The sequence below is a fragment of the Psychrobium sp. 1_MG-2023 genome (genome assembly GCF_030689115.1).
Taxonomy (GTDB): Bacteria; Pseudomonadota; Gammaproteobacteria; order Enterobacterales; family Psychrobiaceae; genus Psychrobium.
This window is the reverse complement of sequence record NZ_JAUYVJ010000027.1, coordinates 1-57,571: the sequence shown is the minus strand read 5'-3', so window position 1 is coordinate 57,571 and position 57,571 is coordinate 1. Positions and strand designations below refer to the sequence as shown.

The following is a 57,571-nucleotide window of genomic DNA, read 5'->3' as shown; positions in this document are numbered from 1 at the left end:
TTATTCAGGACCTCTTGAAATCCTTTGCTGCTGGGATGAGTCATAAGCGTAATAAGATTCCGGTTAACACACTGCCGGAACAACGGAAGAACCATAGACTTTGGCTGAAACATTACCAGAAACACAGTGAGTTCGTCGTCCTGAAAGTCTTTTATTCAGGACCTCTTGAAATCCTTTGCTGCTGGGATGAGTCATAAGCGTAATAAGATTCCGGTTAACACACTGCCGCAACGACGATACTTTTGTCATTCGGGCATGCTCTTAGCCGGAATCTCGATTTTTATCACTATCAGAATAAGACCGAAATCCAGAACAAAACACCTTTAAGAGGACGTTTATTTTGTTGGTTGACCGACTCTTTTTACGATATCAATAATTTCTTGTGGTTTGGCAACAATGGCTAATGGTTGCTGCTTACTCAACTTCTCATGAGTGTGGGCACCATAACTAACGGCGATACTGTCAACACCGGCATTGTTGGCCATACCAATATCTAAAATAGAATCACCAATCATTAAGATATGTTGCTTTTCGATATTGTGGCGCGCTGCTAAGCGATTGATCATGTCAGGATCAGGTTTGGACTTAGCTTCATCGGCGGTCATTGAATCGCAAAAATAGTGACTCAAACCACTCTCTTCTAACAACCTATCTAACCCAGCACGAGTTTTTCCCGTTGCGACAGCAAGTTGAATGTTTTGCTGCTGAAAATATTGCAGGACTTGCTCAATACCATCAAAAATCGGTGTTGCCGTATCGTCATACTCTTCATATTCGTCACGATAGTAACCTTGTAGTAGATTAATTTGATGTTCAGTGATTTTCGGAAACAAAACTTCAAGCGCTGGTGCTAAGCTAAGACCAATAACATCTCGTACTTGATCTGCCGTTGGTTCAGTTAGCTGTGCACGTTTGGCAACCGTTTTTACACTGGAGACAATACGGTCAATGGAGTCCATCACCGTACCATCCCAATCAAATAGCACTAATTGGTAACTCATGTTTTCCTTAATGCAGCAACAGTTGCTTTAAGGGAATCATCCATTGGCGCTTCAAAGAACATTGTAGTTTCTTCGTTCGGATGGAAGAAGCGTAAACTAGCCGAATGAAGGAACAAGCGATTTAAGCCAGATTTTTTCATTTCACTATCAAATTGACGATCACCATATTTGTCATCGCCAGCGATTGGGTGGCCAGTGTGTAGGGTATGAACACGAATTTGGTGCGTACGGCCGGTAACAGGGCTCGCCTGTACTAGGGTACAATTTTCAAAGCGTTGAACAATCTTAAATTTAGTGTAGCTTTCTTTACCTTCTGGATTCACACGGACAATACGTTCTCCCGATTGTAGTGTGTTCTTAAGTAATGGTGCGTTTACAGCTTTATCTGCTTTATCCCATTGCCCTAGCACAAGTGCCAGATAATTTTTCTCAACCGTTTTTTCACGGAGTTGTTCGTGTAGTGCACGCAATGTACTACGACGCTTAGCGACTAAGATACAACCAGAGGTATCTCTATCTAAACGATGTACCAACTCTAGAAATTTGGCATCGGGACGTAATGCTCTTAACCCTTCAATTAAACCAAATTTTAAGCCGCTGCCACCATGGACCGCGATGCCAGATGGTTTATTAATGACCATTAAATATTTATCTTCGAAGATAATATGCTTCTCTAATGAAGCAATTTTTTCGAGTTTAGCGTTTGGCAATGCTTTTTCTTCTGACACATGAATCGGAGGAATACGCACAATGTCGCCATCAGCCAAACGATATACGGGCTTAATACGTTTTTTATTTACCCGAACTTCACCCTTACGTAAAATTCGATACACTCTACTCTTAGGAACACCTTTTAAAAAAGTTACTAAGAAATTATCTATGCGCTGCCCGGCATGATTGTCATCAATAGTGACAAACTGCACTTTTGGCGCGTCTTGTTTTTGAATATCTGTCATAGCGGCTATTGTAACCGAATAATCACTTCACCGTCATGGTCTATCTCGCAAAGGCTCCATTTTTTTAATTGTTTCAATTTTTAGTATTATTTGTTTGATTTGTTAGTAAAGAATTGTGGCAGTTCAATTCGTTTAGTGGGATAATCAGGCCTTCTTTCTGGTTATGTTTCGTAATGAAAGTTTATTAATTAACTAATTTTATGCAATTATGTAGCAAAAGTTACGTAATATCATTAAGTTAAAAACACGGTTTGCACAAATAACCGTGCGAATAATAGCTAAAATTAGTCCCAGCAAAGAAACAAAAAATATTTAAAAATTTTTACGAACCCACTAAATTTCGATTTACACGTTCGTTACATTAAAAAACCGTTGTAAAAATGACCAGTTAATATGGGTTTTACCGGAATAAAAACAGGCAAATCGTCGGGATGACGACACTGCGCTGAGCAAAAGATTTTAGAGTTATTGATTATAAAGCACACCGACAATATCGGTGTTGAAAACGTTAAATAGAACGTCAGTGTTCTCATGCACAAAAAGAGACACTTTAAAAAACATTTAGCTCATCCAGAACATCAATTCTGGCTTTTGAAGATAGATTACTTGTGAAAAATAGATGACCATTAGACACGATGGCACACAAGGTAATTTGTTAGCTAAAGAGTAACTCGCAACACAATGCATAAATAATTTGTATTTGAACCAATGTACACAGACAGAGTAAGTTTTAAGCCTCCTTTAATTAGCGTGTTCACTAAAAAACGCTAAACTGTTGAGCTAGCTTTAGTTTTGAACTGCTGCACACGAGTAAAATTTTATTATTTTTCATCGATTAAGTTAGGTAAAACCTAACAATGTTTTGCACTAGCCTCCCTGTCGAGAGACTGTATGAAAGGCTACCGGAATCAATAGAATACTGCTCATTTGGCAACCATTTATGGAAGAGTTTCCAACATGAGAAGAATGTTAATTAACGCAACTCAATCTGAAGAGTTGCGGGTCGCCCTTGTGGATGGCCAAACCTTGTATGATCTGGACATTGAAAGTCCTGGTCATGAACAAACTAAAGCCAATATCTACAAAGGTACTATCACCCGCGTTGAACCTAGCCTTGAAGCCGCATTTGTTGACTACGGTGTAGAGCGTCACGGTTTCTTACCGCTAAAAGAAATTGCTCGCGAATATTTCCCTGACGGTTATTCATTCAAAGGTCGCCCTAACATCAAAGATGTGATTAAGGAAGGCCAAGAAGTTATCGTTCAAATCGACAAAGAAGAGCGCGGTAACAAAGGGGCTGCACTGACTACCTTTATCAGTCTAGCCGGTGGTTACTTAGTCCTAATGCCAAATAACCCTCGTGCAGGTGGTATTTCTCGTCGTATAGAAGGTGAAGAGCGCACTCAACTAAAAGCCGCACTTTCATCGTTGACGATGCCAAAAGGTATGGGCGTTATCGTTCGTACAGCTGGTGTCGGCAAAGCCTCTGAAGAACTACAATACGATTTAGATATCCTTGAAAATCACTGGCGTGCTATTAAAGAAGCAGCTAGTTCGCGCCCTGCTCCGTTTCTAATCCACCAAGAAAGTAACGTGATTGTTCGTGCAATGCGCGATTACTTACGCCGCGATATTGGTGAGATTTTAATTGACCACCCTCGTGTATTTGAAAGTGCACGTGAGCACATCAGTGTGGTTCGCCCTGATTACTTAAACCGTGTTAAACAATACACTGGTGAAGTACCACTGTTTACTCACTATCAAATTGAAACGCAAATTGAATCAGCGTTCCAACGTGAGGTTCGCCTTCCTTCTGGTGGTTCGATTGTTATTGACCCAACTGAAGCATTAACCTCAATCGACATTAACTCTGCCCGCGCAACTAAAGGCGGTGATATTGAAGAAACAGCGTTTAATACCAACTTAGAAGCCTCTGTTGAAATTGCACGCCAATTACGTTTGCGTGACCTTGGTGGCTTAGTGGTTATCGATTACATCGATATGTCATCGGTTAAACACCAACGTGAAGTAGAAAACAAATTACGTGATGCGCTCAAAGTTGATCGTGCTAAGATCCAAGTTGGTCGTATTTCTCGCTTTGGCTTAATGGAAATGTCGCGTCAGCGTATTCGTCCAAGTTTAGGTGAATCAAGCACTCACATTTGTCCACGTTGTGTCGGTCAAGGTACTATTCGTGGTACTGAGTCATTAGCATTATCAATTCTTCGTTTAATGGAAGAAGAAGCGATCAAAGATTCAACGGCACAAATCGAAGCACAAGTACCTGTGAACGTTGCTGCCTACTTATTAAATGAGAAGCGCAAAGCAATTCGTGTCATTGAAACACGCCATGATGTACATGTAATTATCGTTCCTAACGTCAACCTAGAAACACCACATTATGAAGTTATCCGTCATCGTAACGATGATAAAGTCAGCGCAAGTAGCTACGAGTTAGTGAAAGAAACTGATGCAGATAACGAATACGAGTCGCGCTTATTAAAATCTGAAATTAGTAAGAATGAGCCTGTTCTAAAAGGTATTTCTGCACCTGCAACGCCACCACCTGTGACACCAGTTGAAGCACCGCAAGCCGCGCCAGTTCAAACGGCTCCAGCGACGCCACAAGCACAAGCAGTTCAACCGTCACTGTTTGCTAAAATTGCAGGCTTCATTAAAGGCTTATTCGTTCAAGAGCCTCAAGAAGAAGAAAAGAAACAGGAAGAGCCAGAAAAGCCAAAGAACAAGTACAATAACAACCGCAACCGTAACCGCAATCGCAATCGTAATCGCAATCGTCAGGGAAACCGTCGCCCTAACGACAATAAAGGTGAAAACGAGCGCGAAAGTGCCGATCTTCGTGATAATAAAGAAGAGAGTAAAGAGCGTAGCGAGAATCGTCGTAAGCCGAGAAAACCACGCAATCCTAAACCGTCACAGGCAAAGCATGACAATGCTAATTCGCAAGAAGAGCAAGTAGCACAACGCCGTCAACGTCGTAATATGCGTAAGAAAGTGCGTTCTGGCGCTGAAGACAAGACTGTTGAAACAGAGCAGCCTGCAGTGCCTGTTAAAGCAAGCGTTCAAAATGACGCCGTGAACACAGATGTAACAACAGCAGAGAAAGTTGCTTCTGAAAACGCAGGTAACAATACTGAGCATGCCAACGAGAAGGAAGATGGTCAAAATAACCGTCGTCGTAATCGTCGCTCTCCGCGTCATTTGCGCTCTTCAGGTCAGCGTCGTAATCGCCAAGATCGTAATAACAACGATGAAGCGGTTGAAGCGCGTTACCCAATTAAAACAACTGACGAGTTAGCTGCTGAGGTTGCTCAAGAGCAACAACAAGCCGCACAACAAGTTGACGTTGAACAAGCACCAGTGACTGAAACTCAAGTTGAAGCAACATCTGTTGTAGAAACGACTGTTGAAGCGACACCTGTTGTAGAAACAACTGTTGAAGCGACACCTGTTGAAGCGACTATCGAACCTGTCGCAGAACAATCAGTTGAAGCAGTGGAAGCGGCCCCAGTTAAAGTTGCTGAAGAAGCACCAGCTCCATCGATTGAAACGCCTAACGAGGCAGTTGAAGAAGTAGTTGCCGTTGAAGCTCCTGCGCCAGTTGTTGAAGCTCCAGTGATTGAAGCAGCGCCAGTAGTCACTGAACCAACAGTTGCAGCTGATCCAGTAGTTGAAGCACCAGTAGTTGAAGCACCAGTGGTTGAAGCGCCAATCGTCGAAGAAGCTGTTACTGCACCAGTTGTTGAAAATACTGCTGAAGCATCGGAAAAAGCAGCAACTCAACAAACAACAGCAACAGTGACGACAGTTAAGGGGCACGCTAGCGCACCAGTCACTACGCCAAAAGCTGCTCCAGCTGTTCATAGTGGTGTTGCAGTGCAACCAATGCCTGCGGAGCAACGTATACCGTTCCACCGCAGTAATAAGGCAACCAGCACACAGCAAGCAACAAGCAGAGCGTCAAGTGGTCCTATGCTAGCGAAATAACGCTAGCAGTAAGCGACTAACAATCGTTTAGGCAATATGTTTGGATAATAAAAAGCAGTGAGAAATCACTGCTTTTTTTGTTTATGTAGAAAAGTATAAATAGTGAAAATGTATGAGTTAACCCTACAGCATCACTCATGCACGCTTTAACCAGAATCTCGCTGTTAAGAATGAAACTAAGATCCTAAATTTAACACTTTCAGAATGGTATATGTACCCGCCCCCGATACTGTCGTTCCGGCGTGCTTTTAGCCGGAATCTCGCTTGTTCTTTAATTCCAACTGTAAGTGCTCAATTAAGCCATCACAGCCCTGCTCTATTAGCGCTAACACCAAGTCAAAACCTTTGCTGCCACCGTAATAAGGATCGGGTACTTCCGTTGTCACAGCATCGTCACAAGCACTCCTAAAGTTAAGAAGTAGTTGTATTTTATACTGCAGCTCTTTGGGGCAACGCGATAAAAGTTCACGCTCGTTATCTTCATCCATCGCTAAAATAAAATCGAAATCATGAAAGTCTTGATCGACTACCGGGCGAGACCGCATCCCTTTAAAACTGTACCCTTTAGCTTCTGCAACCATCATCGACCGCGGATCAGGCTTTTTTCCTTGATGAAAGGCTATTGTCCCCGCAGAATCAACAGTCACTGCTACCTCCTGTTGATCCAACTTTTTTTTCAAAACAGCTTCTGCGGTTGGCGAGCGACAGATGTTACCCATGCATACCATTAACACTGAAAAATCGTTCTTTTTTTGTTTTAAACCAAACACTTTATTAATCCCTGTATATTTTATAGGCCAAACAACGTCTCTAAGCATCAATTACTCAGTTTGTTTTGGGATAATTCTTGAGCCAATAGTATTGATAAAGCTTTCGCTTCTGTCCAGCCTTTAATAAACGAGGAACGATAACTATCTACAGATACTATCGGGAAAAAATACCATGCAGTTAAAACCTGTAAGGGACAAGACTAACTATTTAGCGAAATTCCTATCATGAAAAGGTGGTGAATTTAGTGAAACTCAATTAGTAGTTAGAACACAAGCTTTATGCCAACCCCAGCTAACTCAATGAAAAACAAAATTTTTAGCTTTACTTAAAGGGAATCTATTCCCCTTGCTATCTACTCGCCACAAGTTTTCATTCTCAATGAGTAATGCTTCATTAATCCCTCTGCCATGAGGCACATCGACTCTAATCACTTTTCGATCAAAATCATGACCAACATGTTCTGTCAAGGTGTGACCAATTACAATTCGAGAGGCATTGAAGGTCAATAAGACCCGCTCGACATGTTCTATCTGAGCTTTTTCGCCTTGGCCACGATGTGTCATATCCTTGGCTAAGTTACGATAAAATAAGAGGCCTTCATGACCATTTAAAAAACCACTTTCTGCAAAACCTTTAGCTAGGTCGCGCAATACGAAGCGCTCTTCTACTTCGGCATCAATGCGCCCAAGTGTCGGTTGCTGCTCAAGGACGTAAGGAGAAACCCCACCGTGCACATATAACGTGTCGCCTAGCTTTATCATCGCTGGTTTGCTCTGTAACCACTGAGCAAGCTCCGAGGATTCAGACCAGAGCGCTTTGGGCGATAACCCTATAGCTCTTGAGCTACCATAATACTTTCTAGCGATGGACTTAATCCCACCATGTAACAAATAGCGCTCGTGATTTCCCAGTACATAGTGAACTTGGCCTCCAGCTAACTGAGCTTGTGCCTCAAGCTTATAAATAAGCCATAACAAGGGGACAACATTAATTCCTCGGTCAACCATGTCGCCTATCAGTACTAAGTGACCAGAACCATAACGCCAATCGAGAGCGTCATTGATTACACCATTTGCGTGTAACAATCCTGTCATGGCGTCAAAATTTCCTTCGAGATCAGACATGGCTAACACCTTACTTGGCTTGTCATAACTTAATGATGATCGCGGGTAACTGCTTCTTAGTTCAACTTCAAATGTTGTTGCTGCGTCGTTTTCAACAGTCACATCAACCTTATCAGCAACAGCTATCTTTGTTGCTGTCGTGTCACCATCACCATCGCCTGTCACATACCAAGCAAACCGTTTATCGCCTTGGTTAAATACATAAGGACCGTCATGCACTAATGGCACATTCTGATACTCGACAAATAACCACTCATGCGTTTGGGGTGAGTATCCGATATATTTACCGTCGTACACCCTGATGCCAAGACCACTGTATCGGCTAAATAAACTAACACTAATAATAAGCAGTAACAGGAGACTAAAAAAGGAAAGCAAAGCTTTTTTCAAGTGTAAACGTCCTTGTGTTCAGTGAGCACCGCTCATTTATAAACCTTGTGAACAAGTATGAGAATGAACGACTATCGGCTTCGTAGAAAGCATATTTGTTAACACAACCTCATAAACTACCGTGGCATAAAAATAAACTCAGCTGGCTCGAGGTACCATTCACCATTATATTATCTATTCCACCTCATCAAATAGTGAACCACAGTGTGTAAACACCATGAGCTTTAAAACTATTTCTTACCAATGACTTCCTGACGCTCTTGCTCATATTCTTTAAACGATTGACGTTCTTGGGTGAGGCATTGCTTGTGTTGCTCGGCAGTTTGAGCCTCTTGAATACACTTACTTTTTTGGTAATTTTGGCCCGACTCGTACAGACTCTGATTAGTGCATCCAGATAAAAGAATTGCAGTAAATAACAGATAGAAAGGTTTATTCATTTTTACACCTGTGAGGTAATTTAACGTTCAAGTAATATGATTAGTAAGCATAAATAAGGTTCAACTGAAATTGTAATAGTTCATATTTAATCTGACAATTTTAAATATGAGTTTAAACTTAACCGCACAATAATCACGCTTATTAAAGCACTTGGGGGCACAAAGTACCTTTAATCTTGTACATCAAATAGGGATTACCGCTAGTCGGTAAAGGCCACTATCATTATCTCTATTGAAGACTCTATAAAAGAGCCATAGGGCTCAATCACTGAAAGTAATGACATGACCCGGCATTTATTTTAAGTTAACTCAGTTCAACACAGCTCTCTCAGGGTTTTCACCTGTTTAAATTCAGTTTCTATTTCTATTGACAAGCGGTTAAACCACACGGCGTCTAGCCCTGCCTTTAATGCTGGTAAGACATCGTTGTCAACACTATCACCCACCATTGTAACCTGTTTAGCCTTAACACCTAAAAGGTTGATGATTGATGGGTAAAAATGAGCGTCTGCTTTACCGCAGCCTAAGTTGGCTTTGCAAAAATATCCCGAGATATACTGTGCAAGGCCAACACGTATAAAAGCTTTCTCAATATCAACTGCCGCTGAGTTGTCGGCATTGGTGGCGATATAGATTGAATAAAATTGAGATAGCAATGCCAAAACGTCAGATGCTCCATCCACAGCATTAACCGTTTGCCAATCACACATTTTGCCATGAGAACCTGGGTGATCAACCATTAAGGTATCTCCCCAATCAAATAGGTAGACTTTTTTCACGTATTGACTCCCTGGTTGAAAAGCGTTGTTAAAGCACTTTCCCTGCTAACTGTAAGGTAAGCTCTGTTGCTGAAACTTCTTTACACCCCATCGTATTTTGTCCGCACCATAGCGGAGTAAAATCAGTTCGCCCCTGTTGTTCAGCACGCTGGCGTAATTGCCCCATTTCAATAGAGGCATAAGGAAATGCAGGAGCATCGGCGCTAAGATAACCTAACTCTTGCATGCTGCGATTAACGATACCACGGGCAGGTTTACCGGAAAAAATATTAGTCAGTGCGGTATGCTGTGATTGTTCACTGGTTATTGCGGCTCGATGCAATTGGGATGTTGTTGCTTCGGAGCATAATAAATAAGCAGTTCCAACTTGTGCGGCACATGCACCCAACTGCAATGCGACTTCTACCCCCAGCCGATCAGCGATGCCACCGGCAGCAATGACTGGAATAGTGACTTGGTCAATAATCTGTGGCACCAGGGCTATCGTTCCCAATTGAGTTGTTAGATCATTGGATAAAAACATGCCTCGGTGCCCACCAGCTTCTAACCCTTGAGCAATAATGGCATCGGCACCATTAGCTTCTAGCCACAGAGCTTCTTTGACTGTTGTGGCTGTAGATATAACCTTACAGCCCCACCCTTTGATTCGTTGCAATAACGATCGCTCAGGAAGCCCAAAGTGAAAACTAATAACCTCTGGACTGAATGGTTCAATGGCATCAGCAATTTGGTGACTAAAAGGAACACGACTTGCTCCCTGTGGTGATGACTCAATCTCAACGCCAAGTTCTGTAAAATAATGCTCGAGTGTGCTCCGCCACTTGATCTGTCTCGCTTCATTGTATTGGGGCATCTGATGACAGAAAAAATTTAAGTTGCAAGGAGCGGTCGTTGCCTGCTTGATCAATGTCATTTCACGAACAATTTTATCAATCGTCAACATACCACACGGCAACGAGCCTAAACCACCAGCCTTACTTACCGCTATCGCTAACGCGCTATCTTGTACGCCAGCCATTGGAGATTGAATAATTGGTAGTTCAATGCCTAGTAATCTTTGTAAATTATTATTCTTCATATTATCCCCTAGTCACGCATTATGGTCGTTGATTCAAACATTTAATTATTATTCATTGTTGGTTCATGTTTTTCCCGCCTAAAAATTGTGATCTTGGCGTATAGTTAATCCAATCTGTCTGCTTAATGATTTTATTGTTTACATCAAATTTTTGAATGATTATAAATAGCCACGGCCCCATCGTTTGACCATTAAACTCGAATGCATTAAATACCCCCTCTGTCACTACCGTGTCTTTATCGACGATATGCTGAGTCACAGTTAACACCCTATTACCGTCAATTAACTTGAACTGGCCCTGATCCCACGCGAAGAAGTCACTTATTTGTTTTTGACCTTCTAAGTGATTACCATAAATAATGTCAAAGAGTTGTGCGTCTTCGGCATAAAAAGACATTAACCGTTTTAGGTCGGTACGCGTAGCATAGACAGAAAAATACTCTTCACTAACAGCTTTTAACACTTCTTTTTTGTGAGGTATAACAGCACAGCTGGATAAGAAGAAAAAAGCGGTAATAATAACTAACATTAGTTTTTTCAAAATAAGAACCTGTTATCAACTCGGTGCATTAGAATATAAGCTAGGCAAGCCTTAAAGAATATAGGACTTGCCAAACTAAATTAGTATTATTGTTAAGGTAAGTGCTGCTTAATAAACAGATCAATAGCTTTAAGGGCTTTTTCTCTATTTTTGCTATTACTTAAATAATGATTACCCTTTTCTAAAGTGATAAAAGAAACCTCTTTGTCTGTATCTTCCATTTCCTCATGCATGTCTTTTGATTGGCTCATTGGAACCACTAAGTCATGTTCACCATGAATCAGTAAAACAGGCGCCTTAATGTCTTTGACAAAATTGATTGGTGATATCGTTTCCAAATGATCAGACTCCACACTTCCGTTTAGAAGTAATTTTTGCCAATAGGATACGACCCAATGATCTGAACCGTGCTGATGTTTTTCTGTACGGAGCATCTGTTTCACATCACTCACGCCATTAATTGAAACAGCGCACTGGTATAAATTGGGGGTAAATACGGCTCCAGCCAGTGCCGCATAACCACCATAACTGGCTCCTACAATACAAACTCGATTTGCATCTATTTTACCCTCTTTAATCAATGCACCAACTGCGTCAGTTAAATCATCTTGCATCTTTAACCCCCACTCGCCATGACCTTGGCTTAAGTGTTCAGCGCCAAAGCCTTTAGAGCCTCTAAATTGAGGTTGAATCACTAAGTAACCTTGTGAAGCAAAATATTGGGTCAACCAATCAAACCTTATTTTATCGTATGATTCAGGGCCGCCATGGGGAAGCATGATTGCAGGTAAATTCTTTGGTTCAAGGTGCTTAGGTAGTGTCAATAACGTCGGAATAGTTAACCCGTCACGAGCTTTAAATGAGTAAACCTCAATAGGATTAATGTGCTGCGCCTTTACATCCGGTCGTCCATGCGTCAATAAGTCTAATGAGCCATCTTTATATCGAATGTAATCCCCTGCACTACTGTCTCCTTCGATGTGAAAAATAATTGTAGACCAATCAGGTGTATAGTCTGTAATAGTGATCGCTAGTTCAGGTAACACTTTTGCTACCCCTTTAAGGCGAGCGTTTAGTTTTGTCTCAAAGAACTCATATGATGGCTTAAACCCTGAATAACGTACGCCATAAACGACTCGGTTAATATCAGTTAAGACAACTTCAACATCATGGTTTTTTTTGCTGAAGATGGCATCACTCACCCTGCCATCTTCTAACGAAATAGTATGGTAAGCCCAACGACCCAAGGTGCTATTATGTCGCTGCATGACTAGGCTTTTACCGTCTGGCGTAACACCAACAAAACCAACAGAGCGTATATCAGTCTCTTCTCGATAAATAACTTTCCACTCTCCCTGCTGCCATGACTCTAAGATGTGAACATTACGTCGGTTATAAAAGCGTTCTCGCGCTAGGACCAGTCCGCTTCCATCAATAAAAAAGTCTATCGTATCTGAAGTCCCTTTCTTATGGACCCTTGGTTTACGCGTTTTATCAAGATTGACTTTTAATAGACTATAGGCATGCTTCGTATGCCACGCTGGCATATATGCATGTTTTCTATCTTCTGATAACCCTACAACATTCCCTAAATTGCTCTGCCCGCGATAAATACCTTTACCTGCGATTAACAACTGGCTAATTGTTTTTTCTTTGATGTTATATGAAAAAGCCGCACTAATATCATGTCTTCCTCTAAAGCCGAAGATCCTGCTATTTACTGATGCGACCAACACAATACGGTTTTCATCAATGAAGTAAGCGGTATCAGGGTTTACCGACGTTAGGCCTGTACCACCAACCACCTCACCACTATTTAGGTCCATGACAACTAGATAATCATCATCGCCTTCTTTATGGCGATACGCCATACGGTTTCCAGAAGGGGATATTGTTAATAAACTCTTTGCGGGTAATTTTGCATATACAGAATAAGGTAAAGTAGCCTGTGGTGGCTGACTCGGTTGCTTTGGTGATGTGTACGCCTGAACAGAATAGGCCGATGTAATAACCAACCAAAATAATAAGAAATATTTCATGTCATATCTTCCTTAATAGTATGAATCCATTAGGCAGAATAATAACAAGCTACATTTTAAATGTCATAGGCTTAATCATGCATTTAAGGCGTTAATTAATGAAAGGAATAGCCATGAGACCCAGCCATTGCTCCCGCAATCGCTATCAAGCTTAAACTCAGCAGCACTTGATGCATGCGATGTAACCACATAAACGCATGTTCACTATCCTTTTCAGCCTGTTGATGAAACCAGCGATGTAAAAATAATGGTTCAAAAACAAACAGTACTAAAGAAAATATAAGCCAAATGAACGTCATTAGGTGCATCCACCAAAATTCGAACGAAGAATAGCGCGACCATGCATTAAGAAATTCAATCATATAAACGCCAGATAGCATGGTGATCACGGTCAGCCATTTTGCTTGTTTCGCAAAACGCCCTTCCAGTTGTTCAAATAGTGCAAGGCGTTGGGAGGGAGCGGTCATTGCTCTTAATGAAGGAATCAAGACCAAAGTGACTAAGCCGACACCGCCAATCCATAATACAACAGCGACAATATGTAATACTCTAGCGAGCACGAAGAGGTCAAAACTGTCCATAGCGAACCTTAATGTAATTAATTACGCTACTTATTATCAGTTATTTTATTTTAATTCTTTTGTTTTAAAACAAAAAAGGCTGCAAAAGCAGCCTTTTAAATCTAACTAAAACTACAAATTATAGTTTGTCAGCGTTTTCTGAAAGGTAAGAAGCAACGCCTGCTGGAGAAGCGTCCATACCTTTGTCACCTTGGTTCCAACCAGCTGGACATACTTCGCCAACTTCTTGGTGGAATTGTAGTGCATCTACCATACGTAGCATTTCGTCAACGTTACGGCCTAATGGTAGGTCGTTAACTACTTGATGACGTACGTTACCTTCTTCATCAATTAAGAATGAACCACGGAATGCAACGCCAGCTTCTGGATGCTCAACGTCGTATGCTTGACAGATAGTGTGCTTAACGTCAGCAACTAGAGTGTAACGAACTGGGCCGATACCACCTTCGTTAACTGGCGTGTTACGCCATGCGTTGTGTGAGAATTGAGAGTCGATAGAAACACCGATTACTTCAACGCCACGCTTTTGGAACTCTTCAAAACGATGGTCGAAAGCTAATAGCTCAGATGGACATACGAAAGTGAAGTCTAGTGGGTAGAAGAAAACAACAGCTTTTTTGCCTTTGATTGCTTCGCTAAGAGTGAAAGCATCAACGATTTCACCGTTACCAAGTACTGCTGCTGCTGTGAAGTCCGGTGCAGGACGACCTACTAATACGCTCATATTAATCTCCGTTTGTATTTCGCTCAAAAGTTGAGCATTTATTAAATTTATTGTTCAGTTGAATATTTTTCAGCGGTTTCTTTCAATAACGGCTGTAATTCACCTTGTTGGAACATTTCAAGGATAATGTCACAACCACCGACTAACTCGCCATCAACCCATAATTGTGGGAAAGTTGGCCAGTTAGCATACTTTGGCAGTTCTGAACGGATATCTGGATTTTGTAGAATATCTACATACGCAAATTTCTCACCACAGCTCATGATCGCTTGAGATGCTTGTGCTGAAAAGCCACAGTTAGGTAGCTTTGGTGAACCCTTCATATACAAGATAATTGGGTTTTCTGAGATTTGCTCTTTAATTTTATCGATAGTTTCCATTTGAGTTCCTTTGATAACACCTTAAGGTTAGCGATAAAGATATTTATCTTATGCTTATTGTACCTTGTCGTGTATCGACACTAAACCCTATTATTACTGCGGGTTTAAGCATATTAAATTAGTTGGCAAAGATTACATTCATTTTTGACCCAAATCAATTTCTTGATGTATTATAATGCCGAATAATAATTAATGTGAGCCAAAAATAGGCAATTTTATCTAGGAGATAAACCATGGCGTTCGAACTTCCAGCGTTACCATATGCAATTGATGCATTAGCACCACACATTTCACAAGAAACTTTAGAGTTTCACCACGGTAAACACCATGCAACTTACGTTGCTAAACTTAACGGTTTAATCGAAGGTACTGACCTTGAGAGCAAATCACTAGAAGAAATCGTTAAGACTTCTGAAGGTGGCGTTTTCAACAATGCAGCACAAATCTGGAACCACACATTTTACTGGAACAGCCTAAGCCCTAATGGCGGCGGCGAGCCAACAGGCGCTCTAAGTGATGCAATCAATGCTACTTTCGGTTCTTTCGAAGAGTTCGTTGCAGCGTTTAATGACAAAGCAGTTAACAACTTTGGCTCAAGCTGGACTTGGTTAGTAAAAAATGCTGACGGTAGCCTAGCAATCGTTAATACGAGCAATGCTGCAACACCGTTAACAGACGAAGGTGTTACACCGCTAATGACTGTTGACCTATGGGAACATGCTTACTACATTGATTACCGCAATGTACGCCCTAACTACCTAAACGGTTTTTGGGCATTAGTTAACTGGGAATTTGCTGCTGCAAACTTCGCTGGCTAAGCTAAACCTAATTAACTAACACCTTTTTTATAACAAAAAAGAATTAGTTAGCACCTTGACAAAGAGTCCTTAATGGACTCTTTTTTATTGTCAATTTTTTGACCGTTTCATCCCCTCCCTTTTTTACAAAAAATAAATGAAATTAATCCCCTACTGTACTTGTCTATATATGATGTAAGCAAAATTTAATTTATGAAAGTTACTGGCTTTCATTTAGTTATGAGTCTAAGTTTAATTTAAAGATAGGAAACAAATTAGTGGCTTAGTATTTAGGTCGTTTAATAAGCCATCGCAAACTCAAGGGGAATGCCATGTCTATATTTAATCACTACCAAGACAGATACGAAACAACAAAAGAAGAAGAGTACACCTTACAAGAGTTCTTAAGTCTCTGTAAAAAAGATAGCAGCTGTTATGCAACCGCAGCAGAACGTTTATTGCTTGCGATTGGTGAACCAGAAGTTGTTGATACTGCTACAGACCCACGCTTAAGCCGTATTTTCTCTAACCGTGTGGTCAATCGTTACCCGGCCTTTGAAGATTTTTATGGTATGGAAGATGCCATTGACCAAATCGTCTCTTACCTTAAACACTCAGCGCAGGGTTTAGAAGAAAAGAAACAAGTCATTTACTTACTAGGTCCTGTTGGGGGCGGTAAATCATCTCTGGCTGAAAAGCTTAAAAGTTTAATGCAAAAAACCCCTATCTATCGGCTTAAAGGTTCGCCAGTTAATGACCATCCGTTATCATTATTTGACGAAAATGAAGATGGAGAGATTTTGGCCAACGAGTACAATATACCTAAACGTTACCTAGGTACAATTATGTCACCGTGGGCGGTTAAACGTTTGCATGAATTTGGTGGTGATATCACCAAATTTAAAGTAGTGAAAACATATCCATCCATTCTAGACCAAATTGCAGTTTCAAAAACGGAGCCCGGTGATGAGAATAACCAAGATATCTCAGCGCTTGTCGGTAAGGTCGATATTAGAAAGCTTGAGCATTACGCGCAAGACGATCCAGATGCTTACGCCTATTCCGGTGCACTTTGTCGGGCTAACCAAGGGTTAATGGAATTTGTTGAAATGTTTAAAGCGCCGATTAAAGTATTGCACCCTCTCTTAACGGCCACGCAAGAAGGTAACTATAACGGTACAGAGGGCATATCAGCTATTCCGTTTAACGGTATCATCTTAGCTCACTCCAATGAATCTGAGTGGCAAACCTTTAAGTCGAACAAAAATAATGAAGCTTTCTTAGATCGCGTGTATATCGTGCAGGTGCCATATTGCTTACGCGTGACTGAAGAAATGAAGATTTATGATAAATTACTTCAACACTCTGAACTTGTCGACGCCCAATGTGCACCTGACACGTTAAAAATCTTGGCACAGTTTAGTATTTTATCTCGCTTAACCGCCCCTGAGAATTCAAACATTAACTCGAAAATGCGGGTCTATGACGGTGAAACACTCAAAGATACCGATCCAAGTGCTAAGTCTTTACAAGAGTACCGCGACGCGGCTGGGGTCACTGAAGGCATGAGTGGTCTATCAACCCGCTTTGCATTTAAAATTCTATCTCGGGTGTTTAACTTCGATCAAAACGAGATAGCAGCAAACCCGGTTCATCTATTCTATGTGTTAGAGCAACAAATTGAACGGGAACAATTTAGCGATGAAGTCAGTGAGAAATACCTTGAGCATTTAAAAGGCTACCTAATCCCGCAATACATCGAGTTTATCGGTAAAGAAATACAAACAGCCTATTTAGAGTCTTATTCTGAGTATGGTCAAAATATCTTTGATCGCTATGTTACTTATGCCGATTTTTGGATACAAGATCAAGAGTACCGCGACCCAGAAACCGGGCAACTCTTTGATCGCAGTGCTCTTAATGAAGAACTAGAGAAAATTGAAAAACCAGCTGGGATCAGTAATCCAAAAGATTTCAGAAACGAGATTGTTAACTTTGTCTTACGCGCTAAAGCTAATAACTCAGGCAATAATCCAGCGTGGACGAGCTATGAAAAACTACGCACAGTCATTGAGAAGAAAATGTTCTCTAATACTGAGGATTTATTACCTGTTATCTCATTCAATAATAAAACGTCAGCCGATGACCAGAAAAAACATGCTGACTTCGTACAACGTATGACCGAAAAAGGCTATACACAGAAACAAGTACGATTATTAACTGAATGGTATTTACGTGTTCGTAAGGCATCTTAAGAGTAAGGAGGCGGTATGGCACATTTTATCGACCGAAGACTCAACGGTAAGAATAAAAGCTCCGTTAATCGACAACGATTTATCCGCCGACATCAACAGCAGATAAAAAAGTCGGTTGCTGACGCAATTACCAACCGCAGTGTCACCGATACTGAGACTGGTGAAAATATTACTATTCCAACTAAAGACCTGAGTGAACCGTTTTTTCACCAAGGTCAAGGCGGCGTCAAAGAACGAGTACATCCGGGTAACGATCAGTTTCAAACCGGTGATCACATCGAGCGTCCTCAAGGTGGCGGTGGTGCAGGCAGTGGCTCAGGTGAGGCTAGTGATAGCGGAGAGGGAAAAGACGAGTTTCAATTCCAGATCTCCCGTGATGAATATTTGGATCTGCTATTTGAAGATTTGGCGCTGCCAAACCTTGAAAAAAAGCAAGTGTCGGATATTTTAGAACACAAAGTCGTACGTGCTGGCTTTTCCAATGTCGGGTTGCCTAATAACATTAATATAGTGCGCTCGTTAAGGAAGTCTCAAGCGCGCCGTATAGCACTTTCGGCCGGAAAGCGCCGCGAGTTACGTGTTCTAGAGGAACGTTTAGCGCAAATTGAAGCATTATCTAGCGAAAATTCGCCTGAGAAGCAGCAGCTCTGTCGTGATATTGAAACACTCAGAAAAAAAATTGAAGCCGTTCCTTTTATTGATGATTTCGATTTACAATTTAATAACTACACAAAACAGCCCTGCCCTTCTTCAAAGGCCGTGATGTTTTGTTTAATGGACGTCTCTGGTTCGATGGACCAAGCGACCAAGGATATCGCAAAGCGGTTCTATATTTTATTGTATTTGTTTTTATCAAGAACTTATAAAACTATTGATGTCGTTTATATTAGGCACCACACTCAGGCAAAAGAAGTCGATGAGCAAGAGTTTTTTTATTCGCAAGAAACAGGCGGTACTATTGTGTCTAGTGCGTTGAAATTAATGCATGAGATACAACAAGAGCGTTACCCAACAAGTCAGTGGAATGTTTACGCTGCACAAGCGTCTGACGGCGATAACTGGGCTGATGACACCCCTCTTTGCCACAAGCTATTACAACGGGACATATTACCTAATTCACGTTACTACAGTTATATTGAAATAACCAATAGAGCTCATCAATCACTTTGGGATGCGTATCAACGATTGGCTGGCGATAACCCGCACTTTGCTATTAAGCATATCAGCCAAATTGGAGATATTTACCCAGTATTTAGAGAGCTATTTCAAAAAACAGTTTCATAAGGACAATGGTATGGATATAACAAAGTCACTCGATGACAGTTCCGATTGGACCTTCGAAAAACTAGAAGACTACCATCAAGCGATAAAAAAAGTAGCAGAGCATTATCGTCTTGATACTTATCCAAATCAGATTGAGATCATCACCTCTGAGCAAATGATGGATGCTTATTCAAGCGTTGGCATGCCTATTGGCTATAATCATTGGAGTTACGGTAAAAAGTTTATTCAAACACAACAAAGTTATCATCGCGGTCAAATGGGACTTGCCTACGAAATTGTGATTAATTCTAATCCATGTATTGCTTATTTAATGGAAGAGAACACTATGACGATGCAAGCATTGGTCATTGCCCATGCATGTTATGGTCATAACTCATTTTTTAAAAATAATTATTTATTCACTACATGGACCGACGCAGACTCAATTATTGACTATTTAGTGTTTGCCAAGAAATTCATTATGGATTGTGAAGAAAAATATGGTATTGAAGAGGTCGAAAACCTCTTAGACTCATGCCATGCGTTAATGAACCTTGGGGTTGACCGCTACAAGCGTCCGAGCAAAATCTCAATGCATGAAGAGTTACAACGTCAACGAGACCGCGAAGAATACCTGCAATCGCAAGTTAATGACTTATGGCGCACCGTACCAACAGCTGAGAGCGACAAAGAAAAAGAGAAGAAACATTTCCCTAGCGAGCCTCAAGAAAACATTCTCTATTTTTTTGAAAAGAATGCACCACTCTTAGTTCCTTGGCAGCGCGAAGTAATAAGAATTGTAAGGAAGATTTCACAATACTTCTATCCGCAAAAACAAACCCAAGTCATGAATGAAGGCTGGGCTACTTTTTGGCACTACACGATTTTAAATACGCTCTATGATAACAAAGTGGTTAGTGATAAATTTATTCTAGAGTTTTTGCATCATCATACCAATGTAGTTTACCAACCGCCCTACAATAGCCCTTATTATTCTGGGATAAACCCTTATGCTTTAGGTTTTGCGATGTTCCAAGATATTCGTCGCATTTGTGAAGAGCCAACGGAAGAAGATAAGCACTGGTTTCCTGAAATAGCTGGGAGTGATTGGCTAGAGACTTTACATTTTGCTTGTAAGAACTTTAAAGATGAAAGCTTTATCAGCCAATATCTATCACCCCACTTAATGCGTGAAATGAAATTATTTAGTGTAGTGGATGATTCAAGTCATAACTATATTGAAGTTGATGCCATACATAATGAAATCGGTTATCAACGGATCAGAGAAAATTTAGCCAAGCAGTATAACCTAAGTAATCTGGAGCCTAATATTCAAGTTTATGATGTGCAAGTCGATGGTGATCGCTCGATGACACTCCGCTATTATCCTCATCAAGATATACCGTTAGGCGAATCAACAAAAGAAATGCTCAAGCATTTACACCGCTTGTGGGGCTTTGAGGTTAAGTTAGAACAATGTGATAAAGATGGGAAAATTGAGCCACTAGCCCATTGCCCTGAAACAGCAGCAATCGACTAGTTGCACCAAGGTGTATTAACGAATTGGATCAACGATATCTGTTGGTAGTCGCTCTCGCAGCGATTGCCACAGTTTGCCCGTCTTTAAGCCATAACGACGCATAGATAAAATGACCTGATCATATTCGCCTTGCTCTGCTAAGCTGATTAGTTCTTCGTAGTGGCTATCCGCTATTCTGCGTGCTTCTGGTAGTTCAAAATATAGCTTACCTACGCGACTATATAGATCTTTAAAGCCATTTAAGATTAATACGTAAATTGGGTTACCAGATGCGAACGCTAACTCATGGTGTAATTGGTAATCAAAGTTTGAGTAACCTTCACTTGAATCTTCAATATCTTTATATTGTTTTATGATCTCAACACTTTTCTCGGGTGCATTCTTCAAAGCAGCACGGATGTAGATAACTGAAACGTTAGTTCGCGCTGATAAAAGCTGATCAACAAGTTCAGGGATGCCACGTTGATCTAAACGAGCCATTGTCACTAATACATTAAGGCCCGCTGTTTCCCAGTAGTTATTTACTTTGGTCGGTTTACCATGTTGTATTTGTAACCACCCGTCACGTGATAGTCGTTGTAATACTTCACGTAAAGTTGTACGAGTTACACCAATCAATTCAGACAGTTCACGCTCAGCTGGTAGAAAAGAACCAGGAGGGAAACGGCCAGTCCAAATAGAATCAACTAAATACTCTTCAGCAAACCCAGCTGGACTCTGTGCCTTATAAATCATTTTTCACTCAAGTTAAATCAATAAAATCTCACAGAATAATACCAGAGCTAGCCGAAATTGATACTGATTTATTAAAGCAGGTATTAATTGTGCGCGTTTAAACCTATAGGTTGAGATTGTCTCATTAAATTGCATGATTTTTCATGATACCCCTTGCAAAATTTATAAATAAGAGTATTAATTGCGCCCGAAAATTCTTTTACGTAATAAATAATTACCTCACTTTTATAAAAGTAGTATTTTGTCTGTTATTAAAGCGCCTTTTTATTCTTTTAAAGCGTCAATCTAAGACTATTTACTTACTTTTTTTCAAGTAATTTATTATAGAATTCTCCCCGAAATTTTTAACTAACTCAACAGGTCGCCCAAAGCGAGGAACTAATGTCAGTAATGCCTCTCAGTAAAGCATTTATGTTGAACTTTTTAGGAAACTCTCCTAAATGGTACAAAACTGCTATCATCACCTTTTTAATTATTAACCCAATCGTATTTTTTGCAATCAGCCCATTTGTTGCCGGCTGGTTATTAGTTGCAGAGTTTATATTTACTCTTGCGATGGCATTAAAATGTTACCCTCTACAGCCTGGTGGCTTGTTAGCTATTCAAGCTATCGCCATAGGCATGACAACACCGGGCATGGTGCTTCATGAAATGGAAGCCAACATGGAGGTTATTCTATTATTAATCTTCATGGTTGCTGGTATCTATTTCATGAAGGAATTATTACTTTATGTATTTACGAAGCTAATAACTAAACTCCGCTCAAAAGTTGTTCTCTCTGTTGCTTTTTGTGCTGCAGGGGCAATCCTGTCAGCCTTCTTAGATGCATTAACCGTTATTGCGGTAATTATTAGTGTAGTGATTGGCTTTTACAGTGTTTATCATAAAGTATCGTCAGGGAAAGGTTATCATCACGATCATGACCATACCCATGATAGAGACTTCCACGAACAACATCGCCAAGATTTACAACAATTCCGTGGTTTTTTACGTAACTTATTAATGCATGCAGGTGTTGGTACAGCACTCGGTGGTGTAATGACTAAAGTGGGTGAACCGCAAAACTTAATTATTGCAGAAAAAGCCAACTGGGAATTTATTGAATTTGCCATTCGTATGTCACCGGTGACTATTCCTGTATTTTTCTGTGGTCTTGCAACCTGTATGCTGGTTGAGAAGATGGGTTGGTTTAGCTACGGTGTTCAACTACCAAAGAATGTATACAACGTACTTGCTGATTACGCCAAAGACCAAGATCAAAACCGTACGCAAAGAGAAACGGCAAAACTTATCATTCAAGGGATTATTGCCCTTTGGTTAGTCATTGGTTTAGCCTTCCACTTTGCTGCCGTAGGTTTAATCGGTTTATCTGTCATCGTTTTAGCTACTGCCTTTAATGGCGTTACCGAAGAGCACGCGCTTGGTAAAGCGTTTGAAGAGGCACTCCCCTTCACCGCATTACTCGGTGTATTCTTTGCTGTCGTGGCTGTAATCATCGATCAAGGGTTATTTACACCGGTGATTAATTGGGTATTGACCTACGAAGGGACAACTCAAATGGTGATGTTCTATATGGCAAACGGCCTCTTATCAATGGTTAGTGATAACGTATTTGTTGGTACTGTATACATTGAACAGATCTCTACAGCGCTTAAAAATGGACAAATTACCCGCGATCAATTCGATATGTTAGCCGTAGCTATCAACACAGGTACAAATTTACCAAGTGTTGCTACGCCTAATGGTCAAGCTGCCTTCTTATTCTTATTAACCTCTGCATTAGCACCGTTAATTCGCTTAAGTTACGGTCGTATGGTATTTATGGCTTTACCATACACTATCGTGTTATCAATCGTTGGTTTCTTAATGATTCAATCTGGTTTCTTAGATGACATGACAGCATATTACTATGATGCGGGTTTAATCCATCATCACAGTGCCAGTGAGGTGTCTGATAGTTCTTCTGGCGGCCATTAATTTGTGACCCCTAATAAAATCTAATAAAAAAGCGCCTATAAGGCGCTTTTTTTATGGCAGGTGTGGTAATCTTTATGTTGAAAAAAGTACACAAATTTACTATTTAACAGCCAAATTAATCAATTCCATATTTTAAGAACCCTATGCTCAATTATCTCAACAACATGACCACCCAACGTTTACCTTGGTTAGTCCTAGCCGCCATTGCAATTGTATTTGAAGTTATCGCTCTTTACTTTCAGTATGGTATGGGCTTGGGCCCCTGTGTGATGTGTATTTACCAACGTACTGCTATTTTAGGTATCGCGATTGCGGGCTTAATTGGTTCCATTGCACCACAATATTTCATCATTCGTTTAGCTGGATTTAGCATCTGGGGGTATAGCACAATCAAAGGGTTGCTAATCGCCCTTGAACATGTCGATATTCAAATTAACCCATCACCGTTCTTCAGTTGTGCATTTAGGCCCGACTTTCCAAGCTGGCTACCCTTAGATGAAATGCTGCCTTTTTTCTTCAGAGTTGACGGTGATTGTGCCGCCATTACATGGCAATGGTTAGGCTGGTCAATGTCTCAGTGGATGGTAGTGATATTCAGTGGCTTTACAATTGCACTAACCGTTGTGGTCTTAAACCGCTTGCGACCAAGCAATCAGTTTTTAATTTAAACATGATGACGACCTAAGCCAAACGCCCTTTTGGCTTAGGATATATACAAGCTACTTTAAGGCTCAAACTGCAGCGGCCAGTAAACAACATGATCTTCTAAATCTCCAGCTTGCTTTTCATCAATCACTTTACCTCTAACAGATTGCCCTAAGCGATGCATTTCTTTCGCTGAACCCACAATCAGAGGGTGCCAGCTAGGTAGTTCTTTACCCTCGTCTAACAAACGATAAGCGCAACTTGCTGGCAACCAACCAAAGCTATCGCGATTAGCTAAAGTTACTTTAAAACAATCAGGAACTAACTTAAAACGGTTAGCATAGTTCTTACATTGACCTGACTTTGTGTTGAGTTGACTACAAGCAACGTTGGTAAAAAACAGCTCGTCTGTTTCATCGTCGATGACTTTATTGAGGCAACATTTGCCACAGCCATCGCATAACCGCTCCCATTCTAGTTCGGTCATCTGTTCTAATGTTTTATGTTGCCAATAATTCTGCTGCGCCATGTCACCACCACTCTACGTTCTTTGGGGTAGCTTATAACAGAATTTTAAAAGGAGTACTAATTTATCACTCAAATTTGCTTATTTGATATCCATAAATTTGATTCGATCTGAAAGTAAGGCAACCGCAAGTGCCTTACGTTCAGACCCTCCCCAAGCAGTGAGGTAATCAAAATTTTGATAAGTTAAATATAAGCGTCCCTTTTCACCATCAAGGGAACGTAAACGGGCTTTAAGTGATACTTGTGGTAACTTGCGACCGTCATATCGAATTACACCAAGTTCATCCCATTGCTCTAACGTTCGATACTGATTACTAGCTAAAATCGAACGATTCGCCTGTTTAGCCAAGCGAACTTGTCTACCCCAAGTATATTGCTTATCCCACCCTTCCAAGGAAAGGTAATTGGCCGTTGACGCTAAACTGTCAGCTAAAGAGCCCCAAACATTTACAACACCATCATCAAAGTCAGTATACCCTTTTAAATACTGAGTTGGAGATAAGTTCAACAGGCCGACCCTACCTTGTTTGGTTGTTTGCAATTGTTGGTGGCTAAGTTCATTGGTAGCTAACAGTTTAATGACACTCGCAACATTTTCAATATTGCTCGGGGATTGTTCCTGATAAGCGAGTGAGGTGACAACGGACATCGCGTTATAAAGATTAAATTGCTGTGAAAAGTTGGTTTCGATTCCCCACAGAGCAATGAGGAACCTTGGTTGAACGCCAAAACGTTGTTCTATATTAGCTAACAATTCGCGATGTTGTGTAAATAGTTGACGTGCCCGAGCAACGATATCTTGAGTAACCAGAGTTGGTAGGTACTCTTCCAGTGATACAGGTTGGCTCTTTTCATGCGAAGCCATTGTCGTACTGCGAAATAACTTTGCCTGTTGGAAGGCCAACTTGACCTGTGAAGGAGCAATCGATTGCTTTAACAAATCACTTTCAAGATCAGTTAAAAATGCTTTATAAGAAAGCGGACTTTGACCTTGAGCAGCTAAGGTACTAGAAAAAATCAGTGTAGATAAAACAACGCTTTTGAGCATATTATCCCTCTAAAACAAACATGTTTTATTTTTGATTCTGTTTAAATTCCTTCAATAAGTCAACTTCTGGTGGTGGCAATTGCAGGTAAAAACCTTGTTCTCTTATTTTTGCCATCACTTTCGCTTTATCTGCAATGGCTAAATCACGCTTTTGTAAAGGGACTAACATCACGAATTTTGGCCGACCAAACGTTTGTAATAATTGTTTAGGCACGGGAGAAAAATCATCTCTTTTCTCAATATAGAGATAGGTATCTGCTTTTTTCGAACTTTTATAAATTGCGACTATCATTGTTTAGTAAAAACCTGTGTGAACGACTTGCTAACTGGTATCCGAGAATATAACATGAGCAACACTAAAACATAATGAATAATAGTGTTTGTTCGATATTTTTTCAGGACTACTCATCAATGCCCAATACAAGTGCTCAACTCAAAGGAAGCTTATTTCCTTTGTCTGTTCTCCAACTTGAAGATAATGACTTAGGTAAGTTAGAACTCCAATTGGATAACAAGCTCAAACAAGCACCTTCTTTTTTCTTTCGCGCCCCTGTTGTTATTAATATTGAGAAACTCACTGACGATGAAATTGATTTTAGAAAGCTCAAACACTCTATAGAGAGCAAAGATTTTATTTGTGTTGGTGTTTGTAATGGCACGACGGTTCAAAAACAGCAAGCTCGCCTTGCCGGTCTTGCGACATTACAGCAACCTAAACACAACGAACCCGTTAAGGTGTTACCTAAAGCAGCAGCGCGAGAGTTAGAAAAAGTAGCCATAGAAAAGCCGGTTATTGAAGAAGCACCAAAACAAGCCACAAAAATTGTTCGCCAAAATATTCGTTCGGGACAGCAAGTTTATGCACAAGGTGGTGATTTAGTCATCATTGGTTCAGTAGGCAACGGCGCTGAAGTCATTGCTGATGGCAGTATTCATATTTATGGAAAACTTCGCGGCCGGGCGATTGCTGGCGCTAAAGGTGATCAGCAAAGCGCCATATTCTGTCAATCTATCGAAGCCGAGCTCGTTTCCATTGCTGGGACCTATTGGCTAAGTGAAGCAATTCAAGAGAATCATTGGCAACAATCTGGCTTAATCAAATTAGAAAAGGAGCAACTCGTTGTCGAGTCGCTTCCTGGTTTAAATAATTAAAGGAATGAGAACTATGTCTCAAGTAATCGTTGTTACATCGGGAAAAGGCGGTGTAGGAAAAACAACTTCTAGTGCAGCAATAGGCACAGGACTGGCCTTAAAAGGCCATAAAACGGTTATCATTGATTTTGATATCGGCCTACGAAACTTAGACTTAATCATGGGTTGTGAACGTCGTGTTGTTTATGATTTTGTTAACCTGATCAATGGTGAATCGAATTTAAATCAAACTCTAATTAAAGATAAGCGTGTTAAAGACCTCTATATCCTACCAGCTTCACAGACTAGAGATAAAGATGCCCTTACAAAAGAAGGGGTGGGTAAAGTCATTGACGAACTTAAAGAGCAATTTGACTTCATCATTTGTGATTCACCCGCAGGTATTGAAGCAGGTGCAATGATGGCACTCTATTATGCTGACCAAGCTATTGTTACGACCAACCCTGAAGTATCATCAGTTCGTGACTCAGACCGTATTCTAGGTATCTTACAAAGCAAGTCTAAACGTGCAGAGCAAGGTTTAGAGCCAATCAAAGAACACTTGCTAGTAACCCGCTATAACCCTTCTCGTGTTGACGAAGGTGAAATGTTAAGTGTTGATGATATCGTAGACATCTTAGCGATTAAATTGTTGGGTGTGATTCCTGAGTCTCAAGCCGTGTTAAAAGCTTCAAACTCTGGTGAGCCTGTTGTGCTTGATAGCGATAGCGATGCGGGTCAAGCTTACGACGACGCAATCGAACGTTTACTTGGAAAAGAAGTTGATCTTCGCTTCTTAACTCAAGAGAAAAAAGGTTTACTTAAGCGTATTTTCGGAGGTTAATAATGGCACTACTAGATTATTTTCGTAGCAATAAAAAACCTACGGCTTCTTTAGCGAAAGAACGGTTAAAAATCATTGTTGCTCATGAACGTCAAAACCGTGAAGGGCCTGATTATTTACCGCAACTTAAACAAGACATCTTAGATGTTATTGCGAAGTATGTAAAAGTTGGCGATGAAAAAGTCAGTGTCGAGTTTGACCAAAATGATGAACTCGCAGTGCTAGAACTCAACGTGACGTTGCCAGATGTAGAGCGTAAGTAACGTAGTTTATAGCGTAGTCAAAAAGGACTAAACGCCCTTTTATGACTACGCTTTAACAACCGCCTCAAGAACTACTGCTTAATAAGCGGTAAAACCTTTTCAGCTAAAAGTTGCTTACGCCAACCTGTTAATAATACAGGTGCTGGTAATTGTTTTTCTTGAAATTCAGGCTTCCAATAATAGCTCAATACTTCATGGATCAATTTCTTAGAAGCAATAATCTCTTTCGGAATCCCCGATTTTTCAGCGGTTTGCTCTACTAACCCTTTAATCGCTTTAAAGGTTTTTTTATACGCTGGATAGTCAATCAAACGTGTTAATGGTGTTGGTAAAACATCCAATTCAAGCGCAGCAACGACAATACTCACGATTTTTTTACCATGGCGCTTAACAACCATTGGATGAATATTGTCAATCGCCCGTAAACCATTACCGCTCTTTGGGCACGCTTTTGCTATCGCAAATAGCTCATTATCTTTAAGAATAAAACCCTGAGCCAGATTACGCTTGATAGCTTCCATTTGTCGCCATTGCGCTAGCTCTTTTAATACAGCTAACTGCTGTGGGTTTAACTGCCAAGCATTGCTAATATCAAAATACTTTTCATCTGCTGGCTTCTCATTCGTTTTTTCAGCCAGGCGACGACATTCTTCAAGGCAAAGCGATAATTTATCTTGCTCTTCAAGTGCTGATACTAATGGTTTATACACTTGATATAAATAAGCAACGTCATTCGCAGCATATTTCAGCTGTGACTCAGATAAGGGACGTGCTAACCAATTCGTGCGAGACTCACCCTTATCGAGTTCAATATTACAAAATTCGTTGATTAACTTCGCATACCCCAGACTGACGCCATAACCAGCCAATGCTGCAGCAACTTGAGTATCAAATAAAGGCGTTAGTGTGACACTGGCATTATGTCTAAACACTTCAAAATCTTCACTGCCTGCGTGAATAACCTTGGTTAAACTAGGTAATGTTAATAAGTGCCAAAACGAGGATAAATCATCAATAGCAACAGGGTCTATCAATGCCAGCGTTTCTCCATCATAGGCTTGAATCAAGCCAAGTGCAGCATGATAAGTTCGCTCACGAACAAATTCTGTATCAATTGCTAAAAACTCTGCTCGCGCATATTGTTGACAGAGGTCGGCTAACGCCTGTTCAGTTTCTATATATAAATAATCTATCACTCTGATTCCTTTATTTATGGCATAAAAAAGCTAGCCACATTGGGCTAGCTATTTTATAGGAACGGTATTAGGAATACCAACTGCAAAAACGGTGATTAACCTTCTTGACCGAGTGCTTCTTCTCTTAGTGTACGGCGCAAAATCTTGCCAACGTTAGTTTTTGGTAGTTCATCACGAAATTCAATCAGTTTTGGCACTTTGTAAGCCGTCAGTTCATTACGACAATGCGAGATTAAATCTTGTTCACTCAATCCTTGATCTTTTTTAACCACGTAAATTTTAACGACTTCACCTGACACTTCATGTGGAATACCAATGGCCGCTACTTCAAGCACCCCAGAGTGCATCGCACAAATATCTTCAATTTCATTTGGAAAAACATTAAAGCCAGAAACAATAATCATGTCTTTTTGACGATCAACAATTCGACAAAACCCCTGCTCATCTATGGTTGCAATGTCACCTGTTCCAAACCAATCACCGTCCATCACTTTAGCGGTTTCTTCAGGTTTATTATAATAACCGAGCATCACTTGAGGCCCACGAACTTGCAGCTCTCCGGGTTCATTAAAACCAACCTCTTGACCTTTATCATCAATAATACGTACATCTGTTGACGAACAAGGTAGGCCGATAGAACCGGTAAAACCTGTTGAATTATGAGGTGTCACTGTGACTAGAGGCGCACACTCAGTTAACCCATAACCCTCGAGTAAAAATGTACCTGTGACTTGTTGCCATTCATCAGCAACGGCACGCTGTACAGCCATACCGCCGCCTAATGTCAGCTTAAGGCTAGAAAAGTCTAATTGCTTAAACTGTTCATTATTAAGTAGCGCATTAAATAGCGTATTGACACCTGTTAACGCGGTGAACTTATATTGTGATAGCTCCTTGACAAAGCCAGGAATATCACGCGGGTTGGTTATTAATAAGTTTTGTGCGCCAAACTTCATAAACAACAGGCAATTGGCCGTTAATGCAAAAATATGGTAAAGCGGTAATGCGGTGACCACAATCTCTTGGCCTGCATTCAATTTCATTCCAAAAGCCGCAGAAGCTTGCTCTAAATTTGCGACCATATTGCGGTGTGAAAGCATTGCCCCTTTTGATAAGCCCGTCGTACCGCCGGTATATTGTAGGTACGCCAAATCATCACCAGTCACCGTTGGTTTTATGTATTGACTGTAACTCCCTTTAACCAATGCTTTTCGCATCGATATAGCCCCAGGGAGATCAAACTTTGGTACCATTTTTTTAACGTATTTCACCACAAAATTGACTAACGTTCGTTTAACAGGGTTAAACTGGTCGCCAAGGTTGGTTAAAATGACGTGCTTTATAGGAGTCTCTTCGACCACTTTTTCCAGTGTATCGGCAAAGTTTGAAATCACTACAATAGCTTTAGCGCCAGAGTCATTCAGCTGATGCTTTAATTCACGAGGGGTATAAAGAGGGTTTACATTAACCACAATTAAGCCAGCTCTGAGTGCACCAAACATAGCAATGGGGTACTGCAATACATTAGGCATCATAATCGCGATGCGATCACCTTTAACCAGCTTCAATTCGTTTTGTAAATAAGCAGCAAAGTGACGGCTTTGTTCTTCAAGCTTACGGTATGTAATCACATGCCCCATATTCGCGAACGCAGGCGCATCGGCGAACTTACTAACACTTTCTTCGAACACATCAACTAGTGATCCATAATGGTTAGGATCGATGGTTTCTACAACATCTTCTGGATAGCTTTTAAGCCAAACTTTTTCCACAATAATTTCCTCGTTTGTCTAGTTAGCATTGTTATTAATTTTTAGGTGCGCTAACTCAGCGTATTTAAACGTATGTTTAATAATCCCACAACTTATCTCAAAATAACAGTACTATTTAGAGCTTTTACCCTAAAAGTATTTACTTCATTAAATGTTGCTCAATATATTGCCAAACACACTGCGGACTTTCCATATGTACATGATGGCCACCAGCAACACTTTTAATTGATAACTTTTCGACCATCAATTGACGTTGCTTTATCCCTGTACGCAAATGAATATAGCCTTGTTCAGCTAAAATAAGTAACGTATCACTTGATATACTATTTAGTACATCATGGGCTTGAGACTCGGTCATTCGCCAAGGAGATAAGTTTCTTAAGCGTCGATCACCACGCCACGTTACCCCACCCTCGACAGGCGTTATCGAGCGTTCAACTAAGAGTTTTGCCTGTTCAAGACCAAAATCACTCACAGCAAGCCTGGCAGCAACCGCACTCTCTGTTGAGTCGTGAACTGGTTTGCGCTTAGTTTGGGCCTTATGTTGACTAAGTATAGACTTACGTAAGATCGATGTCGTTTGATTTTCGTTTGCCGTTAATGGACCTAACGCCTCTATCAGAACTAATTTGTCTAATTTCTCAGGGAAAGCGCTGGCAAAAAGGGAGGCTACGATCGCCCCTAAAGAATGACCGATAATATGAAGGCTTTGCCAGTTTTGTTGTGCTATTAGCACATACAAGTCATTCACATAATCCGTTAAATGATAACTTGCTCCGCTAGGCCGATGCATGGAGTACCCATGACCAGGCCAATCAATAGCTACAACATGGTAATCTTTAATAAAAGGAAGTAATGGTATAAAGCTCGCTGCATTATCCAGCCAGCCATGCAGCAACAGAAGCGTTGGTTTGCTTTCGTCACCTTGACTTATCCCTGATAAGGTTATGTGAGGTAAGGTAAATGATACTTCTCTCATTCGAGCATCCATGTTATTTTCGATTAAACTCGAGGCTTGCTAATTTAAACAAAATAAAGCAACCCCAACCACACCAAGCAAACACCCAAACTATTTCGGGAAGACCAGTGACACGAGCCAAAATAGCACCGTCCCCCACTTGATGACCGTCAATTAAATGTAACGGGTTAGTTATCGCATTCATCAAAACTACAATACCAATAAATTGAATTAACCATGTTAATACACGCGATTGTCGCTTGATCAACAAACAACCGAGCAGCGATAGCATCATTGTTAAAATAAAGAGAGTAGTTAAATCAGATAGCCAAAACACAATAGTGACCATCAGGATCAGGGCGACAAAGGAAATAATAAATTTGGCTAAATTTGGTTTTGGACCAACCAAGTAAAGTAAACCGCCAAAGAGCGGTGTGCCAGCGTAGCCTGCTACTGCAATAAGCCAACTACTGCCACCACGAGAAACCAAGTGACCAGCACCGTTGAGGCTCAAAGAGAACTCAATAATTTGTCCACCTGTAAGTAATGTCATGATGCCATGGGATAACTCATGGAAGGTAGTAGATAAATAAAGCAGAGGAATATTAATGAACGGTAAATAAGTGAGAAAAAATGCGGCACAACAATATAAAATGAGACGTGCTAATGATGTCATTGGTGGCCTATGCAAATATATCAATGCCCACTAAACGCTGAATTTCCTCACGTCTAGGCGCATTAGCAACTGCTTGATAGCTAGAAATAGCCAGCCTATTTTCAACTTGCGGTTGGTCATAGATCGTTTGACTTTCTTGGTGCGCAGCAGCGACAGACTCATATTGCGCTTGAGTTAGCGAGCGAGCCTGTTCTTGTTGTTGCTGGTCTTCATCGCCAACCTGTAGCACTCTCGCTTGGCCATTTTCCGCAGCGGCTTCTACGCCATCAACAACAAGGTTTTGTTTTATACTATTAGGAGCAGCAGCATTCGCTGCGAGATTTTCACTCGCAGTGGGTGTTGTTTGATAATTTTGAAACTGATTTCGAATCTGCATATTAAACAAATACTAGCATAAAAAAAACACGATTGACTAGTAAACCTTGCTCGTTGTTATTCTCTACCAGGTAATTTTTTCCAAGTAACAGTATCTCGCAAATATACAGGTGCAGCTTCTTCAACATCAACAGCTTGGTGACTTTTCCAAGCCTGCTTGGCCAATGGAGCCATCGCCTCAGCATTCGGGTATAACACCGACTCTAACACCGTTATTTTAGCCATTTTAACGAGTTCAGGGTATGCTTGCCAAGCTGTCCCAACGGCAACAAACGAATGCTCAGGGTATGTCAGTTGGGTCAGTACCTCTGGGTTTAGCACTTGTTCCTCACCGACTAATGTCGCCAGACCATTCTCATTACGATAAATGCCCCAGTAAACTTCACCCATCCTAGCATCAATACCAGCCATGACATATTCAGCTTGGTGCTTATCAATAGCTTCCTGTGCCATGGTGGCTAATGTTGATAATGCGATGACTGGCTTTTCAGCACCTAACGCTAAGCCCTGCATAATTCCAGTGCCAATGCGCACGCCAGTAAAGCTTCCTGGTCCTCGTCCCCAAGCAATGGCATCCAGATCGTTAACTTTTAACTGTGCCTGTTTTAGCAAAGTGTCAACCATAGGTAACACCATTTTTGTATGGCTGCGGGGCGTCACATCAAATGACGAAATAACATTATCGTTATGCAGCAACGCAACAGAACATGCTTCCGTCGAAGTATCGATAATTAAGATTTTTTCTGACATAGTTTTTTCTGACATAGAATTCACTTTAAAAGTACCTAATCAAAGTTAGGCAGATATATTTTCTAAATAATTTATAACTTGTTTTATATCACGAGTACGCTTCATATCTGGCAAGCTTTGTAAAAAGACTCGCCCATAAGGCCGTGAAATAATACGTGTATCACACAATACAAGGACACCACGATCTTGCTGATCACGGATCAAACGACCGGCTCCTTGCTTTAAGGCAATCACAGCCTGAGGAATTTGAACCGCGTCAAAGCCTTCAATACCTTGCTTTCGTTTGTCGTCAAGGCGAGCCTTAAGTAATGGGTCATCGGGAGAAGCAAAAGGTAATTTATCGATGATAACACAACGTAATGCATCACCTCTAATATCGACGCCTTCCCAAAATGATGCAGTTGCCAGTAGTACAGCATGGCCATCATTAGCAAACTGCTTAAGCAAGTTTTGTTTGCTATCACTGCCTTGCACAAGTAATTGCTGACTTAATTGTGTGCTGAGCATTGCTTGAAGGCGATTTAAGGTTGAGAAACTCGTTACTAGAATTAGAACGCCGCCATTACTGGCTTGAGTCAACACACTAATAGTCTGTGCAAGTGCATCAATGTATTGTGGATTCGCGGGCTCAGGGAGGTAGCGCGGCACGCAAAACATTGATTGTTGTTGGTAATCAAACGGACTTGCTAGCGACAGTGTTTTAACATCAGTTAAACCAAGCTGCTGATTAAAATGTTCGAAACTATCATCTACTTTCAAGGTTGCAGAAGTAAATAACCATGCCGTTTTCAAATCTTTCATGTGCTCAGTAAATTTATCTGCGATGGATAATGGACTGATATTAAGTTGTAGATGTAATCGATTGGCTTCAAACCAAAAACTAAAACCTAATTTGTCTGATTGTTTGAATAAATCAAAACGCGTCTTAAGTTCTAATAAGCGCTCAAAGCAATTGTCTAATGTATCACTACGTCCAAGTGATATTTTTATCACTTGATATAGAAAATCGAGGTTTACCGATAATTGTTCAAAAGCATTATGAATATCTTGCCGTTTTAACGCTTCATGCCAATTACCCCGTTCTCCTTGGTGGGAGAAACATAATCTAAGCTGATCACTACACCGTTCAACGATTTGCGCAGCTTTTAGTAATTGTTTAGTATCTTTGAGCTCACTGTAATATACATACGCTACGTCACTTGCGAGCTCTTTTAGCGTTCTGGTTGATAATGATTGACCAAAATAGCCACAAGCGATATCAGGAATTTGATGGGCTTCATCGAAGATCACCAATTCACTTTCAGGGATCAACTCCCCAAAACCAGTATCTTTCAATGCCATATCCGCAAAAAACAAATGATGATTTACAACAATTAAATCGGCTTCCATGGCTTTTCGCCGGGCTCGTAACAAATAGCAGTCATCATAGTATTTACACTTACGGCCGCTACAGTTATCCGCTGTAGAAGTAACCAATGGAAAAGCAAACGATGATTCGTTTACGCCGGGCACCTCCCCTAGATCGCCGCTCACAGTATGGGCAGACCATCGTTTTATTTGGCCTAGATCATGTGCTAACTGCTCGTTTCCTGACGCTCCTTCAGCCTGTTGTTTCTTGAGACGCTCGATACACAAGTAGTTACTGCGGCCCTTTAATAGTGCTGTTTTTAACGGCTTGTTTAAAGCCTCGCGAACAACAGGTAAGTCTTTATAATATAACTGTTCTTGTAGTGCCTTGGTACCGGTACTAACAATTGTTTTCGCCCCAGATAATATTGCACTAATCAAATAAGCAAAGGTTTTACCGGTACCAGTTTGAGCTTCAACCACTAATTTTTCTTGATTGGGAACGACTTCACCAATAGCCAATGCCATCGTCGTTTGCACTTGACGTTCTTGATACCCATCAATGGCTTTAGCTAATGCACCATCACTAGAAAACGCGTTAGCGATTTGTCCTTGAACTGATTTCATTAGCCTCGTTACTCAATAAGCAGAAAGATAAATATGACATAAAAAAGCCACTTCAACACGAAGTGGCTTTTTATCTAGCTATAAAACGTTATGCGCCTTGTTTGGCCCAAGTATCACGTAAACCAACCGTTCGGTTAAAAACTAAATGCTCAGGGCTAGAATCTTGGTTATCCGCGCAAAAGTAGCCTTCACGTTCAAATTGATATGCTAGTTCCGCTGGAGCAGAAACTAGCGAAGGTTCAGCAATCGCATTTTTACGTATAATTAATGACTCAGGATTAATAACTTCAGCAAAATCTTCGGCGGCTGCAGGGTTTGCTTCAGTAAATAAGCGATCGTAAATTCGCACTTCGGCATTAACACCTTCACTTGCACTAACCCAATGAATCACACCTTTGACAGAGCGGCCATCGCTTGGCTTCTTACCTAATGTTTCTGGATCATAAGTGCCATAAACCGTAGTTACATCACCATTGTCATCTTTATCACAACGTAGTGCTTTAACTACATAACCGTTACGTAAACGAACTTCTTTATCAAGCACGAGGCGTTTATATTTCTTGTTTGCTTCTTCTCTAAAATCAGCACGATCAATATACACTTCACGGGAGAACGGGATAGTACGAGTCCCCATTGATTCATCTTTCGGATGATTAGAAGCAGTAAGTTGTTCAACTTGATCTTCAGGGTAGTTCTCAATAACTAATTTAATCGGGTCAAGCACAACCATAGCGCGAGGTGCTTTTGAGTCTAAGTCTTCACGAAGGCAACTTTCTAGTGCACTCATCTCGATTACATTCTCTTGCTTAGTAACACCAATGCGTTTACAAAACTCAACGATTGATTGCGGGGTATAACCACGACGGCGCATACCAGCAATAGTCGGCATGCGAGGGTCGTTCCAACCATCAACTAGATTGTTTTCAACTAAAGACGCTAACTTACGCTTGGACATCACCGTATATTCAAGGTTTAATCGAGAGAACTCGATTTGCTGTGGATGTGTCTCAATAGAAATATTATCGATGACCCAGTCATATAACGGGCGATGATCTTCAAACTCTAATGTACATAGCGAGTGAGTAATGCCTTCAATCGCATCCGAAATACAATGCGTAAAGTCATACATTGGGTAAATACACCACTTATCGCCTGTTTGGTGGTGCTCAACAAAACGAATACGATATAAGATGGGATCTCGCATCTTGATATTTGGCGAAGCCATATCAATTTTTGCACGTAGACTATATTGGCCTTCAGCGAACTCGCCATTACGCATACGCTCAAATAAATCAAGATTTTCTTCAATACTACGATCGCGCGATGGACTTGGCTTACCTGGCTGTTTTAATGTGCCACGATACTCACGCATTTGTTCTGCATCTAATTCACAAACAAATGCTTTGCCATTATTAATTAGCTCTATTGCATATTGGTAAAGTTGCTCAAAATAGTTTGAGCTATACCGAATATCACCCGCCCATTCAAAACCTAACCACTTAACATCTTCTTTAATTGAATTAACGAAGTCGATATCTTCCTTTTCAGGATTCGTATCATCAAAGCGTAAGTTCGTTTGGCCTTTATAATCTTGACCGATACCAAAGTTTAGACAAATCGACTTGGCATGACCAATATGTAAGTAGCCATTAGGCTCAGGTGGGAAACGAGTAACGATATTTGTGTGTTTTCCACTCGCCAAATCGGCATCAATAATATTACGAATAAAGTTAGTCACACGGACAGCATCTTGGCTCATTCGATCCTCAAAAATAACAACAAAAATAAAATTAGGCTTATGATCGCTTATTTACAACAGATTCTCAACTGTTGAGTGTTCCTAGCCTTCAATAATACCAATTCCGTTAATTAAGTAACCAGTTTTATCACGTGATTAGCGGGTTAACACACAGGTTCTACGTTTCACCAGCATCGCTAATACAAAGTCCGTAAACTTAGTGAACAATATTGTAACGGGGATAAACGAATTAATGCAGAGGTTCTACGTTCCAAATTGAACCCATATACCGAATACATCTCGGTAAGGTATTTGTTAGCGTATATAGTTATTTTACATAGATAATAAATCGCGGAGCTATCATTCATTTACACCATCAAATACACCATCAAAGGTGTTCAGGTTATTAATGAACTTGGTAAAGTACTAGCAAAAAGAGCGAAAGGTTAAACAAAAAAAGCCCATCACGAGGATGGGCTTTTTGAATGAAACTTAATCTTTAATATAAGATTAGTTAAATTTAACTGTTACAGTAACTTTACGAGCTTTAGCACCTGTAGGCGCTTCATTTGCGTATTTCTCACCGCTTGCTGTAACTACAACTTTATCAGCATCAACTGACCAGTTTTGCTTGATGTAAGCAGCTACTTTCTTAGCGCGCTTTTCAGAAAGCATTTGGTTGTAAGCAGCATTACCAGTGCTAGAAGCGAAACCAGAAACGTTTACAGTATCAACACGGTCGTTAACAAGCTGAGATTTAGCATTGTTTAACACTGTTAATGTTTCATTGTTTAATGAGCTGCTGTTGTTACCGAAGTAAACTGTTACAGCCATTGGCTTAAGCGGAGCAACTGGAGCAGGCTTAACAACTGGTGCTGGCTCAGGTTGCTTTTCAACAACTGGCTTAACAACTGGTGCTGGCGCTGGCGCTGGCTTAGCTTTCTGAGTCATTACTTCACCGAATGTGTAACGAACACCAGCAGAAATAACGTCAACTTCACGATCGAACTGGAAACGGTCCCAATCAACTAGAGCGTCTAAGTTAGATGTAATAGCGTAAGAAGCACCAACACCAAACGTTAAACCACTGTTAGAACCATCTGAAGTACCATGGCCCGCATCTGTACGGTTAGAACGAGCAGAAAGATGAGCTAGACCGCCACGAACGTGCGCGCTGATTTCTTCTGTTAGTGGGTGGCTATACATAGCTGTTAGGCCAGTCGCTGTACCTGATAGCGCTTTGATACCAGCGATAGCATCGTGGTCACCATGAGAATCTAATTCAATAACACCCAAGTCTGTGATGTTTAATGCAACAGATAAGTTTTGGTCAAACTTGTAACCGCCACCAATATTCCAAGAACGGCGCTTGTCAGAAAGAATGCGCATGCTTTGTAAATCACCAACATCAGCAACTTCATTCACTAAGCTCGCAGAAGATTCATGGCCGGTTGCTTGACCAATATTACCTTGCACAAACCAACCTTGCTCGACATCTTTAGCAGCTGCAGTGCCAACCATAACGCCAAATGCAACAGGAGCTATTAAAAATTTTGTAAGTGTCGTTTTCTTCATTGCTTTTCCCTTGTAAAAATAACTCTTAAATTCAAATTAATAAGGCGATACCTCTCTAAAATATCACCTTATAAAATACATTCATTTCATATCGCTATTAGACCAATAACGCTATGAATTTAACCTTAACGAATATCAGATTGTAGCTGAATTCATTTTAACACCAAATCATTCACTTATACATAAAAAAAAACGTAAAAATAAGTGCGTTGGATTAATCCAGTACTTAACTTACCCTTTTTACCTATAAAGTGACACAGTGTCAAACAATAGAAAGTAGGATATGGTTATATAGAAAAGTAATTCTCATGGATAATTGAAGGATATTCGATGGACAATCTCATAAGTCAGCTATATATTTTGATTATTCCTCTCACCCAGTTCAGTAGCTGGTTATTTATTTTATTGTTGTTTAGTGCTTATTTGGTCATTACTAAACGGTCATACGCCCAATTCATGATTAAACTCACCTTCATTGTTCTATTAGCCATTGCCATACTACCAATTGACTATTGGTTACTTGCTCCTCTTGAGCAACGTATCAAGGCAACCAACCAATTTAAAACAATTGACTCAATTATTGTTCTTGGTGGTGGTCAATCTGTGCCAATCTCTATACAGTCTTATAGTGGTTATGGCGACCACAGTGGTCGAATCATAGCCGCTATCGACCTTGCAAATAAATATAACTTGCCTATCTTGTTTATCGGAGGAACAAAAAACCAAGAAAAAGAAAAAGTTGCTGAGTCTTTAGTGTTGTCTGCGCTAAAGAACAACCTTATCAAGCCTTCCCTGTTTATTAATAACCATTCAAAAAATACGTTTGATAATGCGATCATCAGTAAGCAATTAACCGATAATTATTTCTTCAAACATAGTTTATTAATAACTTCTGCAGCTCACATGCCTAGAGCTTATGCCACTTTTAAAAAGGCAGAGGTCTCTATCTCTACTTTTCCTGTTAATTATTTTGCACCAACTAAGGCAAAATGGTTTAACTTTTTCGATATGGTTGGCACATTACGACGTATTGATTACGCAATACACGAATGGATCGGGTTAGCTTATTATTACTGGTTAGATAGAACAGATACTTTATTCCCAAAGCCTCTATAAATTAACCAAAGTGTACTACCACTATCATTAAGCTCATGTTATAACAGTGAGTCATTTAGATGGATTTAACCATCATAACTTTGTTCACACTCTATCAATAGGAACCTCTAATGTTTGAAGTGGTAAAAACAGCCCCTGCTGATCCCATTCTCGGCCTGACCGAAGCATTCAAAAATGATCCACGCCCACATAAAATCAACCTAGGTGTTGGGATTTACAAAACAGACCAAGGCGATACCCCCGTTCTTGAGTGTGTAAAAAAAGCAGAAGCCCTATTATTAAGTAATGAAACAACCAAATCTTACCTAAGTATTGAAGGCAATGCAGCATACGCTAAGTGTGTTCAGTCATTACTCTTTGGCGCGGACAGTGACATCGTAACGTCACAACGTGCAGCAACAGCACAGGCCCCTGGCGGTACTGGTTCACTGCGTATTGCTGCTGACTTTATGGTAAGTCAGTTAGGGATCAAACGTATTTGGGTAAGTAACCCAACATGGGCTAACCATGGCAACATTTTTAAAGCCGCTGGTCTTGAGATTGTTGAATACACTTACTACAACCCTGAAACTAAATCATTAGACTTTTCAGGCATGTTAGAATCTCTAAAACAAGCCGCAGCAGGCGACGCTGTTTTATTCCACGGTTGTTGTCATAACCCTACAGGTATCGATCCCACAGCCGAACAGTGGCAGCAAATTGCTCAACTAGCAAATGAGAAAAAGCTATTAGGTCTGTTTGATTTCGCTTACCAAGGTTTTGGTGTGGGTATAGAAGAAGACGCACTAGGTTTACGTTTGTTTGCACAAACAAATACTGAATTTTTAGTTGCGAACTCGTTCTCTAAAAACTTTGGCTTATACAATGAGCGCGTTGGCGCAGTGACCTTAGTCGCTTCATCAAATAACGTTGCAACCAGTGCTTTTAGTCAGATAAAAGGTATTATCCGCTCAAACTACTCCAATCCTCCGTCTCACGGCGCAGCAGTTGTCGCGACTATTTTAAATGATCACGCATTAACAGAGCTATGGCACGAAGAAGTTGCGCAGATGCGCCAACGCATACATCAAATGCGTGAGTTATTTGTAACACGTTTAAAAGATCTTAATGTGGAGGGTGACTTTTCGTTCATCACTTCTCAGTGTGGTATGTTCTCTTTCTCAGGCTTAACTAAAGCACAAGTAGAAGAATTACGTGCAGAGCATGCGGTATATATCGTTGGTTCTGGTCGTATTAGCGTTGCTGGTATGACAACAAATAATATGGATGCATTATGTGAAGGTATTAAACAAGTCCTTCAAAAATAATCTCTAGCATTAAGCCCAGAGTATTGTTCTAGTCTAACTAACGATACTCTGGGCTTTTTTGTGAAGCTCATATTGACTTAAATGAATCAAATCACTTCGTCAATTCAAGCCTGATCAGCTGCTGCCGACTGGTAACCAATTCAACTAGATTGTTAAACCTCGGCGATTTAGCCAAACTAGCAAGATTCGGGTTATCTTGTAATCTCCACACTTGATACTGAGGGTTAGGCAACCAGCCCCGGGCAACGAGATCCGCTAATGTCGATAGCGCCAAGTCCTTTTTTCCTTGCAATGCGTAAGCTTCAGCTAAAGTAAACTGCAACATCATAGTGTCTGAATGCTCTAACCGCTCAATAAATGCTGCTAATAACTTACTAGCTTTAATCTTCTGATTGACTTGTTGTAAGGCATTAATATAGGTCGTGATAAAAAATACTCGATCATCATTTAACTGTGCTTTGGGAGTGAATTCACTAAACTCAGCATCTTTTTCTATTTCTAAAAGTGCCTGTTTTGGTTCCGCATTTAGCAGATATAGTGCAGCTTTTTTCCAGTAATAAATATTACTAATACCAGCCTTAAGCTCTAGCGCCTCGGCCAGCCTAGCTAAATTTTCACGATTAGATAAATTCATAAACGATGACTCTTGCACTAACTGACTCAGCATCAACCGTAAATCAGGTGAGGGTTCCTTGGTCCATTCCTTTAATAGACTAAACGTAAACTGATTAAATAACACAAGATCTCTCGGTTGTGTCAGTGTTAGTCCACCCTGCTCAATATGCTGATGTGCTCGAATTAAGTAGCCTAGATTAACTAAATCATTTGCTAAGTCATAATGGTAATTTTTCTGATTTGGTAAACGTTGCAATAAATGCTCTGTCATCAAAAAACTTTGAGTAAATTGATGTTGCTCTCGATATATTTTAGCTAAAGGGATGAGGATCTCAGGCTCATTAGCATTTTTTTCTAGCGCTAACAGCCACTTATCAATAGAGGGAGACTCACGATTAATGTGTGAACTGACTCTTGCCGCAATTTGATAGCCTAAACTATGTTGTGGGAATTGCTTAATCGTCTGTTTTGCTAAATTGTTTAACTGACTAATCAACGCAACTTCCTGTTTAGTTTGCCTATTCACGGATATCAGATCTGATTGTAAACGCTGTGCATGTTGTTCAATGGAAATTAAACAGCGATAGTTAAGCGGGTTTTTATCATCTAACTCAGCGAAGTCTTGCCTTTGGCAACTTTCTTTACTCAACTCAAATGATGACGCCCCTAAGACCATTTTAGTCAACTGCCCATTAAAGGATGAGTCATCGATAACTTGATGTGGTAAACCAGGAACAGTTAGCTGCAGTGCCTTTAGGGGCTGGTTAATCGTCTCAATTGGATACCAGGATAATGTTAACAACCTAGCTTGTTCTGGCAATGGTTCAATATCACTAACCAATAAAGGAAAACTGTCTTGATTATCAGTAATAATCACTTTTGTTGCTGGGAGGTGTTTTACTTTTTGCTCTAACCACCAGCGCAGGCGCTCCTCTAGATCATGCTCTTCTTGCTCGATGTCCTTTTCATCCATGTGTCGAGATTGATGGTATAAATACACCGTATCATATTCTAAATTCGGATCGATACTTTCTTGCGGAGCAGTGTTAAAAAGCCAAATAATAAAGCCTAAAATAATGAAGACACAGGCAGGCACCCATTGCGAAGTAAAACGACTTCTTGTTCGGCTAGCGTGCTTAATCTGATCGTTGGGGGCATTAATGGAATCACTTTCTGGATTACCGACATCATCTTCAGCGAGTGATGAATCCTTGTTTTCTGGCTCAATAAAGCCTAGATCATCAAAGATATTCTGTTCTAAAACACCACTATGAACCTCTAAGTCATCGACCGCTTCATCAGCTAAATACTCTGTAACATTCTTCTTTGCGACAATATCTTGCGACGCTGTGTCCACATTGTTATCGATAATACTAGGTTCAATCACCAAACGATAACCTTGACGTGGCACCGTTTCGATATAATGAGAGTTGTGACTAGAGTCATCAAAAATACGTCTGAGCTTGGCTATTGCTTGGTAAAGCTTATTTTTATTTAGCGCTAATTCTGTCGGCGCTTGTTCTATAATTTGTGCCGCAGAAATGACATCAGGCGCAGAGTCAACGAGAAGCAATAACACCTGAGTTTGTACAGGCGTCATTGTGACTGTATTGCCAATTTGAGTTAATGTGAGATCACTTGGTGAGAATTCCCAATCATTTAGAAGATAAACAGGCTGTGACACAAAAATACCTTAGTAAAAAACGATGATAACAAGATACTCTTTTTAAACTCCAAAGACAAAGGCTTAACTAGACTTCAGTCAATAAAAAAGCGCTGTAATTTTGATTACAGCGCTTAATATTTTTAGCTAATTTTTATTTGTGACAACAAATAATCGTTAACTGTTATATTTTTCACCTAAATACAGCCATGTTTTAAGTACGGTATCAGGATTTAATGAAACACTTTCAATACCTTGCTCAACTAGCCAAGCTGCGAAGTCTTCATGATCTGATGGCCCTTGACCACAAATACCAACATACTTACCTTTCGCTTTAGCCGCTGAGATAGCCATTGATAATAACTTCTTCACTGCTGGGTTACGTTCATCAAACAATTCAGAAACGATTCCTGAATCACGATCTAAACCAAGTGTCAGCTGAGTTAAGTCATTTGAACCAATAGAGAAACCGTCGAAATATTCTAAGAACTCATCCGCCAATAAAGCGTTTGATGGTAATTCACACATCATGATGATACGTAGACCGTTTTCACCACGTTTGAGTCCTTGTTCAGCAAGTAGCTCGATAACGGCCTTTGCTTCTTCTAGTGTTCGAACAAACGGGATCATAATCTCAACATTGATAAAGCCCATGTCATTACGAACGCGTTTAATTGCGTCACATTCCAGTGCAAAACAGTCTCTAAATTCTTCAGAGATATAACGTGAAGCACCTCGGAAGCCTAACATTGGGTTCTCTTCCTCCGGTTCGTAATTCTCACCACCTAAAAGGTTAGCATATTCGTTTGACTTAAAATCAGACATACGCACAATCACTTTCTCAGGAGAAAATGCACAAGCAAGAGTAGAAATACCTTCGGTCAACTTAGCTCGATAGAACTCAACAGGTGAACTATAACCAGCAATCATTTCGTCAATTTCTTGTTTAACACGCTCTGATTGTAAATCATAATTAATTAAGGCTTTAGGGTGAATACCAATCATGCGATTAATAATAAACTCTAAACGCGCCAAGCCAACACCAGCATGAGGTAAGCGAGCGAAATCAAATGCACGATCTGGGTTACCGACATTCATCATCACTTTTAATGGTAGCTCCGGCATGTTATCCACTTCTGAGGTCACTACAGAATAGTCCAGCTCTTTATCGTAAATAAAGCCCGTGTCACCTTCAGCACAAGATACTGTAATGTGATCGCCTTCTTTGATTAAGTCTGTGGCATTCCCACAACCAACTACAGCGGGTACGCCAAGCTCTCGTGCAATGATAGCCGCGTGGCATGTACGGCCGCCGCGATTTGTCACAATAGCAGAAGCACGCTTCATAATTGGCTCCCAATCAGGGTCTGTCATATCAGTAACTAATACATCACCTTCTTGAATACGGTCCATTTCATCTAGTGAAGTTAATACTTTCGCGACACCTGAACCAATCTTGCCACCAATGGCACGACCTTCAACAACCACAGTGCTTGACTCATTGAGCGTGTAGCGTTCCATGAAGTTGCCGTCTTCGCGAGAACGGACTGTCTCAGGACGAGCCTGAACGATATATAATTTGCCATCATCGCCATCTTTAGCCCATTCGATATCCATCGCACGGCCGTAATGTTGCTCGATGATCAGAGCCTGGCGAGCTAATTCTTCCACTTCGCTATCGCTAATTGAGAACTGTTGTGAACGTTCACTTTCAATGTCTTTGATGACAACCTGTTTACCATGACTAGTATTATCAGAGTAAACCATCTCTACCAATTTACTGCCGATATTTCGGCGAACAACAGCTGGACGATTAGCAGCAAGAGTTTGCTTATGTACATAAAATTCATCTGGGTTTACCGCACCCTGAACAACCATCTCACCTAAGCCCCACGATGACGTAATAAATACGACGTCTTCAAAACCTGACTCAGTATCTAAGGTAAACATTACACCAGATGCAGCGATATCACTGCGTACCATCCGCTGAATACCAGCAGAGAGTGCAACACCACGATGATCATAGCCCTGATGAACACGGTATGAAATTGCACGGTCATTAAATAATGAGGCAAATACATGTTTAACCGCTTCTCGAATCGACTCTAAGCCAACCACGTTTAAAAAGGTTTCTTGTTGACCTGCAAAAGAAGCATCAGGCATATCTTCTGCTGTGGCTGATGAACGAACAGCAAATGACATACCTGGCGAAGTTGCAGCTAATTTATCATAAGCCTGCTTAATCGCTTCTTCTAATGGCGCTTGAAAAGGTGTATCAATGATCCACTGACGAATCGTTTTACCCGCATCACCCAACGCAGCAATATCGTTAACGTCTAAATCATCTAATAGCTGATAAATTTTTTCGTTAATACCACTGGTTTCTAAAAACTCATTAAACGCATGGGCTGTGGTTGCAAAACCACCAGGAACTTGAACCCCTGCATTTGATAAATTACTGATCATCTCGCCTAAAGACGCATTCTTACCACCAACAACCTCAACATCACCCATGCCAAGCTGTTCATACCAAAGTACATAATCTTGCACTAGAAAGTCCCCATATTCACAATATTTTGTGTGGATTAAAATAGAATTGGTAATCGCATTCTACACTGCTATAAAATGCTGAGTAAATCACAAAAATCAACATTGCCCATTTTTTTAACAAAAGGATAAAATTTTGCGTAAAGTATTTTATATTTCCGACGGCACAGCTATTACCGCCGAAGTGTTAGGTCATGCTGTTTTATCACAGTTTGATACCAAGTTCGATCAAATAACTATCCCTTTTGTCGAGAGTATTGATAAAGCTCAAGAGGTCGCCAGTCAAATTAACACCAGCACCTATGAAGATGAATTACCGTTGGTATTTCACTCTATTGTCGATGAAACAATTCGAGAAATAATCAATAGCACTGACTGTTTACCTTATGACTTTCTAAATACCTTCGTTGCCCCGTTAGAAAAACAATTAGGACTCAAAGCCGAGCCAACACTCCACCGAACCCATGGCATTGCTAATAAAGCTTATAGTGCTCGCATAGACGCTATTAACTACTCGCTTGATAACGATGATGGTATCAGTTTAAAACACCTCGATGACGCTGAAATCATCTTAGTGGGTGTTTCTCGTTGCGGTAAAACACCGAGTAGCTTATACCTTGCAATGCAGTTTGGTATTGCGACCGCTAACTACCCGTTTATTTGTCAAGATATGGACTACCTCGAACTCCCTAAAGAGTTAAAAGCGCATAAGCATAAAATTTTTGGCTTAACTATCGATCCAAACCGCTTGCACGACATTCGAAGCCAGCGCCGTGCGAACAGCCAATACTCGTCAATGCGCCAATGTCGAATGGAAGTTAAAGAAGTAGAGATGCTCTATCGTAAAGAGCGAATCCCTTATATTGACACGACAAATTACAGTGTTGAAGAGATCACCGCGAAAATTTTAGATGTCACTGGTCACAAGCGAAAAATGTTTTAATACCAATATATTCTTGGCTATACATAATAATTTCGTTTTATTACCACAATTCGTGCCTTTGCCCTTTAACTGCGACTAGCTTTGGGCTAAGGTAGCGGCAGCATTCAATTATAAGAAAATTTAGACGAAGTAATAATCATGTCAATTAAAACCGATGAATTAAGAACTACCTATATCGATCAGGTAATTACCCCGAGCCAATTGGCCAGTGAGTTTCCTTTATCAGAAGAAGGGGCCAATCAACTGATCAATAGCCGTCGTGAGATTGAAGCTGTCATTAACGGCCAAGATAAGCGTTTATTGGTTATTGTAGGACCTTGTTCGATTCATGACACTGAAGCGGCACTTGATTACGCCCGACGCCTAAAAGTGTTACAAGAACAATATAAAGAATCACTTGTCATCGCGATGCGTGTTTATTTTGAAAAACCACGTACCATAGTTGGTTGGAAGGGATTAATCAGCGACCCAGATTTGAACGGTAAATATCAAGCCAATAAAGGATTACGCCTAGCCCGTGGCCTTTTAGTTGAACTGACTGAGATGGGACTCCCAATAGCAACCGAATTCTTAGACATGGTGAATGGGCAATATATTGCCGATCTAGTGAGTTGGGGCGCAATTGGTGCACGTACCACAGAAAGTCAGATTCACCGTGAAATGGCCTCAGCTCTGTCATGCCCTGTCGGTTTTAAAAATGGCACTGATGGCAATACAAAAATCGCGATTGACGCAGTGAGGGCATCACGTGAAGCCCATATTTTCTATTCACCAGATAAAGATGGCTTAATGACTGTTTATCGCACACATGGTAACCCATTTGGCCATGTTATTCTGCGTGGTGGTAAAACGCCTAACTACAGTAAAGAGCATGTAACGGCGGCTTGTGATCAACTTGCAGCAGCTAATTTAATGCCATCTGTCGTGATTGATTTTAGTCACGGTAATAGCCAGAAAGAACACAAGAATCAATTAAGTGTTGCGCAAGATGTGATGCAACAAATGCGTGCTGGAAGCATGCAGGTTGCTGGTATCATGGCAGAGAGCTTTATTGAGGAAGGTAACCAAGCCGTAATCGAGGGTCAGCCTCTTGTCTACGGACAGAGTATTACAGATGCCTGTATTGACTGGAAAGATACCGAACAATTAGTTGCAGACTTGGCCTCTGCTGCAAAAGATCGTATGGCACTATAAATATTAAAAAGCACCGTTAATAAAAAGCTCAGCAACTGCTGAGCTTTTTTTATGGCCTAATAAATCTGTTAAGCTGGGTTATCAATATCAATAAATTCAACATCAACACCAAGTTCAACGGCCAAATGCTCACCTAACGCCTTAGCCCCATAGCGCTCAGTAGCATGATGACCTGCCGCAAAAAATGCGATGTCGTACTCTCGTGCTAAGTGAATCGTTTGCTCTGATACTTCACCACTAATAAATGCATCAATGCCCTGCTCACCAGCCATTTCGATAAAGCTCTGACCACCACCACTGCACCAGGCAATAGTTTTAATGACTTTATCTTTAGCGCCTTCAATTAACGGTTCTCGCCCTAATTGCTGCGCAATTACGCTTCCTAATTCGGTTACTGTTTTTGCTTTGACCAAGCGCCCTTTAACAGCAACACTTTGAGGATTCCCAAGTTCTAGCCCTTCAACCGCTGTAATATCAAATAACTTTGCCAGCTGTGCGTTGTTACCCAACGTTGGATGTATGTCTAGCGGTAGGTGGTAAGCAATTAAATTAATATCAGCATTAAGAAGCGCTTTAATACGACGCTTTTTAAGTGAGGTAATGGTTTGATTTTCACCTTTCCAAAAGTAACCATGATGAACTAACAATGTATCTGCACCAGCAGCAATAGCTGCATCAATAAGTGCTTGAGAAGCTGTTACACCGGTAACAATTTTTTTTATATCATTAGCCCCTTCAACTTGAAGACCATTTGGACAATAGTCTTTAATTTGTTGAGGTTTTAATAAATCATCAAGGTAGGTTAGTAATTGATTGCGTTCTAGCATAATGAGTCAAAACTCTATTAATAATAGTAATAACGCATTGTAACAAACAATTAATCACAGTTTGGTGAATTTTTTAGTCAAAGACTTAATTACGCAAATGAGCTGCGAGATGCAAACCCATCAATGATAAACCTTTATCTCTGACACAAAAAAGGGACCCGAAGGTCCCTTTCAAACTTGAAGTGTTAACCCTAAGGTTAAACTAACTTAAAGTGCAGATTTCGCTTTTTCTACAAGTACGCTGAATGCGTGCTTATCGAATACTGCGATATCAGCTAGGATCTTACGATCGATCTCAATAGATGCTTTCTTAAGACCGTTGATGAAACGGCTGTAAGACATACCATTTTGACGAGAAGCAGCGTTAATACGTGCAATCCATAATTGACGGAATTGACGTTTACGTTGACGACGGTCACGGTAAGCATATTGACCAGCTTTAGTTACAGCTTGGAACGCTACGCGATAAACACGTGAACGTGCACCGTAATAACCTTTAGCTTGCTTTAAAACTTTCTTGTGGCTCGCGCGAGCCTGTACACCACGTTTTACTCTAGGCATTGTTCAAATTCTCCAGTAAGTTCTATGCGAAAGGAAGCATGCGATTGATTGAAGGAACGTCCACTTTATGGATCATACCTTTAGAACGCAATTGACGCTTACGCTTAGTGCTTTTCTTTGTCAGGATGTGACGAAGATGGTTATGTTTGAATTTGAAGCCACCAGAACCCGTTTTCTTGAAACGTTTTGCGGCGCCTTTGTTAGATTTCATCTTAGGCATTGTTAAATCTTCTACTTCGCATTGGGTTAATAATATATAGCAAGGCGTACAAAATTTGGCTACCGACCGAAGTTGGTAGCCAATTTGCAACTTGAATTGCCCTAACTATTTCTTTTTCGGTGCAAGTACCATCACCATTTGGCGACCTTCCATTGAAGGAAAGGACTCCACATTAGCTAGTTCAACTAAATCATCTTTAATTCGATTCAATAATTGGCTACCTAAGTTTTGGTGTGCCATCTCACGACCACGGAAACGCAGCGTTACTTTTGCTTTGTTGCCGTCTTCAAGAAAGCGAGTCAGGTTGCGTAGTTTTACCTGATAGTCGCCTTCGTCAGTTCCAGGACGGAATTTAACTTCCTTAACCTGAATCTGTTTATTTTTCTTACGCTGCTCTTTTTCATTTTTAGCTTTTTCAAAAATGAATTTACCGTAGTCCATAACACGACATACTGGCGGCTGGGCATTTGGGCTAATTTCTACCAAGTCTAGGTTGGCTTCTTCAGCAGATGCCATCGCTTCACGTAATGAAACAATACCTACAGGTTGACCGTCTGCGTCCGTTAAACGAACTTCGCTAGCGGTAATTTCACCGTTTATTTGGTGCAAATTCTTTTTTTGCACTTGTCCTCTTCTTGCGCCTTTAATCTGTTATTCCTCCAGTTGTTTAAGACTACGGCTGTTGATCTCTTGTGTAAGTGAGTTGATGAATGTCTCAACAGACATTTTTCCTAAATCAACCCCTTTACGAGTTCGAACAGCAATTTCTTGCGCTTCTACCTCTTTATCACCAATAACAATTTGGTAAGGTACACGCTTTAAAGTATGTTCACGAATTTTAAAGCCTATTTTCTCATTTCTCAAGTCCGCTTTGGCTCTAATTCCACTAGATTTCAATTTATTTACGATATCTGTGACATATTGGCTCTGTTTATCGGTAATATTCATCACTACAACCTGAGTTGGTGATAACCACGTCGGAAATAATCCCGCGTACTCTTCGATAAGAATACCAATAAAACGTTCTAGCGACCCCAGAATTGCACGGTGAATCATCACTGGTGTATGACGTTCGTTATCTTCAGCAACAAAAGTTGCGTCTAAACGACCCGGCATTGAGAAATCAAGCTGTATTGTACCACATTGCCATGCACGACCTAAACAGTCATGTAAGGTAAATTCAATTTTAGGGCCATAAAAAGCACCTTCGCCCGGTTGCAATTCATAATCCAGGTTATTTTGCTCTAGTGCTTCACGTAATGACTTTTCAGCATTATCCCACACTTCATCACTGCCTACACGCTGCTCTGGGCGAGTCGAGAGTTTGATAGCGATGTCTTCAAAGCCAAATGTTTCATAACAGTCAAAGACCATTTTGATACAATCTGTCACTTCAGCTAAGATTTGCTCATCAGTACAGAAGATATGGGCATCATCTTGCGTAAAGGCACGCACTCGCATTAAACCGTGCAATGCGCCCGATGGTTCATTACGGTGACAAGAACCAAACTCAGCCATGCGCAGTGGTAAATCACGGTATGATTTTAAACCTTGGTTGAAAATTTGAACATGACCGGGACAGTTCATCGGTTTAATTGCATAATCACGTGCTTCACTATGTGTAGTGAACATGCCATCACTGTATTTATCCCAATGGCCTGATTTTTCCCACATACAGCGGTCCATAATTTGTGGACCTTTAACTTCTTGGTAATCGTACTGAGATAACTTCTCACGGATAAAGTCTTCCAATTCACGGAATACTGTCCAACCATCGTTATGCCAAAACACCATACCCGGCGCTTCTTCTTGCATGTGGTATAAATCTAAATGCTTACCAATTTTACGGTGGTCACGTTTTTCAGCTTCTTCTAAACGCTTTAAGTATGCTTTTAGTGCTTTTTTATCCGCCCAAGCAGTACCATAAACACGTTGTAGCATTTTATTTTTAGAATCACCACGCCAGTATGCACCAGCCACTTTCATAATTTTAAAATGCTGACAATGTTTCATGTTTGGCACGTGAGGGCCACGACACATATCGATATATTCTTCATGATGGTATAAACCTGGACGCGCGTCTGGGTCAATGCCATCTATAATTTCTAATTTGTAGTTTTCACCGCGCTCTTCAAAAACTGCACGTGCTTCATCTACTGATACTTTTTTACGTACCACTTCGTAACCAGTTTTAGCTAACTTAAGCATATGCTTTTCTAGCTTTGCTAAATCTTCGGTGGTTAATGAATGCTCCATATCAATGTCATAGTAAAAGCCATTATCGATAGTAGGACCAATCGCCATTTTGGCATCAGGCCAAAGTTGCTTAACCGCATGACCAATTAAGTGGGCACAAGAGTGGCGAATAATTTCTACACCATCTTCATCTTTAGCGGTAATAATCGATACAGACGCATCAGTTTCGATTAATTCACAAGCATCAACACGCTCGCCGTTAATTCGACCGGCAACACAAGCTTTCGCTAAACCAGGACCAATATCGTTGGCGATATCCATAATTGAAACAGCATGTTCGAACGAACGTTGACTACCGTCAGGCAGTGTAATTGTAACTGGAGTATTCATTAAAAAGTCTTCCTAAACAGTGGTGACCTATACCAAAGATCACATGTTAATTTAAATTTAAACGTTGTGCTAAGAAATAGTTAAGAATTAGCACTTAAAAAATCCCTTAAAACCTCCAAACGTAGGAGTCATTTAAGGGCGGCTTATTCTACCCTATTGATATAATATCGACAATTATTTATCCAATAATTCAACTTGTTGTTATTTTGATTCTTAAATGCCGTTCATCGGACATAAAAAAACCCTAGGTTAATTTTCACTAACCTAGGGTTTTATTAAAGTAAAGTTAAGCGTAATTACTTATCGTTGCGATCACGACGTGGACCACGATTGTCACGTTGACCACCGCGAGAGTCATTGCGTTGACCACGATGACCGCGAGAGTCATTGCGTTGACCGCGATGACCACCGCGCTCATTACGGTTACCACCGTCGCGACGTTGGCCGCCACCATCACGACCACCTTCACGGCTGTTACGACGAGGGCGATCGTCTGGTAACGTACCAGATTGAAGTTTAGTCAGCTTCATTGCTTTAGAACAAACGAACGCTTTGTAAAGGTGATCCATAGTTTCTTTTGGCATATCAGATGGTAGTTCTACCGTCGTATAGCTATCGTGTAAACGAATACCACCAATGTATTGGCTGTCTAAGTTACCTTCGTTAGCAATCGCGCCAACAATGTTCTTCACTTGAACACCATCAGCACGGCCTACTTCAATACGGAATGTGTCCATGTTGATGTTTTGACGTGGTTGGCGAGCACCACGTTCACGACCGCGCTCGTTATCACGACCACCACGCTCACGACCACGATCGTTATCACGGTCATCACGTTCACGGCGCTCACGACGAGGTGGCTCAGGCTCAAGTTGTAACGGCTTATCTTTTTGTGCCATGAATAATAGCGCTGCCGCTAATTCTTCAACCGTTGCTTCATCTTCGGCTGCAATCGTTTGACTTAATTCACGGTAGAAGGCTAAATCTTCTGATTTAATTACTTTATCAAGTGTTTCACGGAATGTTTCGATACGTTTAGCTGAAATATCATCACGTGATGGCAAAGACATTTCTGCAACACGCTGACGAGTTAGCTTCTCGATAGTGTATAGCATACGCTTTTCACGTGGTGCTACGAATAAGATTGCGTTACCACTACGCCCTGCTCGACCAGTACGACCGATACGGTGAACATATGACTCGGCATCATAAGGAATATCATAGTTAATAACTAAATCTAAACGCGGAACATCAAGACCACGAGCAGCAACATCCGTTGCAACTAGGATATCTAAGCCACCATTTTTGAGTCGATTAATTGTTCGTTCACGTAATTGCTGCGTCATGTCTCCATTGATTGCAGCAGCACTGTAACCACGAGCTTCTAATTTCTCTGCAATTTCAACGGTCATTGTCTTAGTACGAGAGAAAATAATCACGCCATCATAAGTTTCAGTTTCTAAGATACGTGTTAAAGCTTCCATCTTAGTGTTACCACGAACAAACCAGTAACGTTGATCGATATTTTCGACAGTTGCTGTTTTCGCTTCGATCTTAATAAACTCAGGGTTATTCATATAGCTATTACCAATGCGTTTGATTGCATCCGGCATAGTCGCAGAAAATAGCGCTGTTTGTTTATCTTTCGGCGTTGCAGCCATCATCGTTTCTACATCATCAATAAAGCCCATGCGTAGCATTTCATCAGCTTCATCAAGAACCATTGCTTTAACGTTATCAAGCTTTAACGTGCCACGGTTTAAATGGTCTAATAGACGACCTGGAGTACCAACGATTACTTGTGGACCACGTTTTAGCGCTTTAATTTGCAGTGGGTAAGCTTGACCGCCATATATCGGTAATACATGGAAACCTTTAATGTAACGAGAGTATGCTTGGAATGCTTCAGCAACCTGAATTGCTAACTCACGTGTTGGTGCCATTACTAAGATTTGTGGTTGCGCTAAGTCAACATCAATATTCGTTAATAAAGGCAATGCAAAAGCAGCTGTTTTACCAGTACCCGTTTGTGCCAATGCCATGACATCCTTGCCTTTTAGCATATGAGGAATAGCAGCTGCCTGCACTGGTGAAGGACGCTCATATCCTAAATCTGCTAGTGCTTTATGAAGTGGCTGAGCTAGCTCTAAATCGCTAAAGGTGATGGTCGTATCTGACATATTATAAGGGTACCGACTTGAAAAAAAGGGCGCAAATTATAACCCCATATTTACTTGGTGAATAGTTATAATTTAATTTATTTGATGCTGCGCACTAAATATAGCAGTAATTCACCAATTTTTTGAATAAAAAGTGCTCAGCCGGTCATTTATCAATAAACTTTCTTTCTCAAGCGATAACGGCCCCACCCTGTCTAAAGAGAGATGCGACCATAAACTGTTAACTAACATCTATCAATATAAGCAGTATTGGCACTTACTGTTCGAAAAATATTGTAGTAGACTACATAACAACAGACTAATAAAATTTAATTTATAGCACTTTAATATTAGACCAACGATAATAAGGTTACCAGTATGCTTTCACCACAATCTATACGCCTTTCTAGTGACGGTATGGAAATGCTCATTACCGTAGAGCCCCAAAGCAATGCGATTAGAGCTGTGGAGATTTGCCAATTATTAAATCGTTCAGACTCATCTCAATTCTTTCAAGTTGAAGAGAATATTGCTTTAGCAGCAGATTTGATCAATAAGTGCACTAAAGAAGCGTCGCTACCAGAAGAACAGCAAACATGTGCTGAGCTCGGCACAGAAATAATTGTCTCACAAAAGCGCCATGCGACACTCACCATAGAACTTTCAGCCGATGAAATGCAAGCTTATGCTGTGATCAATGCCCCTTATGGCGGCACCTACATTGATTTCTCAGACTTGATGACAACTTTAACCCAATACAATATTGTGCAAGGTGTTAAAAATGACACGCTAGATGAGTTTTTAAATGCGTCTCATCAAGCCAATCCAGGAGATGTTACAAAGCACCATATAGCCTCTGGTACCCCCCCGATAAACGGTCAAGACTCAACCTTTGAAATGCTTGTTGAAACAATGGAGCAACGCAGTTTAAAGCCTCAAGCTAAATCTAACGGCAAAGTGGACATGAAAGAGTTAGGAGATATCCTAACGGTTAAAGAGGCAGCCCGTTTAATGCGTCGTCACCTACCTACCGAAGGGACGCCTGGCATTAACGTGTTAGGGGAGTCAATCGCACCACAACCAGGTGTTCTGCACGAGTTTTCTATCGGTGAAGGCACTGAAGTTTCATCCACCGATGAAAACTTATTAATTGCAAACCGCGTGGGGATCCCACGTGCAATTGATAATGGCTTAGTTATTGATGACATTTTAACCGTTGATAATGTCGATGTTGGTTTCGGTAATATCAATTTTGAAGGCAGTGTTATGATCTCTGGCGATGTATGTGAAGGGCTAAAAGTGGTCTCTCAAGGTGACATCACCGTAGGGGGGTCTGTTAACTCCGCGACACTAGAAGCCAAAGGTAATATTACTGTACAACACGGTATTAGTGGCCATAAATCAAAAGTTAAAGGGCAATATACTTGCAATATTACAGCAGGTGGAAATATCCACGCGCAATATATTCAATATGGAAAAATCGAAGCTGGCGGCAATTTAAATGTACAAACACAAATGCTGCATTCCAATGCCACCGTGACTGGTAGCGTGACTGTCTGTAATAAAGCGCAAAATAAAGGGACTCTTTTTGGCGGAGTCATTCAAGCCGGCACCGCAATTTCTGCGGTCGAAATTGGTGGTAACTCTGGTAGTAAAACCCTACTATCAATTCGCGGACCTTTTAATACTATTCGCGGACAAAAAAATGAACTGAATAAAGATCTTCATACCGAATACGAATTATTAAAACAATTAATAGAAGCCTACGATAAGCTTGCTGAACTAAATTGTGAAAAAGAGCATAAAAAGCTCTTAAGTCAATTGAAGAAAAATGTTGACCAAAAAGTTGTCACGATTATTCAGCTTCAAAATGCCATCAGTCATCTCGATGAGCAGCTCGATTTAAGATTAACTCAAGCAAGTATTCTATCAAGTAAAACGCTTCATGAAGGTGTACAACTTAATATTGATAAACTGCACTTGACGACGTATAAAAATTATTCGAGTAGTAAAACACAAATTAAAGATGGGGAAATACAGCTCGGCCCCCTTTCCTAATATTGATAAAGTCAAAAAAATTTAGCTAGTTATTTCCCTTTATAGCTAGCGATAACAGTGTTTTCTGCCTAACACACACCCTTCTTCCTTAAGCCTAATAGTGGATTAAGCCCACTTTATTCCCTGCCCCTCTTCACTAGAATAAGTTTATCCAATGCCGTTAATTAAGCGAATAAACTGTTGACGAGAATAAACGCAGCTATCACTCGTTTAGCCCGTGAACAATAATCTGGTTAATAACAACATTGCTTCAAGTATCCTGATACTTGCCATTGCTTTAGATTGCTTTAGATTGCTTTAGATTGCTTTAGATTGCTTTAGATTGCTTTAGAGCAGACCATGAAGGGTTATGCCAATCCTATTAATTAAGAGATCAATTTTGTAACGAGAATAAACAGATTAGCGCACAGACTCTAGATTCCAACCAGAACCTACGTGCCACCATCCATATCGGCAAGGTATTTATTGGTGTATGTAACTATCTATATTGGCAGTAAATAATAAAGCTATTATTGGTTTATATTGCGGAAAGTGATCAGGTAATTAGGTGAATTGGTATTAGTTATTTGAATTTTATATTTTTGGTAGTGTTAAGCAAAAAACTAATAAATCGTTTTATACATTCAGACATTTTCGTTTCATGAATAACAATATGAAAATAGTAGAAGAGTTGTCTATAAAATTATGAATTAAATTATAAGATATTGCTTTCTGGAACTTCTGCCGATTGACAGAAGAAAAAGTTGGCGTCCCCTAGGGGTTTCGAACCCCTGTTACCGCCGTGAAAGGGCGGTGTCCTAGGCCACTAGACGAAGGGGACCCTGGACTTTTTGATTATCTGCAATGTTGGCGTCCCCTAGGGGTTTCGAACCCCTGTTACCGCCGTGAAAGGGCGGTGTCCTAGGCCACTAGACGAAGGGGAC

At 40.6% G+C, this 57,571-nt stretch carries 49 protein-coding genes and 2 tRNA genes; 16 read left to right on the top strand and 35 right to left on the bottom strand.

Annotation, left to right across the window (positions count from 1 at the left end; genetic code table 11):
- On the top strand, window positions 1-197 hold a 197-nt coding region (locus Q8W26_RS13800), incomplete at its 5' end, for a hypothetical protein (RefSeq protein ID WP_305473653.1).
- Window positions 198-335: 138 nt separating this feature from the next.
- Here the strand turns inward: Q8W26_RS13800 and Q8W26_RS13795 are convergent.
- The gene (locus Q8W26_RS13795) at window positions 336-1,001 is read right to left on the bottom strand and encodes an HAD family hydrolase (RefSeq protein WP_101213468.1); all 666 of its coding nucleotides are present in this window, start codon (window positions 999-1,001) and stop codon (window positions 336-338) included.
- The gene (rluC, locus tag Q8W26_RS13790; RefSeq protein WP_370694286.1) at window positions 998-1,948 is read right to left on the bottom strand and encodes a 23S rRNA pseudouridine(955/2504/2580) synthase RluC; all 951 of its coding nucleotides are present in this window, start codon (window positions 1,946-1,948) and stop codon (window positions 998-1,000) included. The genes Q8W26_RS13795 and rluC overlap by 4 nt, the downstream gene beginning before the upstream one ends.
- 966 nt (window positions 1,949-2,914) lie before the next feature.
- Here rluC and rne point away from each other — a divergent pair.
- A complete protein-coding gene (rne, locus tag Q8W26_RS13785) occupies window positions 2,915-5,965 on the top strand; it encodes a ribonuclease E (protein WP_101213470.1) in 3,051 nt (1,016 codons plus the stop codon).
- Between the two features lie 248 nt (window positions 5,966-6,213).
- On the opposite strand, the gene Q8W26_RS13780 is transcribed toward rne, so the two are convergent.
- The 10 genes from Q8W26_RS13780 to Q8W26_RS13735 all read right to left on the bottom strand — a co-directional run bounded on the left by Q8W26_RS13780 (window position 6,214) and on the right by Q8W26_RS13735 (window position 14,812).
- Window positions 6,214-6,693, bottom strand: a complete 480-nt coding sequence (locus tag Q8W26_RS13780; protein WP_305473654.1) for a low molecular weight protein-tyrosine-phosphatase — start codon at window positions 6,691-6,693, stop codon at window positions 6,214-6,216.
- A gap of 339 nt (window positions 6,694-7,032) precedes the next feature.
- Window positions 7,033-8,250, bottom strand: a complete 1,218-nt coding sequence (locus Q8W26_RS13775) for a metallophosphoesterase (protein ID WP_101213472.1) — start codon at window positions 8,248-8,250, stop codon at window positions 7,033-7,035.
- A 230-nt stretch (window positions 8,251-8,480) separates the two neighbouring features.
- Window positions 8,481-8,690, bottom strand: coding sequence for a hypothetical protein (locus tag Q8W26_RS13770; protein WP_101213473.1), 210 nt, complete (start codon window positions 8,688-8,690; stop codon window positions 8,481-8,483).
- A gap of 314 nt (window positions 8,691-9,004) precedes the next feature.
- The gene (locus Q8W26_RS13765; protein WP_305473652.1) at window positions 9,005-9,469 is read right to left on the bottom strand and encodes an HAD family hydrolase; all 465 of its coding nucleotides are present in this window, start codon (window positions 9,467-9,469) and stop codon (window positions 9,005-9,007) included.
- A gap of 28 nt (window positions 9,470-9,497) precedes the next feature.
- Window positions 9,498-10,547, bottom strand: a complete 1,050-nt coding sequence (locus Q8W26_RS13760; protein WP_101213474.1) for a nitronate monooxygenase family protein — start codon at window positions 10,545-10,547, stop codon at window positions 9,498-9,500.
- Between the two features lie 52 nt (window positions 10,548-10,599).
- Window positions 10,600-11,088, bottom strand: coding sequence for a nuclear transport factor 2 family protein (locus Q8W26_RS13755; RefSeq protein ID WP_153071467.1), 489 nt, complete (start codon window positions 11,086-11,088; stop codon window positions 10,600-10,602).
- Window positions 11,089-11,180: 92 nt separating this feature from the next.
- Entirely contained in the window at window positions 11,181-13,127 is a 1,947-nt protein-coding gene (locus Q8W26_RS13750; RefSeq protein ID WP_101213476.1) for a S9 family peptidase, read from the bottom strand.
- 95 nt (window positions 13,128-13,222) lie between these two features.
- Entirely contained in the window at window positions 13,223-13,708 is a 486-nt protein-coding gene (locus Q8W26_RS13745; protein ID WP_101213477.1) for a hypothetical protein, read from the bottom strand.
- A 118-nt stretch (window positions 13,709-13,826) separates the two neighbouring features.
- Entirely contained in the window at window positions 13,827-14,432 is a 606-nt protein-coding gene (locus Q8W26_RS13740; RefSeq protein ID WP_101213478.1) for a peroxiredoxin, read from the bottom strand.
- Window positions 14,433-14,479: 47 nt separating this feature from the next.
- Entirely contained in the window at window positions 14,480-14,812 is a 333-nt protein-coding gene (locus Q8W26_RS13735) for a Grx4 family monothiol glutaredoxin (RefSeq protein ID WP_101213479.1), read from the bottom strand.
- A 233-nt stretch (window positions 14,813-15,045) separates the two neighbouring features.
- On the opposite strand from Q8W26_RS13735, the gene Q8W26_RS13730 reads away from it, so the two are divergent.
- The 4 genes from Q8W26_RS13730 (at window position 15,046) to Q8W26_RS13715 (ending at window position 20,667) form a co-directional block, all read left to right on the top strand.
- Window positions 15,046-15,630, top strand: coding sequence for a Fe-Mn family superoxide dismutase (locus Q8W26_RS13730; protein ID WP_101213480.1), 585 nt, complete (start codon window positions 15,046-15,048; stop codon window positions 15,628-15,630).
- 311 nt (window positions 15,631-15,941) lie between these two features.
- Window positions 15,942-17,864, top strand: coding sequence for a PrkA family serine protein kinase (locus Q8W26_RS13725; RefSeq protein WP_101213481.1), 1,923 nt, complete (start codon window positions 15,942-15,944; stop codon window positions 17,862-17,864).
- A gap of 15 nt (window positions 17,865-17,879) precedes the next feature.
- Window positions 17,880-19,148, top strand: coding sequence for a YeaH/YhbH family protein (locus Q8W26_RS13720; RefSeq protein ID WP_101213482.1), 1,269 nt, complete (start codon window positions 17,880-17,882; stop codon window positions 19,146-19,148).
- A gap of 10 nt (window positions 19,149-19,158) precedes the next feature.
- The gene (locus tag Q8W26_RS13715) at window positions 19,159-20,667 is read left to right on the top strand and encodes a SpoVR family protein (RefSeq protein ID WP_101213483.1); all 1,509 of its coding nucleotides are present in this window, start codon (window positions 19,159-19,161) and stop codon (window positions 20,665-20,667) included.
- Window positions 20,668-20,682: 15 nt separating this feature from the next.
- Here the strand turns inward: Q8W26_RS13715 and fadR are convergent, their stop codons facing one another.
- Complete coding sequence (gene fadR, locus Q8W26_RS13710; protein ID WP_101213484.1) at window positions 20,683-21,402, bottom strand: fatty acid metabolism transcriptional regulator FadR; 720 nt, start codon at window positions 21,400-21,402, stop codon at window positions 20,683-20,685.
- A gap of 390 nt (window positions 21,403-21,792) precedes the next feature.
- Between fadR and nhaB the strand changes: the two genes are divergently transcribed.
- Together nhaB and dsbB are read left to right on the top strand one after the other, a co-directional pair.
- Window positions 21,793-23,379 carry a sodium/proton antiporter NhaB gene (gene nhaB, locus Q8W26_RS13705; protein ID WP_101213519.1) on the top strand — a complete coding sequence of 529 codons (1,587 nt, stop codon included), beginning with the start codon at window positions 21,793-21,795 and terminating at the stop codon, window positions 23,377-23,379.
- A gap of 143 nt (window positions 23,380-23,522) precedes the next feature.
- The gene (gene dsbB / locus Q8W26_RS13700) at window positions 23,523-24,047 is read left to right on the top strand and encodes a disulfide bond formation protein DsbB (protein WP_101213485.1); all 525 of its coding nucleotides are present in this window, start codon (window positions 23,523-23,525) and stop codon (window positions 24,045-24,047) included.
- 56 nt (window positions 24,048-24,103) lie between these two features.
- On the opposite strand, the gene Q8W26_RS13695 is transcribed toward dsbB, so the two are convergent.
- From Q8W26_RS13695 to Q8W26_RS13685, 3 genes are all read right to left on the bottom strand, one after another.
- Window positions 24,104-24,553: a YcgN family cysteine cluster protein gene (locus tag Q8W26_RS13695; protein ID WP_101213486.1), complete on the bottom strand. Its 450-nt coding sequence runs from the start codon at window positions 24,551-24,553 to the stop codon at window positions 24,104-24,106.
- Window positions 24,554-24,631: 78 nt separating this feature from the next.
- The gene (locus tag Q8W26_RS13690) at window positions 24,632-25,600 is read right to left on the bottom strand and encodes a lytic transglycosylase domain-containing protein (RefSeq protein WP_101213487.1); all 969 of its coding nucleotides are present in this window, start codon (window positions 25,598-25,600) and stop codon (window positions 24,632-24,634) included.
- 25 nt (window positions 25,601-25,625) lie between these two features.
- Window positions 25,626-25,892 carry a YcgL domain-containing protein gene (locus Q8W26_RS13685; protein ID WP_101213488.1) on the bottom strand — a complete coding sequence of 89 codons (267 nt, stop codon included), beginning with the start codon at window positions 25,890-25,892 and terminating at the stop codon, window positions 25,626-25,628.
- 119 nt (window positions 25,893-26,011) lie between these two features.
- Between Q8W26_RS13685 and minC the strand changes: the two genes are divergently transcribed.
- Genes minC through minE form a run of 3 tightly spaced genes read left to right on the top strand, consistent with a single transcriptional unit; the run spans window position 26,012 to window position 27,838 of the window.
- On the top strand, window positions 26,012-26,752 hold the full coding sequence (gene minC / locus Q8W26_RS13680) for a septum site-determining protein MinC (RefSeq protein WP_101213489.1): 741 nt from the start codon (window positions 26,012-26,014) through the stop codon (window positions 26,750-26,752).
- A gap of 13 nt (window positions 26,753-26,765) precedes the next feature.
- A complete protein-coding gene (minD, locus tag Q8W26_RS13675) occupies window positions 26,766-27,575 on the top strand; it encodes a septum site-determining protein MinD (protein WP_101213490.1) in 810 nt (269 codons plus the stop codon).
- A gap of 2 nt (window positions 27,576-27,577) precedes the next feature.
- Complete coding sequence (gene minE, locus Q8W26_RS13670) at window positions 27,578-27,838, top strand: cell division topological specificity factor MinE (RefSeq protein WP_101213491.1); 261 nt, start codon at window positions 27,578-27,580, stop codon at window positions 27,836-27,838.
- A 71-nt stretch (window positions 27,839-27,909) separates the two neighbouring features.
- Here minE and rnd read toward each other — a convergent pair whose 3' ends face one another.
- The 9 genes from rnd to Q8W26_RS13625 form a co-directional block, all read right to left on the bottom strand.
- On the bottom strand, window positions 27,910-29,034 hold the full coding sequence (gene rnd, locus Q8W26_RS13665) for a ribonuclease D (RefSeq protein WP_305473651.1): 1,125 nt from the start codon (window positions 29,032-29,034) through the stop codon (window positions 27,910-27,912).
- 95 nt (window positions 29,035-29,129) lie between these two features.
- The gene (fadD, locus tag Q8W26_RS13660) at window positions 29,130-30,806 is read right to left on the bottom strand and encodes a long-chain-fatty-acid--CoA ligase FadD (protein ID WP_101213493.1); all 1,677 of its coding nucleotides are present in this window, start codon (window positions 30,804-30,806) and stop codon (window positions 29,130-29,132) included.
- Window positions 30,807-30,945: 139 nt separating this feature from the next.
- Window positions 30,946-31,785: an alpha/beta hydrolase gene (locus tag Q8W26_RS13655; protein ID WP_305473650.1), complete on the bottom strand. Its 840-nt coding sequence runs from the start codon at window positions 31,783-31,785 to the stop codon at window positions 30,946-30,948.
- 13 nt (window positions 31,786-31,798) lie between these two features.
- Window positions 31,799-32,440 (bottom strand): M50 family metallopeptidase, encoded by a 642-nt coding sequence (locus Q8W26_RS13650; RefSeq protein ID WP_101213495.1) that lies wholly within the window; start codon window positions 32,438-32,440, stop codon window positions 31,799-31,801.
- 7 nt (window positions 32,441-32,447) lie between these two features.
- Entirely contained in the window at window positions 32,448-32,816 is a 369-nt protein-coding gene (locus Q8W26_RS13645; RefSeq protein WP_153071468.1) for a hypothetical protein, read from the bottom strand.
- 56 nt (window positions 32,817-32,872) lie between these two features.
- A complete protein-coding gene (gene tsaB, locus Q8W26_RS13640) occupies window positions 32,873-33,580 on the bottom strand; it encodes a tRNA (adenosine(37)-N6)-threonylcarbamoyltransferase complex dimerization subunit type 1 TsaB (protein WP_305473648.1) in 708 nt (235 codons plus the stop codon).
- Between the two features lie 30 nt (window positions 33,581-33,610).
- Window positions 33,611-35,539 carry an ATP-dependent DNA helicase gene (locus tag Q8W26_RS13635; protein WP_101213497.1) on the bottom strand — a complete coding sequence of 643 codons (1,929 nt, stop codon included), beginning with the start codon at window positions 35,537-35,539 and terminating at the stop codon, window positions 33,611-33,613.
- Between the two features lie 88 nt (window positions 35,540-35,627).
- Window positions 35,628-37,298 (bottom strand): glutamine--tRNA ligase, encoded by a 1,671-nt coding sequence (gene glnS, locus Q8W26_RS13630; RefSeq protein ID WP_101213498.1) that lies wholly within the window; start codon window positions 37,296-37,298, stop codon window positions 35,628-35,630.
- 489 nt (window positions 37,299-37,787) lie between these two features.
- Complete coding sequence (locus tag Q8W26_RS13625) at window positions 37,788-38,852, bottom strand: OmpA family protein (RefSeq protein ID WP_101213499.1); 1,065 nt, start codon at window positions 38,850-38,852, stop codon at window positions 37,788-37,790.
- A 330-nt stretch (window positions 38,853-39,182) separates the two neighbouring features.
- Here Q8W26_RS13625 and Q8W26_RS13620 point away from each other — a divergent pair, with 330 nt between their 5' ends.
- The gene (locus tag Q8W26_RS13620) at window positions 39,183-39,968 is read left to right on the top strand and encodes a YdcF family protein (RefSeq protein ID WP_101213500.1); all 786 of its coding nucleotides are present in this window, start codon (window positions 39,183-39,185) and stop codon (window positions 39,966-39,968) included.
- Between the two features lie 110 nt (window positions 39,969-40,078).
- Complete coding sequence (locus Q8W26_RS13615; RefSeq protein WP_101213501.1) at window positions 40,079-41,275, top strand: amino acid aminotransferase; 1,197 nt, start codon at window positions 40,079-40,081, stop codon at window positions 41,273-41,275.
- Window positions 41,276-41,366: 91 nt separating this feature from the next.
- Here Q8W26_RS13615 and Q8W26_RS13610 read toward each other — a convergent pair whose 3' ends face one another.
- Both Q8W26_RS13610 and ppsA read right to left on the bottom strand, forming a co-directional pair.
- Entirely contained in the window at window positions 41,367-43,574 is a 2,208-nt protein-coding gene (locus Q8W26_RS13610; RefSeq protein ID WP_101213502.1) for a winged helix-turn-helix domain-containing protein, read from the bottom strand.
- 156 nt (window positions 43,575-43,730) lie between these two features.
- Window positions 43,731-46,103, bottom strand: a complete 2,373-nt coding sequence (gene ppsA / locus Q8W26_RS13605) for a phosphoenolpyruvate synthase (RefSeq protein ID WP_101213503.1) — start codon at window positions 46,101-46,103, stop codon at window positions 43,731-43,733.
- A 130-nt stretch (window positions 46,104-46,233) separates the two neighbouring features.
- Between ppsA and Q8W26_RS13600 the strand changes: the two genes are divergently transcribed.
- Window positions 46,234-47,043 carry a pyruvate, water dikinase regulatory protein gene (locus tag Q8W26_RS13600; RefSeq protein ID WP_101213504.1) on the top strand — a complete coding sequence of 270 codons (810 nt, stop codon included), beginning with the start codon at window positions 46,234-46,236 and terminating at the stop codon, window positions 47,041-47,043.
- A 138-nt stretch (window positions 47,044-47,181) separates the two neighbouring features.
- Window positions 47,182-48,237, top strand: a complete 1,056-nt coding sequence (locus Q8W26_RS13595) for a 3-deoxy-7-phosphoheptulonate synthase (protein WP_101213505.1) — start codon at window positions 47,182-47,184, stop codon at window positions 48,235-48,237.
- Window positions 48,238-48,305: 68 nt separating this feature from the next.
- On the opposite strand, the gene Q8W26_RS13590 is transcribed toward Q8W26_RS13595, so the two are convergent.
- The 6 genes from Q8W26_RS13590 to Q8W26_RS13565 form a co-directional block, all read right to left on the bottom strand.
- Window positions 48,306-49,064, bottom strand: a complete 759-nt coding sequence (locus Q8W26_RS13590) for a Nif3-like dinuclear metal center hexameric protein (protein WP_101213506.1) — start codon at window positions 49,062-49,064, stop codon at window positions 48,306-48,308.
- Window positions 49,065-49,271: 207 nt separating this feature from the next.
- Entirely contained in the window at window positions 49,272-49,625 is a 354-nt protein-coding gene (gene rplT / locus Q8W26_RS13585; RefSeq protein ID WP_101213507.1) for a 50S ribosomal protein L20, read from the bottom strand.
- A gap of 22 nt (window positions 49,626-49,647) precedes the next feature.
- On the bottom strand, window positions 49,648-49,845 hold the full coding sequence (gene rpmI / locus Q8W26_RS13580; protein WP_101213508.1) for a 50S ribosomal protein L35: 198 nt from the start codon (window positions 49,843-49,845) through the stop codon (window positions 49,648-49,650).
- Between the two features lie 105 nt (window positions 49,846-49,950).
- Entirely contained in the window at window positions 49,951-50,469 is a 519-nt protein-coding gene (gene infC / locus Q8W26_RS13575) for a translation initiation factor IF-3 (RefSeq protein ID WP_370694285.1), read from the bottom strand.
- A gap of 27 nt (window positions 50,470-50,496) precedes the next feature.
- Complete coding sequence (gene thrS / locus Q8W26_RS13570; RefSeq protein ID WP_101213510.1) at window positions 50,497-52,431, bottom strand: threonine--tRNA ligase; 1,935 nt, start codon at window positions 52,429-52,431, stop codon at window positions 50,497-50,499.
- A gap of 296 nt (window positions 52,432-52,727) precedes the next feature.
- Complete coding sequence (locus Q8W26_RS13565; RefSeq protein ID WP_101213511.1) at window positions 52,728-54,611, bottom strand: DEAD/DEAH box helicase; 1,884 nt, start codon at window positions 54,609-54,611, stop codon at window positions 52,728-52,730.
- A 357-nt stretch (window positions 54,612-54,968) separates the two neighbouring features.
- Between Q8W26_RS13565 and Q8W26_RS13560 the strand changes: the two genes are divergently transcribed.
- Window positions 54,969-56,648 carry a DUF342 domain-containing protein gene (locus tag Q8W26_RS13560; protein WP_101213512.1) on the top strand — a complete coding sequence of 560 codons (1,680 nt, stop codon included), beginning with the start codon at window positions 54,969-54,971 and terminating at the stop codon, window positions 56,646-56,648.
- Between the two features lie 744 nt (window positions 56,649-57,392).
- Here Q8W26_RS13560 and Q8W26_RS13555 read toward each other — a convergent pair.
- Both Q8W26_RS13555 and Q8W26_RS13550 read right to left on the bottom strand, forming a co-directional pair.
- Window positions 57,393-57,468: transfer RNA gene (locus Q8W26_RS13555), tRNA-Glu, on the bottom strand.
- Between the two features lie 27 nt (window positions 57,469-57,495).
- Window positions 57,496-57,571, bottom strand: a tRNA-Glu gene (locus Q8W26_RS13550).

Bases quoted from the DNA above. Each gene is read 5' to 3' on its own strand.
- Q8W26_RS13795 (WP_101213468.1), bottom strand. From the start codon at position 1,001: ATGAGTTACCAATTAGTGCTATTTGATTGGGATGGTACGGTGATGGAC.
- rne (WP_101213470.1), top strand. From the start codon at position 2,915: ATGAGAAGAATGTTAATTAACGCAACTCAATCTGAAGAGTTGCGGGTC.
- Q8W26_RS13780 (WP_305473654.1), bottom strand. From the start codon at position 6,693: ATGGTATGCATGGGTAACATCTGTCGCTCGCCAACCGCAGAAGCTGTT.
- Q8W26_RS13770 (WP_101213473.1), bottom strand. From the start codon at position 8,690: ATGAATAAACCTTTCTATCTGTTATTTACTGCAATTCTTTTATCTGGA.
- Q8W26_RS13760 (WP_101213474.1), bottom strand. From the start codon at position 10,547: ATGAAGAATAATAATTTACAAAGATTACTAGGCATTGAACTACCAATT.
- Q8W26_RS13750 (WP_101213476.1), bottom strand. From the start codon at position 13,127: ATGAAATATTTCTTATTATTTTGGTTGGTTATTACATCGGCCTATTCT.
- Q8W26_RS13745 (WP_101213477.1), bottom strand. From the start codon at position 13,708: ATGGACAGTTTTGACCTCTTCGTGCTCGCTAGAGTATTACATATTGTC.
- Q8W26_RS13740 (WP_101213478.1), bottom strand. From the start codon at position 14,432: ATGAGCGTATTAGTAGGTCGTCCTGCACCGGACTTCACAGCAGCAGCA.
- Q8W26_RS13735 (WP_101213479.1), bottom strand. From the start codon at position 14,812: ATGGAAACTATCGATAAAATTAAAGAGCAAATCTCAGAAAACCCAATT.
- Q8W26_RS13730 (WP_101213480.1), top strand. From the start codon at position 15,046: ATGGCGTTCGAACTTCCAGCGTTACCATATGCAATTGATGCATTAGCA.
- Q8W26_RS13725 (WP_101213481.1), top strand. From the start codon at position 15,942: ATGTCTATATTTAATCACTACCAAGACAGATACGAAACAACAAAAGAA.
- Q8W26_RS13720 (WP_101213482.1), top strand. From the start codon at position 17,880: ATGGCACATTTTATCGACCGAAGACTCAACGGTAAGAATAAAAGCTCC.
- Q8W26_RS13715 (WP_101213483.1), top strand. From the start codon at position 19,159: ATGGATATAACAAAGTCACTCGATGACAGTTCCGATTGGACCTTCGAA.
- fadR (WP_101213484.1), bottom strand. From the start codon at position 21,402: ATGATTTATAAGGCACAGAGTCCAGCTGGGTTTGCTGAAGAGTATTTA.
- nhaB (WP_101213519.1), top strand. From the start codon at position 21,793: ATGCCTCTCAGTAAAGCATTTATGTTGAACTTTTTAGGAAACTCTCCT.
- dsbB (WP_101213485.1), top strand. From the start codon at position 23,523: ATGCTCAATTATCTCAACAACATGACCACCCAACGTTTACCTTGGTTA.
- Q8W26_RS13695 (WP_101213486.1), bottom strand. From the start codon at position 24,553: ATGGCGCAGCAGAATTATTGGCAACATAAAACATTAGAACAGATGACC.
- Q8W26_RS13690 (WP_101213487.1), bottom strand. From the start codon at position 25,600: ATGCTCAAAAGCGTTGTTTTATCTACACTGATTTTTTCTAGTACCTTA.
- Q8W26_RS13685 (WP_101213488.1), bottom strand. From the start codon at position 25,892: ATGATAGTCGCAATTTATAAAAGTTCGAAAAAAGCAGATACCTATCTC.
- minC (WP_101213489.1), top strand. From the start codon at position 26,012: ATGCCCAATACAAGTGCTCAACTCAAAGGAAGCTTATTTCCTTTGTCT.
- minD (WP_101213490.1), top strand. From the start codon at position 26,766: ATGTCTCAAGTAATCGTTGTTACATCGGGAAAAGGCGGTGTAGGAAAA.
- minE (WP_101213491.1), top strand. From the start codon at position 27,578: ATGGCACTACTAGATTATTTTCGTAGCAATAAAAAACCTACGGCTTCT.
- Q8W26_RS13655 (WP_305473650.1), bottom strand. From the start codon at position 31,785: ATGAGAGAAGTATCATTTACCTTACCTCACATAACCTTATCAGGGATA.
- Q8W26_RS13650 (WP_101213495.1), bottom strand. From the start codon at position 32,440: ATGACATCATTAGCACGTCTCATTTTATATTGTTGTGCCGCATTTTTT.
- Q8W26_RS13645 (WP_153071468.1), bottom strand. From the start codon at position 32,816: ATGCAGATTCGAAATCAGTTTCAAAATTATCAAACAACACCCACTGCG.
- tsaB (WP_305473648.1), bottom strand. From the start codon at position 33,580: ATGTCAGAAAAAACTATGTCAGAAAAAATCTTAATTATCGATACTTCG.
- Q8W26_RS13635 (WP_101213497.1), bottom strand. From the start codon at position 35,539: ATGAAATCAGTTCAAGGACAAATCGCTAACGCGTTTTCTAGTGATGGT.
- glnS (WP_101213498.1), bottom strand. From the start codon at position 37,298: ATGAGCCAAGATGCTGTCCGTGTGACTAACTTTATTCGTAATATTATT.
- Q8W26_RS13625 (WP_101213499.1), bottom strand. From the start codon at position 38,852: ATGAAGAAAACGACACTTACAAAATTTTTAATAGCTCCTGTTGCATTT.
- Q8W26_RS13620 (WP_101213500.1), top strand. From the start codon at position 39,183: ATGGACAATCTCATAAGTCAGCTATATATTTTGATTATTCCTCTCACC.
- Q8W26_RS13615 (WP_101213501.1), top strand. From the start codon at position 40,079: ATGTTTGAAGTGGTAAAAACAGCCCCTGCTGATCCCATTCTCGGCCTG.
- Q8W26_RS13595 (WP_101213505.1), top strand. From the start codon at position 47,182: ATGTCAATTAAAACCGATGAATTAAGAACTACCTATATCGATCAGGTA.
- Q8W26_RS13590 (WP_101213506.1), bottom strand. From the start codon at position 49,064: ATGCTAGAACGCAATCAATTACTAACCTACCTTGATGATTTATTAAAA.
- rplT (WP_101213507.1), bottom strand. From the start codon at position 49,625: ATGCCTAGAGTAAAACGTGGTGTACAGGCTCGCGCGAGCCACAAGAAA.
- rpmI (WP_101213508.1), bottom strand. From the start codon at position 49,845: ATGCCTAAGATGAAATCTAACAAAGGCGCCGCAAAACGTTTCAAGAAA.
- thrS (WP_101213510.1), bottom strand. From the start codon at position 52,431: ATGAATACTCCAGTTACAATTACACTGCCTGACGGTAGTCAACGTTCG.
- Q8W26_RS13565 (WP_101213511.1), bottom strand. From the start codon at position 54,611: ATGTCAGATACGACCATCACCTTTAGCGATTTAGAGCTAGCTCAGCCA.
- Q8W26_RS13560 (WP_101213512.1), top strand. From the start codon at position 54,969: ATGCTTTCACCACAATCTATACGCCTTTCTAGTGACGGTATGGAAATG.